Below are 45,440 nucleotides of genomic sequence, written 5' to 3'. Positions count from 1 at the left end.
GGCGCCTGCTCGGCCAGCTGACGCGAACCCCGGGGGTGGGGGCGGCGCGCCGCCCCCACCCCCGGGGTTCGCGTCAGCTGGCCGAGCAGGCGCCGAAGAAGACGGCGGTCAGCGCGCCCATGACGTACTTGAACTGCTTGGCGCTGGTCTTGATGGAGCTCATATCTGCCTCCTCGTGTGCTGCGAGTGGGACGGAACTCCGGAGCTCCGGCGCTCGTCCCTGGATGAGAAACACAGTGGCGCGATCACCGCGAGCGGGCAATGATCTGGTCCATTCAACGGACCGGCGACTGAGGGGAACCCATACAGATATCCCAACTGGCCGGTCCGAACGGGGAGTTGTGGGGTCGTCCACCAGGCGGCCCGGCATGAGAGGGGGCCCTCATGGCGAGATCCGGCGCCGAGGGGCGAGGCGTGCTGGACGGCGCTTTCGCACTCATGGAGGTACTCGCGCACAGCGACGAGGTGGGGCTGACCAGGCTGGCGAGCGACGCCGCGCTGCCGAAGGCCACCGCCCACCGGCTGCTCGGGCAGCTGGTCGCGCTGGGCGCGGTGCAGAGTCACGAAGGCCGCTACCGGCTCGGCCCGCGGACCTTCCGGCTCGGACAGGCCTGGCACCCGGCCCGCGCGCTGCGTGCCGCGTCCGCGCAGCCGCTGCGCGAACTCGCGGCCGTCAGCGGCGGGGTGAGCCTGAGCCTGTCGGTGCCCGAAGCGGGGCACATCATCGTCGTCGGCGGCATGCGGGGCGAGGTGGACGAGGTCTTCCCGCTGTACTCCGGCGTCGTCCTGCCGCCCGGCAGCGCGGCCGAACTCGTCCTGGCCGCCGCCGCCCCGCTGCCGAAGCGGCCCGAGGGGTGGACGGAGGCCGCTTGGGCGCGCGAGATCGCCGGGGTCCGCGAGCGGGGCCTGGCGTTCGACCACCAGCAGTGCGTGGACACGCTGTCGTGCGTGGCGGCCCCGGTGCGCTCGGCCTCCGGCCAGGTGGTGGCCGCCGTCGCGGTGACCGCCCTGGACGCGAAACTGATCCCCCCGCTGGCCGACGCCGTCAGCCGCGCAGCCTCCATGATCAGCAGCCGCCTGGCCCGCCTGCCCGAACCCCACCCGGCCGGCCCACCCCCGAACCGCCGCCCCAGGGGCTTCGCACCCCCACCCGCCCGAGACCACTGAGCCGCCGCTCGGCGCAGGGGCGGGTCGGGCGGTCGTGGTCGTGCGACGATGCCAGCGTGAATCGTCTTGCGGGCGCGACGTCGCCGTATCTGCTGCAGCATGCCGACAACCCGGTGGACTGGTGGCCCTGGGGCCCCGAGGCGTTCGCGGAGGCGGAGCGCCGGGGGGTGCCGGTGCTGCTGAGTGTCGGGTATGCGGCCTGTCACTGGTGTCATGTGATGGCGCACGAGTCGTTCGAGGACGAGGCGACCGCCGGGTACCTGAACGAGCGGTTCGTGGCGGTGAAGGTCGACCGGGAGGAGCGGCCGGACGTCGACGCGGTGTACATGGAGGCGGTGCAGGCGGCCACCGGGCAGGGCGGGTGGCCGATGACGGTGTTCCTGACGCCGGAGAAGGAGCCGTTCTACTTCGGGACGTACTTCCCGCCGGAGCCCCGGCACGGGCGGCCCTCGTTCCGGCAGGTGCTGGAGGGGGTGGACCGGGCGTGGACGGGTCGGCGGGCCGAGGTCGCGGAGGTGGCGGGGCGGATCAGCAAGGACCTCGCGGAGCGGACCTCGGTGTACGCGGTGGGCAGCGGTATCGCGCAGCCACCGGGTGAGGCCGAACTGCACGGCGCGGTCGTGGAGTTGACGCGGTCGTTCGACGAGCGGCGGGGCGGTTTCGGCGGGGCGCCGAAGTTCCCGCCGTCGATGGTGCTGGAGTTCCTGCTGCGCCACCATGCCCGGACGGGGTCGGAGGCCGCGGTGGAGATGGTGCGCCGGACCTGCGAGGCGATGGCCCGCGGCGGGATCTACGACCAGTTGGGCGGCGGGTTCGCGCGGTACGCGGTGGACGCCACCTGGACGGTGCCGCACTTCGAAAAGATGTTGTATGACAATGCGTTGCTGCTGCGGGTGTACCTGCACCTGTGGCGCGCCACCGGCGACGAGCAGGCCCGCCGGGTCGCACTGGAGACCGCCGACTTCCTGCTGCGCGAACTGCGCACGGACGAGGGCGGGTTCGCGTCCGCGCTGGACGCCGACTCGCTGGACGCGGCGAGCGGGAAGACCGCCGAGGGCGCGTACTACGCGTGGACGCCCGAGCAGCTGACCGAGGTGCTGGGGGAGGCGGACGCCGCCCTCGCCGTGGAGCTGTTCGACGTCACGGGGACCTTCGAGCACGGCAGCTCGGTGCTCCAACTCCCGCGCGACCCCGAGGACTTCGCCCAGTACCGGGAGATCCGGGAGAAGCTGTTCGAGGCCCGCGCGCAGCGCCCCGCCCCGGCCCGGGACGACAAGGTGGTGGCGGCCTGGAACGGCCTGGCGATCGCCGCCCTCGCCGAGGCCGGCGCGCTGCTGGAGCGCCCGGAGCTGGTGGAGGCCGCCGAACGGGCCGCCGACCTGCTGATCGCCGTCCACCTCACCGCCGAGGGCCGGCTGCTGCGCACCTCCCGGGACGGCGTCGCGGGGGCGAACGCGGGCGTGCTGGAGGACTACGCGGACGTCGCCGAGGGCTTCCTCGCGCTGTACGCGGTCGGCGGCGAGACGTCCTGGCTGCAACTGGCCGGTGAGCTGCTCGACCTGGTGCTGCTGCACTTCACCGACGAGAAGTCCGGTGCGCTGTACGACACCGCGGACGACGCCGAGCAGCTGATCCGCCGCCCGCAGGACCCGACCGACAACGCCGCCCCGTCCGGCTGGACGGCCGCCGCGGGGGCGCTGCTCACGTACGCCGCGTACACCGGCTCCGCGCGTCACCGCACCGCCGCCGAACGGGCGCTCGGGATCGTCTCGACGCTCGGGGCCCGCGCGCCGAGGTTCACCGGCTGGGGGCTGGCCGTCGCCGAGGCGCTGCTGGACGGGCCGCGCGAGGTCGCCGTGGTCGGCCCGGCCGGCGACCCGGAGCGGGCGGCGCTGCACCTCGCTGCGCTGCGTTCCACCGCACCCGGCGCGGTGGTCGCGGTCGGTGAGGTCGGCGACAGCGAGGTGCCGCTGCTGGCGGACCGCCCGCTGCTGGACGGCCGCCCCGCCGCGTACGTCTGCCGGCACTTCGTCTGCGAGCGGCCGACGGCGGAGGTCGACGAGCTGACGGAGCGCCTGCGCGCCCACTGACCGCCCGCGGGCGAAAAACGCTGGTCAGCGGCGCGGTCGGTGGGGGAGGATGTGCCATGGGCTGGACACTCACCACATCACTGGACGAATTCCGCAGCGCGGCAGGGGAGTTTTTGGCGGCCGATCCTGCCGAGAACACCATGCCGCTGACCATCATCGACCGCCTCGCCCGCGACGGCCTGCACGTGTACGGGGAACAGCCGCGCTTCGGCTGGTGGCAGGAGGCGGACGGCACGGTGGCCGGCGCCTACCTGCGCACCCCGCCGTACGGGCCGCGCCTGGGCCGGATGCCGGTGGCTGCCGCCGAGGAGCTGGCCCGCCGCCTCGTCGAGGACGGCGAGCAGCTCGACGCGGTGGCCGGCGAGCGCGGCATCACCCTGGCCTTCGCCGCCGAATGGCAGCGGGTCACCGGCATCGACTGGCACCTGGAGCGCACCGAACGGCTGTTCCGCCTCGGCGAGTTGACGCCCCCGCCGGTGCCGCCGGCCGGTCGGGCCAGGCCCGCCGGCGCCGCCGATCGGGAGACCGTCACCCGGTGGCTGGTGGAGTTCTGCGTCGAGGCCGAACTGGAACCGCCCGCCGACCCGGCGGCCGACGCCGACCAGCGGATCGCCGCCGAGAGCGTGCTGCTCTGGGAGGCTGAGGACGGCCGGGTGGTCTCATTCGCCGGCGCCAGCCCGGCCGTGGCCGGCATGTCGCGGATAGGCCCGGTCTACACCCCGCCCGCCGACCGCGGTCACGGCTACGCGAGCGCCCTGACGGCCGCCGCCACCCTGTACGCGCAGTCGCGCGGCGCGGACGAGGTGCTGCTGTACACCGACCTGGCCAACCCGGTCAGCAACGCGATCTACCAGCGCCTCGGCTACCGCCCGGTCTCGGACGCCGCCGCGATCGCCTTCCGGTAACACCCAGCGAGAGGGGTCCCCGGGGTGCACCGGGCGCGGGGCGGGTGCCGTCGGTGTGGCCCGCAGCGTCCGCTACCCCGGACGGACGTCGGGGTGGACTGTTGCTGCGCGGCTTCGAACAGTACGCGGGCGAAGGGCGCTCCGGGGCTTCTCGCATGCCCGGGCCCGGGGCGGGGGCTTGTTGGCGCGGCCCGCACGAGCCGCTGCTCCCGACGGATTCGCTGCTCGGCGGCTTCCCCCGGCACGCAGGGCGAAAGCCCCTGGGGTGTGCGTCGGCGGCCTCTCGGACCTGGGCGGGAGCTTGGCCGGCGCGGCCGCAACGCCCGCCATCCCGGACGGACGCTGCGGTGGACTGCTGTTGCGCGGCTTCGAACAGCACGCAGGCAGAAGGGTCCCCGGGGGCTTTCGCGTGCCCGGGCGCGGGGCAGGGACGGTCGGTGCGGTTTGCACGTCGCGCTGCCCCGAACGGGTTCGCTGCCCGGCGGCCTCACGCGGCCCGCACGGCGAAAGCTCCCCGGGGGTGCGATGCCCGGGCACGGGGCGTGAGCCGAGTCGGTGTGGCCGCTGCGTCCGCCAACCCGGACGGATGCCGGGGGTGAACTGCTGCTGCGCGGCTTCGAACAGCGCGCGGGCGAAGGGCACCCCGAGGGCTTTCGCATGTCCGGCCGTGGGCCAGGGGCCGTCAGCGCGGCCCACAGCGTCCTGCCACCCCGGACGGATTCGCTGCTCGGCGGCCTTACGCGGCCCGCAGGTCGAAGGACCCCGGGTGCGATGCCCGGGCGCGGGGCGGGAGCTGGGCCGGCATGGCCGCAGCGTCCGTCATCCCGGACGGACGTCGGGTGGACTGTTGCTGTGCGGCTCCGAACACCACGCGGGCGGAGGGGACTTCGGGAGCTTTCGCATGCCCGGGCGCGGGGCGGGAGCTGAGTCGGTGTGGCCGCAGCGCTCGTCACCCTGGCAGGGCCGTCGGTGCGGCCCCCGCGTCCGCCGCCCGGGCGGGTGCCGGGGGTGAACTGCTGCTGCGCGGCTTCGAACAGCGCGCGGGCGAAGGGCACCCCGGCCGCGGGCCAGGGGCCGTCAGCGCTTCCCGCAGCGTCCTGTCACCCCGAACGGACTCGCCGATCGGCGGCCCCACACAGCCCACCGGGCTGCGCCATGCCCGGGCGCGGGGCGGGAGCCGAATCGGCGCGACCAGTCCGCGGTGCGCCAGAGCGGTGTCGTCAGCGTGGTCGCAGTGTCCGGTAGCCGGGGTGGATGCCGGGGGTGAGCTGTTGCTGGGCGGCGATGCGGCCGAGCAGGGTGGTGAGTTGGGCGTGCTCGTCGGGGGTGAGGGCCTGGGTGAGGTCCTGTTCGTGGGCCATGGCGGCCTCGCGCAGGCGGCCGAGGAGGGCGAGGCCCCGGTCGGTGAGGTGCAGGGCGTAGAGGCGGCGGTCGTCCGCGTTGCGGCGGCGTTCGATCAGACCGCGCTGCTCCAGGCCGTCCGCGAACGGGACGAAGCGGCTGGGCGGCATGCCGAGGGCGTCGGCGAGCTCGCGCTGGCTGCGGCCCGGGTGCTGCACCAGCAGGCGGAGCAGCCCGGCCTGGGCGGGGGTGAGGTCGAGTTCGGCGATCCGCCCGGCGAACCGTTCGGCGGCGTGCGCGCCCAGCTGGGCCAGCAGGAAGGCCGCCCCGCCGCCGGGCCCGGGGGCGCCCTGGGGTGTGCCGCCGTGCCAGTTCGGCTGGTCCTGCCCGCCCGCTGCGCGATCCATGCTCATGCCGACATCGTACCCGTTTGACAATCGTTCCACGGTGTAATCATTATTCCGAGTGTATCGATGGATGCGTGTCACGGCTGTCATGGAGGAACCATGAGCACCACCGCCCAACTGCGCCCGGCCCCGGCCAGCCGACCCAAGGGGCGGCCGCAGACCGGCCCGCCGCTGCTGGCGCCGACCGTCTCGGTCACCGCGCTGACGATCGCGTACACCGTGGTCAACCGCGCCACCCCGCGCCCGGACGCCACCGGCGCCGAGGTGGTGCGGTACGCGCAGGAGCACGGCGGGGCGGCCCGGCTCGGCGCACTGCTGCTGCTCGCGGCGTCGGTGCCGCTGGCGCTGTGCGCGGCGCTGCTCTACCGGCGGCTGCGGGCGCTCGGCATCACCGCGCCGGGCTCGGCGATCACGTTGGTCGGCGGTGTGCTGGCGGCGTCCGCGCTGTTCCTGAGCGCGGCGGGGGCCTGGGCCGGCGGCCGACTGCCGGCCGACGCGCCGCCCGCGCTGGGCCGCGCGCTGGCGGACGTGTCGTTCCTGGCGGGCGGTCCCGCGTTCGCGGCGGGCTTCGGCCTGCTCGCGGCGGGCGTCTCGGTGTCGGCGATGCTCGCCGACCTGCTGCCCCGCGCCGTGACGTGGGCGGGCCTGGTGGTGGCCGCCGCCGGAATGCTCGCGCTGTTCGCCCTGGTGGCGGACGGCTTCATGTACCTGCTGCCGGTGGTCCGGTTCGGCGGGCTGGTGTGGCTGCTGTTCGTGGCCGCCCTGCTGCCGAAGACCCGCCGTCGCAGCACCGACCAATGATCACAGGGGAGTTGAGCACAATGACCGGAACGTATCCGGAGCTGAAGGGCCGCACGGTGGTGGTCACCGGCGGTTCGCGCGGGATCGGGGCGCACACCGCGCGGGCGTTCGCGGCGCAGGGCGCGTCGGTGTGCGTGGTCGGCCGGGACGAGGCGGCGCTGGCGTCGGTGGTCGCGGAGATCACCGGTGCGGGCGGCACGGCGATGGCCGCCACCGCCGACGTGACGGACAGCGGGGCGCTGGACGGCGTGCGGCAGGCGGTGGCGGACCGGTTCGGGGCGGCGGACGTGCTGGCGGCGTTCGCCGGCGGCCAGGGCTTCCCGGTGCCGACGGCGGAGCTGTCCGAGCAGCGCTGGCGCGAGGTGCTGGAGTCCGACCTGACGTCGGTGTTCCTCACCGTGCAGGCGTTCCTGCCGGGCATGCTGGCGCGCGGCGCGGGCACCGTCCTCACCATGTCCTCGGCGGCCGGCCGGCAGCCCAGCGGCGCCAACCTGGCGTACGGGGTGGCCAACGCCGGGGTGGTGATGCTGACCAGGCACCTGTCGGCCGAGCTCGGCCCGCACGGCATCCGGGTCAACTGCCTGGCCCCGTCGGCGATCCTGACCGAACGGGTGCAGGCCCGGATGCCCGCCGAGGTGCAGGCCAAGGTCGCGGCCACCCACCCGCTGAACCGGCTCGGCACCCCGGCGGACGTGACGGAGGCGGCGCTGTTCCTGGCCTCCGACGGCGCGGGCTGGCTGACCGGGCTGACGGTGGACGTGGCCGGCGGGCGCGTCACCAACTGACCGGTCGCCGACCGACCCGGCGGTTCACTCCCAGTCCCAGCGCAGCCCGATCAGGCAGGGCGGCAGGCTCCCGGCCACCAGGTGCGCGCAGTGGTGCCCGTCGAGGGTCAACTCCTCGGTCTCCAGGGGGGATTGATCGGGGGCGCGGCGGGTGAAGCGGTCGCAGCGGACGGGCAGTGCGGCCGGGTCGAAGGTCACCTGGAGCACGTACTGCCCGGCCCCGGCGTGGAAGCCGCGCACGTACTCGCGGCTGGGCTGCGGCGACGGCGACTCGTCGAAGCCGTAGCCCAGCAGGTGGGTGTCGCCGGTGCGCAGCCGCCGGTCGAGCAGCAGCTCGGCGACCAGCAGGTGCGCGGCGGGGTCGCGGCGGATCCGGCCGGGGCGGCAGTTCTCCTCGGCGCGGACCCGCACCCGGTCGATGTCGCAGCCGGGGTCGCCCTGGTAGATGGCGAGGTAGCGGTCGATGCCGTCGCGGTGGGCGCGCAGCACGTGCTGGGAGTCGCGGCGCTGCAGCCGCCGGTCCGCGCCGACCCGGATCCGTTCGATGTGGGTGACGGTGTGCAGGCCGGTGTCGGGCGGGCCGGAGAGCACGGCGAGCAGGCCGTCCACCGCCTCGGCGGGGGTGATCAGGTCGCGGTAGGGGCGCACCGGCGGCCAGGCAGGGTCGGGGACGGAGCGGCGCGGGCCGAGCAGTCGGGTGAGCGAGTGCTCGGGCAGCTCCAGCACCTCTTCGAGCGCGGCGACGGCGCGCAGCGACTCGGCGCGCTCGGGGCGGCGCAGCCCCTGCTGCCAGTAGCTGAGGCTGGTCACACCGACGTGCACGCCGCGCTGCGCGAGGCGTTGGCGCAGCCGGTGCAGGGCCAGCCCGCGGGCGGCGATGGCGGCCCGCAGGGCGTGGTGGAACGGTCCGGTGCGCAGGGCGAGGGCCAGTTCGGGCGGTGCGGTCGGCTGCGGCATGGCCGGCTCCTCAACTGAGCGTGAATATTCACAGCTTGTGGACGACGGATCGCCGTCCCGGTCGATATTCGCGCTGCCCGGCGGGGGCGCGTTCACACCCGGCGGGGGGCGTTCACAGCGCGGGCACGGCGCGCGCCGGAGCCGTTGACCGCCCGGCGTCAACGGCCGGATGCTCGTCCGCAGCGCGTCCGGACGCCGCCCCCCACACCCCCACTCCTCTGCACAGGAGGACATCCCCCATGCCATTCACCCCGATGCGGCTGCGTCGGACGGTCGCCGCACTCGCCCTGGGCGTGCTCGCCCCGGCGCTGAGCACGGCCGCCACCACCCCCGCCGCCGCGGCACAGCCCGCCGCCCCCGCCGCCGCGGCACGACCCGTCGCCGTGCAGCCGCAGGCCCCGCTGTCGGCCGGCACCGCACGGACCCTCAACCTGACCATGCAGGCCCAGCAGCAGAGCAACTGGTGCTGGGCCGCGGCCGGCAACACCATCGCCGCCTACTACGGCTTCAACTACAGCCAGAACCAGTTCTGCAACGCCGCCTTCGGCCGTTCGACCAGCTCCAGCTGCCCGAACAGCCAGGCCACCCTCGGCGAGGTGCAGAACGCGCTGTACTGGATGGGCGTCAACCCGGGCTCGTACGTCAGCGGCTACCTGCGCTACGCCACCGTGCAGGGCGAGATCGACGCCGGCCGGCCGGTGGAGACCCGCATCCAGTGGAGCTCCGGCGGCGGCCACATGAACGTGTTGTACGGCTACGACAGTGCCAGCAACTGGCTGTACTGGGGCGACCCCTGGCCGTCCAACTACCGCTACAACTGGGGCGACTACAACTACTACGTGAGCAACGGGTCGTTCTCGTGGACCCACTCCCTGTACCGGATCGGCGCGTGAGGAGACCCGTCATGAGCAGCCACCGCGCCCGCATCGCCCGGGCCGCCGCCACCCTCGCCGCGGCCGCCGTCCTCGGCCTCGTCGCCGCCCCGCTCGCGCAGGCCGCCGACCACCAGCAGCCCGCCGCCGGTGATTTGGCCGCCGCCCGGGCCGCCGCCCAGAGTCCGTCCGTGCTCGACCAGTTGGGGCACTTCTTCGCCCGCGGGGGAGTGCCGCCGACCCAGCCGCTGGCGCTCGCCCCGAGCGAGGAGGCGCAGGCCGCCAGGGCCGCCGCACCGCGGCTCAGCGGCGAGACGGTGGCGGTCCGCACCCTCGACGCCGGGTTCGTGGCCGGGCGCCCCGGTGCGCCCGTCGCCACCGTCGAGTTCACCGCCACCAAGGCCGTCGCCGCCGACGGGCGGGCCGCCTCGGTCTGGACGGCCCAGCAGAACGGTGCCTGGCGGGTCGTCAACATCGCCTCCGGCAGCGACGAGACCGACTACGCCGCCCGGGCCGCCGCCGACGGCGGCACCGCGTTCCGCGAACCGCAGCTGGGCGCCTGGTACGAGCTCAAGGACGGCCGCGTCCTGCCGCTCGACGACACCGCCCGCCGCTCGGTCGGCGCGCACGGCACCACCGTCGCCGCCTACCAGCAGCTGGTCCACCAGCGGTACGGCGACAAGCTGCCCGGCTCCGCGTACGACGCCGCCGGCAAGGCGGGCGGCTTCCAGGCCGAGGCAGCCGACGCGGCCGCCCCCGACCGCACCGGCCCGCTGCTCGCGGCGGGCGCCGCCCTCGGCGCGACCGCGCTGGCCGGCGCGGTGATCGGCGTCCGCCGCCGGACCCGCACCAGGTAGTGCGGGCGCGCCCGGTACGGTCGGCGACCCCGCCGCCGACCGTACCGGCGGGCCGGTGACGCAGCCTCAGGCCGGCCCGGCGCCCGTGAAGGTCCGCCGGTAGGCGAGCGGCGAGACCCCGATCGCCGCGTGCAGGTGCTGGCGCAGCGACACCGCGTTGGCGAAGCCGACCCGCCCGGCGATCCGGTCGACGCTCAGGTCGGTGGATTCGAGCAGCTGACGGGCCAGCGCGACGCGCTGCTGGGTGAGCCAGCGGCCGGGGCTCTGGCCCGTCTCCTCGTGGAAGCGCCGGGCGAAGGTGCGGGTGCTCATCGCGGCGTGCCCGGACAGGTCGGCGAGGGTCAGCGGCTGCTCCAGCCGGGCCAGTGCCCACTCCCGGGTGGCGGCGGTGCCGGTGGCGCCGACCGCCGGGACGGGCTGCTCGATGTACTGGGCCTGCCCGCCGTCGCGCCACGGCGGGACGACGGCCAGCCGGGCGGCGTGGTTGGCCAGCGCCGCGCCGTGGTCGCGGCGCAGCACGTGCAGGCACAGGTCGACGCCGGAGGCCGCGCCCGCCGAGGTGAGCAGGTCGCCGTCGTCGACGAACAGCACGTCGGGGTCGAGCCGCACCCGGGGGAAGAGCCGGCGGAACTGGTCGGCGAGCTTCCAGTGGGTGGTGGCGGGCCGGCCGTCCAGCAGGCCGGCGGCGGCCAGCACGTACGCGCCGGTGCAGATCGAGATCAGCCGGGTGCCGGGCCGGATCATCGCGAGCGCCTCGGCGACGCCGGGGGCGAGTTCGCCGGTGGCGAGTTCGAGCGAGAACGGCGGGATGATCACGCTGTCGGCCGTGCGGAGCAGCTCCGGGCCGTGCTCCACGCCGATGGTGAAGTCCGCGTCCGAGCGCACCGGCCGCCCGTCGACGGTGCAGGTGGCCAGCCGGTAGCGGTCCCCGGCGGCGGCGAACACCCGCCTGGGGATGCCGAGTTCGAACGGGTACACGCCCTCCAGGGCGAGCACCGCGATCCGGTGCGGCGAGGACGTCGGGGAGCTCGGCACGGCAGCCTCCTGGCAGGATCCCATCGGATGGTGACCATCATGCCACTGCCGCGCCCGCGCCCGGCCGGAGAGGCTGAGGGCATGACGACGAACACCATGCGCGCGATCAGCCAGGACGTCCTGGGCGGCCCCGAAGTCCTGCACGAGGTGGAGCTCCCGCGCCCCGAGCCCGGGCCGAGCGAGATCCTGGTCAAGGTCCACGCGGCGGGCCTCAACCCCACCGACTGGAAGCACCGCGCCGACCGCCTCTTCCTCGGCGAGCCGCCGCGCGTGCTCGGCTGGGACGTCGCGGGCACCGTGGCGGCCGTCGGCCTGGGCGTCACCCTGTTCCGGCCCGGCGACGAGGTCTTCGGCATGCTGCCCTACCCGCACGGCGTCGGCGCCCACGCCGAGTACGTCACCGGCCCGACCCGGGCGTTCGCGGCCCGCCCCGCCGGGGTGGACCCCGTCCAGGCCGGGGCGCTGCCGCTCGCCGCGCTCACCGCCTGGCAGGCCCTGGTGGACACCGCGCAGGTCGCGGCCGGCGACCGGGTGCTGGTGCACGCGGCGGCCGGCGGCGTCGGACACCTCGCCGTGCAGATCGCCAAGGCCCGCGGCGCGTACGTGATCGGCACCGCCAGCGCCGGCAAGCACGCGTTCCTGCGCGGCCTCGGCGCGGACGAGACGATCGACTACCGCAGCACCGATTTCGCCGAGGCGGTGAGCGACGTGGACGTGGTGCTGGACACCGTCGGCGGCGAGTACCAGCTGCGTTCGCTGCGCACCCTGCGCCCCGGCGGGCTGCTGGTGTCGATCCTGCCCGTCCCGTTCGAGGGCCTGGCCGAGGAGGCCGACCGGCTCGGGGTGCGCACCGCGATGATGCTGGTGGAGGCCGACCACGCGGGCATGTCGGCCGTCGCCGACCTGGCCGGGCGCGGCCTGCTGCGGGCCGAGATCGCCGGGACGTTCCCGCTGGCGGAGGCCGCGAAGGCGCACGCGCTGGGCGACACCGGCCGCACCACCGGCAAGCTGGTGCTGCTGGTCGACTGACGGCCGGTCAGTGCCGGTCGAGCTCCTGCAGGTGCCGCAGCGCCCGGTCGAGCAGGTCGGCGAGGTCGCCCCGGGCCCCGTTGTCGGCCCAGTACAGCGAGGTCTCGGTGAGCGTCGCGGAGACCACGGCGGCGGTGATCCGCAGTTCGAGGGTGGGGGCCTGCAGCCCGGCCCGCTCGGTGAGCAGGTCGAGCAGCATCCCGGTCGGCTGGTTGGTGCCGTCGAGCATCCGGGCCCGCAGGCTCGGTACCGAGGCGGTCAGCCGCATCCGCTGGTACAGCTCCGCGTGCTCCTGCTCGTCGATCCGGCGGACCAGCCCGACCAGCACCTCCCGCGCGGAGGTCAGGAACGGCTCGTCCGCCGGCCTGGCCCGGATCGCGGCGGCCATCAGCGGGTCGTACTCGTCGCTGAGGACCAGCTCCTCCTTGGTCGGGAAGTACCGGAAGAAGGTGGACGGGGAGACCTCCGCCGCCGCCGCGATCTGGTCGACGGTGGTGGCCTCCCAGCCCTGCTCCTCGAACAGCCGGAACGCCTCCCGGCGCAGCGCCTGGCGGGTCTTCAGCTTCTTGCGCTCGCGCAGCGACAGCGGAGCTTCGATCAGCTCCTCCAGCGAACCGGAGGAGTCGTCGGACGGGCGGGGCCGGGCGCTGCGCGGGGTGCTCATGCGGACGATTCTCGGGGATCCCCGGCGACCGCGGCCACCGGCCGCACCGCCGGGGACGCCGGGGCCACCGGGTCGCCGCCGCCCGGCATCCGGAGCGCCACCAGCACGGCGGACACCGCCGCCAGCAGCCCCGCGGTCAGCAGCACCAGCCCCATGCCGTGCACGTACGCGCCGTGCGCGGACGCCGCCAGCCCCGGATCGACCAGCCGCTCGGCGACCGCGTCGGCGGCGATCACCGAACTGCGGACCCGCTGCGCGGCGTCCGCCGGCAGCGCCGGGAGGTGCAGCCCGGAGCGGTAGCCCGCCGCCAGCAGGCTGCCGAACACGGCGACGCCGACCGCGCCGCCGACCTGGCGCAGCGTCTGCACCAGCCCGGCGCCGACCCCGGCCTTGGCCGGCGGCAGCAGGAGCAGCGCGGAGGCGGTCGCGGTGATCAGGACCAGGCCGAGCCCGGCGCCGAACAGCGGCAGCCACAGCGCCGTCCACCCGTAGCCGTCGCCGATCGCGGTGCGGCTGCCGATCAGCATCGACAGGGCGATCAGCGCCAGTCCGGCGGTGACCACGCCGCGCGGGGAGAAGCGCCGCACCAGGCGTTCGCCGATCCGGGCGGCGACCAGCAGGCCGCCCATCATCGGCATCAGCCGCAGGCCGCTGCCGAGCGCGTCGGTGCCCAGCACGCTCTGGAAGTAGGCCGGCAGCACGAAGAACCCGCCGAACAGGGCGACCGAGACCAGCGTGGCGGCGATCGCGCACCAGCGGAACATCGGCTCGGCGAGCAGCCGCAGGTCGAGCATCGGGTGCTCCTGGCGGCGGCTGCGCAGCACCAGCGCGGTCAGCGCGACCACCGCGCCGAGCAGCGCGCCCAGCACCGCGGCGTCGCCCCAGCCGCGCTCGGCGCCCTCGATGATGCCCCAGGTCAGCGCGGCCAGGCCGACGGCCGCCAGGCCCGCGGCGAGCAGGTCGATCCGGGGCGCGGCCGGGTCGGCGGACTCGGGGAGCAGCAGCAGGCAGGCGACCACCCCGAGCAGCACCAGCGGCACGTTGATCAGGAAGATCGAGCCCCACCAGAAGCCGCGCAGCAGCAGCCCGCCGATGATCGGCCCGAGCGGCACGCCGAGCGCCATCATGGTGCTGAGCAGGGCGGTGGCGCGGCGCTGTTCGGCGGCCGGGAAGATCGCCGGGATCACCGCCATCGACATCGGCATCACGAACGCGGCGCCCACGCCCATCGCGGCGCGGGCCGCGACCAGCGTGGCCGGGCTGTCGGCCAGGGTGCCGAGCACGGAGGCCGCCCCGAACAGCGCGAGGCCGAGCACCAGGGCGCGGCGGCGGCCGAACCGGTCGCCCAGCAGGCCGGCCGGGAGCAGGGCGGCGGCGAACACCACCGTGTAGGCGTCGACGATCCACTGCTGCTGGCCGGTGGTGGCGTTCAACTGCCGGGCCAGGTCGGGCAGGGCGACGTTCAGCACCGTGGTGTCGAAGCCGATGACGAGCACGCTGAGCGCGACCGCGACCAGCGCGATCCAGCGCCGCGGGTGTGGAGCAGGCATGACGGAACCCCCATCCGTGAGTCTCTCTCAAATGAGAGTAGCTCTCAAAAGATGGTGAGTGTCAACCGAAGCCGGTGCTGCGCGATCCCCACGTCTGGAATTGATGCGCTGTTGATCCCCTGTTCGCCCGCGCTGCGTGCCGAACGTGTCACTGTAGGTGGGGAGTTCTCTGACGACCTGTCAGATGACCTGTCGGCCGGCGGGAGGTTTGCCAATGGAGTACGGAGCGACCGGGTTCTGGAGCGGCGTGGTCGGTGTGCTGGCCGCGCTGGCCGTCATAGCCGGGTACTTGATCGGCGGGGCCCGCCTGGTCTGGGTGGTCTCGGCGGTCGAAGTGCTGGCCGTGATGGCCTGGGTCGCGTACCGCTTCCGCGGCCGGGCCCACCAGCGCACGGCAGGCGAAGGGCCCGACGCGGCGCACTGCGAGCGCTGCCGTCGGGCCCGGGAGCGGCTGGAGGCGAGGAGCGCCCAGCCGGCGAGGTACTGAGAGGTCGTGCGGCACCGAGTGCCGTACGGAGGGGAAGAACCTTTCTGCGCGCGGTCAGCCGGCCGCGGTGTACGCCACCAGCGAGACGCCCACGTACTGCACGATGAACGCGCCGAGGGTGAACGCGTGGAACACCTCGTGGAAGCCGAACCAGCGCGGTGACGGGTTCGGGCGCTTGATGCCGTAGATCACTCCGCCGATGGTGTAGAGCGCGCCGCCGACGATGATCAGCGTCAGCACGGCCGCGCCGCCCTTGTGCAGGAAGTCCGGCAGGAAGAACACCGCCGCCCAGCCGAGCGCCACGTAGCACGGGGTGTACAGCCAGCGCGGGGCGCCGACCCAGAACACCCGGAACGCTATGCCGGCCAGCGCGCCGCCCCACACCAGCCACAGCAGCACCTGCTGCCGCGCGCCGTCCAGCAGCAGCATGGTGAACGGGGTGTAGGTGCCGGCGATGATCAGGAAGATGTTGGCGTGGTCCAGCCGGCGCAGCACCGCTTCGCCGCGCGGGCCCCAGGTGAAGCGGTGGTACACCGCGCTCACGCCGAACAGCATCCAGGCGCTCACCGAGTAGACGACGCAGGCGATCCGCGCCGCCGTCGATTCGGCCAGGCAGATCAACACGATTCCGGCGGCCAGCGAGGCCGGGAACATGCCGGCATGCAGCCAGCCGCGCCACTTGGGCTTGACGAGTTCGAGGGCTTCCGCGGTCATGGGCAGCATCTTACGGAACCGTAGGTTACCGGCTCGTAGGAAAGTGGTGATCCTCACTTTTAGACGTTCTGGAGTATTCGAGGGGCGTCCGCGAGGGCCGTTCGAGGCATCCGGGAGCCGGTTCGGAGCCTCCGAATCAGACACTGCGTAGTAAAGATCTCGTCAATAGCGCCATTTTGACGAAGGAGCGGCGTGTCGCCGGGTCTACCGTGTAAGCACCCTCAACCCCCGCGTAGCCGTCTCCTGGCCGAGATGGTGTGAAACGGAGCGATCGTGTCGCCTCAGATCTCTGCGATCACCGAGTCCGCGCCCACCCGCCACCAGCGTCTGGTGGAGTGGGTCAACGAGATTGCCGACCTCACCCAGCCCGACCGCGTGGTGTGGTGCGACGGCTCCGAGGAGGAGTACCACCGCCTCGCCGAGCAGCTCGTCGCCCAGGGCACCTTCACCAAGCTCGACGAGACCAAGCGTCCCAACTCCTACTACGCGGCCTCCGACCCGTCCGACGTCGCCCGCGTCGAGGACCGCACCTTCATCTGCTCGGAGAAGGAGGAGGACGCCGGCCCGACCAACCACTGGAAGGCCCCCGCCGAGATGCGGGAGATCTTCAGCGGCGAGAACGGCCTGTTCCGCGGCGCGATGAAGGGCCGCACCATGTACGTGGTGCCGTTCTCCATGGGCCCCGTCGGCTCCCCGCTGGCCGCGTACGGCGTCGAGATCACCGACTCCGCCTACGTCGCCGTCTCGATGCGCGTGATGACCCGGATGGGCCAGGCCGTGCTCGACCAGCTCGGCGAGGACGGCGAGTTCGTCAAGGCCGTGCACACCGTCGGCGCCCCGCTCGCCGAGGGCGAGGCGGACGTCGCCTGGCCGTGCAACACCACCAAGTACATCTCGCACTTCCCCGAGACCCGCGAGATCTGGTCCTTCGGCTCCGGCTACGGCGGCAACGCCCTGCTCGGCAAGAAGTGCTACGCGCTGCGCATCGCCTCCACCATGGCCCGCGACGAGGGCTGGCTGGCCGAGCACATGCTGATCCTCAAGCTCACCCCGCCGTCCGGCGAGGCGAAGTACGTCGCCGCCGCGTTCCCGTCCGCCTGCGGCAAGACCAACCTCGCCATGCTCCAGCCGACCGTCCCCGGCTGGAAGGTCGAGACCATCGGCGACGACATCGCCTGGATGCGCTTCGGCGCCGACGGCCGGCTCTACGCCATCAACCCCGAGGCCGGCTTCTTCGGCGTCGCCCCCGGCACCGGCGAGGACACCAACGCCAACGCCATCAAGACCCTCTGGGGCAACACCGTCTTCACCAACGTCGCCCTGACCGACGACGGCGACGTGTGGTGGGAGGGCCTCACCGAGAACGCCCCCGCCCACCTCACCGACTGGCGCGGCAACGACTGGACCCCCGAGTCCGGCACCCCCGCCGCCCACCCGAACGCGCGCTTCGCCGTCCCCGCCGCGCAGTGCCCGACCATCGCCGACGAGTGGGAGGACCCGGCGGGCGTCCCGATCTCGGCGATCCTCTTCGGCGGCCGCCGCGCCACCGCCGTCCCGCTGGTCACCGAGTCCTTCGACTGGCAGCACGGCGTCTTCCTCGGCGCCAACATCGCCTCCGAGAAGACCGCCGCCGCCGAGGGCACCGTCGGCGAGCTGCGCCGCGACCCGTTCGCCATGCTGCCGTTCTGCGGCTACAACATGGGCGACTACTTCGCGCACTGGCTGAAGATCGGCGCCGAGGCCGACGCCTCGAAGCTCCCGAAGATCTACTACGTCAACTGGTTCCGCAAGAACGCCGACGGCAAGTTCGTGTGGCCGGGCTATGGCGAGAACAGCCGCGTCCTGAAGTGGATCGTCGAGCGCCTCGAAGGCACCGCGGAGGGCGTCGAGACCCCGATCGGCGTGCTCCCGACGGTCGACGGCTTCGACCTCGACGGGCTGGACATCCCGGCGGCCGACCAGGAGCTGCTGTTCTCGGTCGACACCGAGATCTGGAAGCAGGAGGCCGCGCTGGTGCCGGCCCACCTGGAGATGTTCGGCGAGCACACGCCGAAGGAGCTGTGGGACGAGTACCAGGCCCTGGTCGAGCGTCTCGGCTGACAGTCGCACCGACAAGGTCCGTCCGGGGAGCGCGTTCTCTCCCCGGGCGGACCTCGCCGTCTGTGCCTTCCGCTTCGCGCAGTTCCCCGCGCCCCCGGCGGTCTAGGGCTGCACGTAGCCGGACAGGAAGTCGCCGATGCGGGTGACCGCGTCCGTGATGTCCTCCGGGCGGGGGAGGGTGACCAGGCGGAAGTGGTCCGGGTCGGGCCAGTTGAAGCCGGTGCCCTGGACGATCAGGATCCGCTCGGCGCGCAGCAGGTCGAGGACCATCTGCGCGTCGTCCTTGATCTTGTAGACCTGCGGGTCGAGCCGCGGGAAGGCGTACAGCGCGCCCTTGGGCTTCACGCAGGAGACGCCGGGGATCTCGTTGAGGAGCCGGTGGGCGGCGTCGCGCGAGGCGAGCAGCCGTCCGCCGGGCAGGATCAGGTCGCGGATGGACTGGCGTCCGCCGAGGGCCGCCGCGACCGCGTGCTGGGCGGGCATGTTGGCGCACAGGCGCATCGAGGCGAGGATGTTGAGGCCCTCGATGTAGGAGCGGGCGCGCTGCCGGTCGCCGGACAGCACCATCCAGCCGCTGCGGAAGCCGGCCACCCGGTAGGCCTTGGACATGCCGTTGAAGGTGACGCAGAACAGGTCCGGGGCGAGGGTGGCGAGCGGGATGTGCTCCACGCCGTCGTAGAGGATCTTGTCGTAGATCTCGTCCGCGAAGACCACCAGCTGGTGCTGCCTGGCGAGTTCGACGATCCCTTCCAGCACCTCGCGCGGATAGACCGCGCCGGTGGGGTTGTTGGGGTTGATGACGACGACGGCCCGGGTGCGGTCGGTGATCTTCGCGGCGATGTCGGCGAGGTCCGGGTACCACTCGGCCTGCTCGTCGCAGCGGTAGTGGACGGCGGTGCCGCCGGCCAGCGAGACGGAGGCCGTCCACAGCGGGTAGTCGGGGGCGGGGACGAGGACTTCGTCGCCGTCGTCGAGGAGGGCGGTCATGGCGAGCTGGATCAGCTCGGAGACGCCGTTGCCCAGGTAGACGTCCTCCACGGACAGGCCGTGCAGTCCGCGTTCCTCGTAGTGCATGACGACGGCGCGGCGGGCCGACAGCAGGCCCTTGGAGTCGCCGTAGCCGTGCGCGGAGGACAGGTTGCGGAGGATGTCCTGGAGGATCTCGGGCGGTGCTTCGAAGCCGAACGCGGCCGGGTTGCCGGTGTTGAGCTTCAGGATGCGGTGGCCCTGCTCCTCCAGCCGCATCGCCTCGTCGAGCACCGGGCCGCGGATGTCGTAGCAGACATTGGCGAGCTTGCTGGACTGGATGACCTGCATGCCCGGCTACTTTACGGGCGGAACGGGCCGTTCCCGGCGTGGTGTTCGCCACCTGGACACGGACGGGGGAACCGCGGGGCGGCGGTAGGGTCGCGGCGGGTCGTCAGGGGAGGTGGCGGATGCTGGGAGCGGTACTGGGCCTGCTGGCCGGGGTGCTGCTGCGCTCGGTGGTGGTGCGGTACGCGGTGCCGGCGGGCGAGCCGTGGCGCTCGTGCGCGTCGACGCCGCTGGGCCGGTGCGTGCGCTGCGGGGAGCGGTCCGGTCCGCCGCCGCTGGCGGTCGAGGCGGTCGCCGCGGCGGTCGGCGCGGCGCTGGCGGCCGGCGTCCCGGTGCGCTGGCTGCCGTTGCTGGCGTGGGTGGCGCTGTTCGGGGTGGCGCTGGGCTTCGTGGACGCCGCGGTGCTGCGGCTGCCGGACGCGCTGACCCTGCCGCTGCTGGCCGGCACCGCGCTGCTGGTCCCGGTCGCCGACCCGCGCCCGGCGGTGTGGCTGCGCTGCGCGCTGGCGGCGGGTGCGCTCGGGGCGCTGTTCCTGCTGCTGGCCCTGCTGGCGCCGATGGGCCTGGGCGACGCCAAGCTCGCCCCGTCGCTGGGCGCGGTGCTCGGCCTGGCCGGCTGGCGCACGTTCTACGCCGGTCTTCTCCACATGTGGCTGATCGCGGCGCTGTGGGCCGTCGTCCTGCTGGTGCTGCGCCGGGCCGGCCGCCGCACCGAACTCGCCTTCGGCCCGGCGATGCTGCTGGGCACCCTGGCGGCCGTGTTGGTCACCGCCTGAAAGAGAAGGGGGCCCGTCGTACCCCCAGCGGTACGACGGGCCCCTCTTCAGGTGTGCACCTGCCCCACCCTCAAGGAGCGGTGCACCGGCGGAAGGTTACTGTCACTGCATGGTGTGGACGAAGGCGCCGACGTTGTTGGAGAAGTCGTTGCCGTTGTTGGCGTCCCAGTTGGTGGACCAGGTCATCGCGCCGCGGATGGTCGGCCACTTGGCCGGCGGGACGAAGCTGCCGCAGTGGTTGCCGGTGGCCAGGCAGTCCAGCGCGTTGTTCACCACGGTGGAGTTGACGTAGCCGCCGCCCGCCGCCTTGCTGGAGGCCGGGACGCCGATGCCGACCTGGTCGGGACGCAGGCCGCCCTGGATGTGGGTGCAGACCTGCGCGGTGATGAAGTCGACGGTGCCCTGGGTGTAGACCTTGCCGTCGCAGCCGTTCATGCCGCCCGAGTTGTAGAACTGGGTGTTGACGACGGTCAGGATGTCCTTGGTGGCCAGCGCCAGCTGGAAGTAGGCGCCCGCGGTGGAGTACATGCCGATGGTCTCGGGGGCCATGGTCAGCACGAAGCCGGGGCCGACCTTCGACTGCAGGGTGTGCAGCGCCTGCGACATGTAGGTGGCGTTGACGCCGTTCTCCAGGTCGACGTCGATGCCGTCGAAGCCGTACTGCTGGACCAGCTTGTACGCGGAGTCGGCGAACGCGGTCGCGGCGGCCGAACTGCCCACCGAGATCGCGCCGTTCTGGCCGCCGATGGAGAGCACGACCTTCTTGCCGGCCGCGTGCTTGGCGGCGATGTCGGCCTTGAAGTCGGCGTCGGTGTAGCCGCCCAGCTTGGTGGCCAGCGCCGGGTCCAGGGTGAAGGAGATCGCGCCCTGGGTGGCGGTCGCGTCGGCGAAGGAGACCGCGATGATGTCGTAGGCGGGCTGCACGTCGCGCAGCCGCTGCACGGTCGAGCCGTTGTCGAAGTTCTGCCAGTAGCCGGTCAGCACGTGCTTGGGCAGGCCGGTGTTCGGCGCCGGCGTGGTCGCCGAGCCGGACGGGCTGGGCGAGTTGGACGGGCTCGGCGAGCTGGACGCCGACGGGGAGGCGCTCTGCGACGGGGACGCGGAAGCCGAGGTGGACGGCTTCGGCGAGGCCGAGGTGGCGGAGGGGGTCGGGGTGGCGGTGCCGCCCGGGCCGACCAGCTGGATGTCGTCCGCGTAGAAGGTGGGCTGGCCGTACCAGCCGTGGACGTACAGGGTGACGCTGGTGGTGTTGGCGCCGGTGGTGAAGCTGGTGTTCAGCTGGTTCCAGCTGCTCTGCGCCGACCAGGTCTGCGGGTCGGTGCCGCCGGTGCCGCGGGCGCCCAGGTAGACGTACTGGCCCTGGACCCAACCGTTCAGCTGGTAGGCGGTGTTGGGCAGCACCGAGATGGTCTGGGTGCACTCCGCGGTGTCGCCGGCGCCCGGGGTGGCGGCCAGCGCGCCGCTGCCGGAGTGGACCGGGGTGGAGACCGCGGCGGCGGTGCCGGCGCAGGCCCAGCCGGCCAGGCCGGAGTCGAAGCCGCCGTTGTTCACCAGGTTGCCGACCGCGGCGTTCGCGCCACCGGCCGACAGGGCGAGTCCGGTGCCGGCCAGGGCCAGCGCGGTCGCGGTGGCGAGCACCGCCGGGAACTTGTTGCGGCGCCGGTGGGACGGCTGCTGCAGGGTACGGGCCATGACAGGCTCCAGTGCAGGAGATGGGGGAGATGGCGTGGGGGGAAGCAGACGTGGCGGGGGAAGGGAGAGCCGCCGCGGTGGGGGTCGCGGCGGCTCCGCTGTGGGGGTGGGTCCGCTGTGGTGCTGACCACACGCTGGACTAGACCAATGGCAAGCGTCAAGACCCGGAATCCGGTTTAGGGACCGTTTAAGGATTCGGAGACCGTTCCGTATCCCGCCCCGTGCGCGCACTGTGACAAGACCGGTACCTGCGGTTTTGCCTCCGGTAATGCCGGGCGGAGTAGGCTGCGCCAGGGGATTCGCACCCGGAGCAATCAGCACGGAGGGGCCGTTCACGATGGGTCTGCGCGATGTGGTGGAGCGCACGCCGGGGCTGCGCACCCTGCTGGACAGGGCCTACCGGCTGTACGGCCGCCGGGTCGAGGTGCACCTCGCCAACACCCCGCACCACATCGGCGTGATCCTGGACGGCAACCGCCGCTGGGCCAAGGCCACCGGCGGCACCACCGCCTACGGCCACCAGCGCGGCGCCGACAAGATCAGCGAGTTCCTGGGCTGGTGCGCGGAGACCGACGTCCGGGTGGTCACCCTGTGGATGCTCTCCACCGACAACCTGTCCCGCCCCGCCGAGGAACTCGTCCCGCTGCTCGGCATCATCGAGGACGCCGTCCAGGGCCTGGCCGACGCCGGCCGCTGGAAGATCCACCCGGTCGGCGCGCTCGACCTGCTGCCCTCCCGCACCACCGAACTGCTCAAGCAGGCCGAGCAGGACACCGCGCACATCGACGGACTGACCGTCAACGTCGCCATCGGCTACGGCGGCCGGCAGGAAATCGCCGACGCCGTCCGCTCGTTGCTCCAGGAGCACGCCGACCGCGGCACCTCGATCGAGGAACTGGCCGAAATCCTCGACGTCGAGCACATCGCCGAGCACCTCTACACCAAGGGCCAGCCCGACCCCGACCTGGTGATCCGCACCTCCGGCGAACAGCGGCTGTCCGGCTTCCTGCTCTGGCAGTCCGCGCACAGCGAGTTCTACTTCTGCGAGGCGTACTGGCCGGCCTTCCGCCGGGTCGACTTCCTGCGGGCGCTGCGCGACTACCAGTTGCGCAACCGGCGGATGGGGCGCTGACGCCCGCTCAACCGCCCACCGGAACGGGCGAATTCGCCCTGCCGCCGGTCGAACTCCCATACCCGGGCGGCCGGTGGGAAAACGTTCACCCGTTGTGATCCCGCCGTTCGCTCCGGCGCGAATGCGGGCCTCCTCGCCTGGGAATACTCCCCTCAGACCGTCCCCCCGGCCAGCGGGGCCGCGGGGACCGGTGGGCCGCGGGTGACGTCGGGTCACCCGCTCTGGAGGGCTAGTGGTCAGTACCAAGAGCCGCCGGACACCTGACCGGCGCACGTACGTCCTCGACACCAGCGTGCTCCTGGCCGACCCTCTCGCCATGACACGGTTCGAGGAGCACGAGGTGGTCCTCCCCGTCGTCGTGGTCACCGAGTTGGAGGCCAAGCGGCACCACCCGGAGCTGGGCTACTTCGCCCGCCAGGCGCTGCGGATGCTGGACGACTACCGGATCCGCCACGGCCGGCTCGACGAGCCGATCCCGGTGGGCGAGTTGGGCGGCACCATCCGGGTCGAGCTGAACCACTCGGACCTGTCGATCCTGCCGGCCGGCTACCGGGCCGGCGGCGGCGAGGCGGACACCCGGATCCTCGCGGTCGCCCGGAACCTGCAGGCCGAGGGCTACGACGTCACGGTGGTCTCCAAGGACCTGCCGCTGCGGATCAAGGCGAGCTCGGTCGGCCTGCTGGCCGAGGAGTACCGGGCCGAGCTGGCGATCACCTCCGGCTGGACGGGCATGACCGAACTGCACGTCCCCGCCGACCAGGTGGACGAGCTGTTCGCCGGCCAGGAGCACGCCCTCGCGGTCGACGGCGCCGAGCAACTCCCGGTCCACACCGGCCTGGTGCTGCACTCGGAGCGCGGCCGCGCGCTCGGCCGGGTGGCCCCCGACGGCCGGGTGAAACTGGTGCGCGGCGACCGCGAGGCGTTCGGCCTGCGCGGCCGCAGCGCCGAGCAGCGGATCGCCCTCGACCTGCTGCTCGACCCGGAGATCGGCATCATCTCGATGGGCGGCCGGGCCGGCACCGGCAAGTCCGCGCTCGCCCTGTGCGCCGGCCTGGAGGCCGTCCTGGAGCGCCGCCAGCACCGCAAGGTGATGGTGTTCCGCCCGCTGTACGCGGTCGGCGGCCAGGAGCTCGGCTACCTGCCCGGCAGCGAGGCCGAGAAGATGGGCCCCTGGGCGCAGGCGGTGTTCGACACCCTCTCCGCCGTCACCACCCAGGACGTGATCGAGGAGGTCATCTCCCGCGGCATGCTGGAGGTCCTGCCGCTCACCCACATCCGCGGGCGCTCGCTGCACGACGCCTTCGTGATCGTGGACGAGGCGCAGTCCCTGGAGCGCAACGTGCTGCTCACGGTGCTCTCCCGGATCGGCCAGAACTCCCGCGTGGTGCTCACCCACGACGTCGCCCAGCGCGACAACCTGCGGGTCGGCCGGTACGACGGCGTGGTCGCCGTGGTGGAGAAGCTGAAGGGCCATCCGCTGTTCGCCCACGTGACGCTCACGCGTTCGGAGCGCTCGCCGATCGCCGCACTGGTGACCGAGATGCTGGAGGACATCCAGCCGTAGCCATAACCGGAGAAACCGGGGCAAAGGGGTCTGGCGCCTACCGTCAGGCCCCTTCGCTGTCAGCCCCGTTGACGCTCTCTCGGTTTTGGTTCCACCAAACCCCCAGGTCGGGCGAGTTTGTGAGATCCGCCACGGCACAGGGAATTGCGTAGACACCGTCGCGTGCGGCATGGTGAGGGTTCTGTCAGGCCCCGCGTACGGCAATACCACGCCCGGCAACTCCGGTCGGCGGGCGGAAAACTGAACAACGCAAGGCCGTACGCCGCTCGATTCCACCGCCGCTCCGGGCCCGCCCGGGGGGACGGCCGAGCCAGCGCCTCCCGTGACCGAAGCTCGACGGAGGCCAGTGACCAGGGGGCAGATATGCGCCCGGACGGTCACAAGCCGGGCGACGCTGGAAGGAAACCATGTGACTCGGATCTCGGTCCGGGGAGTCGCTGTCGCCTCCGCCACCGCGGTGACCGCCGTCGGTGCTGTCGTAGGTGCGGCCTCTGGCAGTGAGGGCAAGACCGTCCAGACGGTCGACGTCGCGAGCGCCACCCTGCTCGCCGACGCGCCCACCGGTGCACAGGCCCAGAACGTCAGCGACGGCATCAGCCGCCAGGCCAACGCCCAGCAGGTCTCCGCCGACGCCGCCGTCAAGAAGGCCGCCGAAGAGGCCGCCCGGCAGAAGGCCGCCGACGACGCCCGGGCGAAGGCCGACGCGGAGAAGGCCGCCAAGGCGGCCGAGGAGAAGCGCGCGAAGGAAGAGGCCAACCGCGCCTCCGCCCGCAGCGTGCTCGCCACCGTCAGCCCCGGCTCGGTCCAGGAGATGGCGCTGCGGATCGTCGGCAACGACACCCAGTTCCAGTGCTTCAGCCAGATCGTGAAGCGCGAGAGTGGCTGGAACTACACCGCCAGCAACCCCTCCTCCGGCGCCTACGGCCTGGTCCAGGCGCTGCCGGGCTCCAAGATGGCCTCGGTCGGCGCCGACTGGCGCACCAACCCCGAGACCCAGATCAAGTGGGGCCTCAACTACATGAACAGCCGCTACGGCAGCCCCTGCGGCGCCTGGTCGTTCTGGCAGGCCCACACCTGGTACTAGGCCCACCCGGTACCTCGTCCGAAGGGCCCCGTCCTCGCAGCGTCGAGAGCGGGGCCCTTCGTGCTGCCGCGAGACAGCGGCCACGGGGCGGCCGTGCCGCCCGGGCGGCGCTGACCAGTGCGCGGCGGGCGGCGACGGCCCGGTGCGGACGCGGGGAAGCGGAGCGGGTCCTGGTTTTCTCCGCTCCCGGCCGGTCCGCGGACAGAAGGTCTGCCAGGCCCCTTCCCCGATCCCGGCGGACGAAACAGGCGGATTGGAGCGTTTTTGCCGGAAATCTCCGGGAAGCGCTCCGCAATACCCCCGCGACCCGGGGCCCGACGGCAGGTAGCGTTTCCCGCCGACGGCCGCGCGACCCGCGGCCGCGCGCAGCAGACTCACGCGGGGGAGACCGGGGCAGTGACGGAAGAGACGAGCGGCGGCCGCTGGCGCGGCTTCGCCAAAGCAGGGGCGGTGGCGGCCGGACTGTTCGCCGCCGCGGAACGCCGCCGACGCGCGGCCATCTCGGCCGAGGCGCAGGCCCTCGCCACCGAGCAGGCCGTCGAACTCGCCGCCGAACGGGCCGCCCGGCGCACCGTCGAGCAGACCGCCCGTCAACTCGCCGAGCACGGCGCCGCCCCGGCCGACGGCCAGGCCACCGCCGCCGCGGGCCCGGAGGCCGCGCCCGCCCGGACCGACGCGGCCGTGCCGCCGCCGCGCACCCCGCCGCCCGCCGAACCGCACCCGGGCACCGCGCCGCCCGCCGAACCGCACCCGGGCTCCGCGCCGCCCGGACGGCCCGCCAACCCGGTGGACGCGGTGCCGTGGACGCTGCGGGTCGCCGCCGAGTCCACCTGGCGGCTGCTGCTGCTCGGCGTCGCGCTCTACGTGGTCTTCCGGGTCATCGACACGCTGCGGCTGGTCGCCTTCTCGGCCGTCGCCGCGCTGCTGATCTCCGCCCTGTTCGAGCCCACCGTCTCCTGGCTGCGCCGGCACGGCGTCCCGCGCGCGGTGGCCGCCGCCGGCACCTTCCTGTCCGGCCTGGCCGGGATCGGGCTGGTCGGCTGGTTCGTCTTCTGGCAGGTGTCCACCAACCTCGACCGGGTCACCGTCAAGGCCCAGGACGGTGTTCGGCAGCTGCGCGACTGGCTGGTCACCGGGCCGTTCCACCTGACGCAGGACCAGCTCGACAACTTCACCAACCAGATCACCACGTCCATCGGCAAGAACTCCGACCAGCTGACCTCGGCCGGCTTCACCGGCGTCAGCATCGCCGTCGAACTGCTCACCGGGATCGCGCTCACCGCGTTCACCACGTTCTTCCTGCTCTACGACGGCGCCCGGATCTGGAGCTGGGTGCTGCGCGGGCTGCCCCGGCACTCCCGCTACGCGATGGCCGGCGCCGGGCCGAAGGCCTGGGTCACGCTGACCGCGTACGTGCGCGGCACCGTGGTCGTCGCGTTCATCGACGCGCTGTGCATCGGCATCGGGCTCCAACTGCTCGGCGTGCCGATGGCGATGCCGCTCGCGGTGATCATCTTCCTGGGGGCGTTCGTGCCGCTGGTCGGCGCGCTGGTCACCGGCACCATCGCCGTGCTGATCGCGCTGGTCACCGTCGGCCCCTTCAAGGCGCTGATGGCCCTGGTGGTGCTGGTCGCCGTCCAGCAGCTGGAGGGCCACATCCTGCAGCCGCTGATCCTCGGCCGGGCGGTGCGGGTCCACCCGCTGGCCGTGGTGCTCGGCGTCGCGGCGGGCTCCATCATCGGCGGCATCGCCGGCGCGATCGTTGCGGTGCCGCTGATCGCCGTCACCAACACCGTCACCGGGCACCTGCGCCAACGCAACGCGGCCGGCCTGGAGGTCTTCGAGGCGATAGAGGCCGCCCGCAAGCAGTAGCGACGCGCGAAGGTCCGCCTGCCGGAGGGGAACTCCCCTCCCACAGGCGGACCTTGTGCGTTCCTGCGGCGGTTACGCCAGCTGCGCTTCGGCGTCCAGCACCGAGGCGACGGCCTGGACGGTCGCGGCGATCTTCACGGAGGCCTGGACGACCTCGCGCTCGACGCCGGCCTTGCGCAGCACGCCCTCGTGCGAGTCGAGGCACTGGCCGCAGCCGTTGATCGCGGAGACCGCGAAGCACCACAGCTCGAAGTCGACCTTGTCGACGCCCGGGTTGCCGATGATGTTCATCCGCAGACCGGCGCGCATCGTCCCGTACTCCTTGTCGGAGAGCAGGTGCAGCGTCCGGTAGTAGACGTTGTTCATCGCCATGATCGCGGCGGCGCCCTTGGCGGCCTGGTAGGCCTCCGGGGACAGGTGCGACTTGGCCTCGGGCTCCAGCTCACGCAGCACGGCGGACGAGCCGGTCGCCATCGCGCAGGCCAGCACGGTGCCCCAGAGCTGCTGCTCCGGCAGGTCCGAGTTGCCGATGACCGAGCCCAGGTTGAGCTTCAGGTCCTTGGCGTAGTCCGGCAGGGCGGCCTTGAGTTCGTCGAGAGCCATCGGGGTCAGCCGGCCAGCAGGGCCTGGGCGTCGAGGGTGTCCTCGCCCTTGTTCCAGTTGCACGGGCACAGCTCGTCGGTCTGCAGGGCGTCCAGCACGCGCAGGACCTCCTTCGGGTTACGGCCGACGGAGCCGGCGGTCACCATGACGAACTGGATCTCGTTGTTCGGGTCGACGATGAACACCGCGCGCTGGGCGGTGCCGTCCGCGCCCTCGACGCCGCAGGCACGCATCAGGTCGTGCTTGACGTCGGCCAGCATCGGGAAGGGCAGGTCGCGCAGGTCCTTGTGGTCCTTGCGCCAGGCGTGGTGCACGTACTCCGAGTCGCCCGAGACGCCGAGGATCTGGGCGTCACGGTCGGCGAACTCCTCGTTCAGCTTGCCGAACGCGGCGATCTCGGTCGGGCAGACGAAGGTGAAGTCCATCGGCCAGAAGAAGACGACCTTCCACTTGCCCTCGTAGGACTTGTGGTTGATCTCGGCGAAGGCGTTGGCGGCGTCGAGGTCCACACAGGCGTTGAGTTCGAACTCGGGGAACTTGTCGCCGATCGTCAGCACGTCGCTACTCCAAGGGTTGGGATGAGGGTTGTCCGAATTGCGGACGTTTCCCAGCGTCGCACATCGCTACTGATCAGTGAAATCGGATCTTCCGCTTTGCCTGATAGGCAATCCCGATCAGTGCGGCACACTGGAGACAGCACCGAACCCCGGCAGGAAGCGCACCGTGAAGCACCCTACGCAACGCACCCCCACCGTCGCCCAGCTGCGGGCCTTCACCGCCGTCGCCGAACACCTGCACTTCCGCGAGGCCGCCGCCGCGATCGGCACCAGCCAACCCGCGCTCTCCGGCGCCGTCGCCGCCCTCGAAGAGACCCTCGGCGCCCAGCTCGTCGAACGCACCACCCGCCGCGTCATGATCACCCCGCTCGGCGAACGCGTCGCCGCGCACGCCCGCCAGGTGCTCTCCGCGCTGCACGCCCTCACCGAGGAGGTCGAAGCCGCCCGCCGCCCCTTCACCGGGCCGCTGCACCTCGGCGTCATCCCCACCGTCGCGCCCTACCTGTTGCCGAACGTGCTGCGACTGGTCCGCGACGCCTTCCCCGACCTCGAACTCCACGTCCACGAAGAACGCACCCCGTCCCTGCTCGACGGCCTCGCCGCCGGACGACTCGACCTGCTGCTGCTCGCACTGCCCGCCGGCGGCGCCGTCCCGGTGGCCGAAATCCCGCTGTTCGACGAGGACTTCGTGCTGATCGTGCCGCCCGAGCACGAGCTCGCCGGACGCGCCGACGTGCCGCGCGACGTCCTGCTCGACCTCGACGTGCTGCTGCTCGAAGAAGGCCACTGCCTGCGCGACCAGGCACTCGACATCTGCCGCGAGGTCGGCGCCGACGCCTCCGGCGGGAGCACCCGTGCCGCCGGACTCTCCACCCTCGTCCAACTCGTCGCCGGCGGCCTCGGCGTCACCCTGCTCCCCGCCACCGCCCTCGACGTCGAAACCGGCCGCACCGACCGCCTCGCCGCCGTCCGCTTCGCCGCCCCCACCCCCGGCCGCCGCATCGGTCTCGCCCACCGCCCCGGCTCCGCCCGCACCCCCGAGTACGAACGCTTCGCCACCGCCCTCCGCGAGTCCCTGCGGGGCCTCCCGGTCCGCCTCCCACCCACCCACCCGTGACCCCACCGCCGCCCTGACCCCGACCCCGCACCCACCCGCGCCGCAGATCGCCCCTCGCCCCACCTCGCCAGCGGGGCCACCGGCAGGTGGCTGAGGCAGACCCCGTCACCCACCCACCCGCTCCCGCACTCCCACCCCGGCCCCGCAGGCCGACCTCGGCGGCGGGGCCACGGGCGGCGTGCACCGGACTGTCCCCTCCGTCTACCTCGGGGCAGGGCCGCCGGCAGGTGGCTGAGGCAGACCCCGACACCACCCACCCGCTCTCGCACTCCCGCCCCGGCCCCGCGCGGCGCGCACCCGCCCCAGCCCCGCGCAACGGGTTGCCGTGGGGCCCGCCTTGGCGGTGGGGCCACGAGCGGACGGTGCAGGCCCCGACGTCCACCCACCCGCCCGCTCTCGCGCTCCCGCCCCGCGCAGCGAACTGCCCTGCGTCCACCTCGGCAGCGGGGCCACGGCCGGGGGCGCAGGCCCCGGCACCCACCCACCTGCTCCCGCGCTCCCGCCCCGGCCCCGCGCACCCGCCCCGCCTCTGCTCCGCGCAGCGCACCCCCGACCCCAGCCCCGCTCAACGGGTTGCCCCGTGGGCCCACCTTGCCCAGCGGGGCCACGAGCGGACGGTGCAGGCCCCCGGCACCCGCCCGCTCTCGCGCCCCCGGCACCCACTCACCTGCTGCCGCGCTCCCGCCCCGGCCCTGCGCAGCGCGCACCCGCCCCGCCTCTGCTCCGCAGCGCACCCCGCCCACCCCAGCCCCGCGCAGCGAACTGCCCTGCGTCCACCTTGGCGGTGGGGTCACGGGTGGGTGGGTGGGCAGGTTTCGAGCACCCGCCCCGGCTCCGCGCAGCGGGTTCCCGGGCGTCCACCTCGGCGGCGGGGCCCCGGGCGGGCGGGTGGGGGCAAGTCCCGTACCCCCGCCCCGGCTCCGCGCAGCGGGTTGCCCCGGGTGTCCGCCTCGGCGGTGGGGTCACGGGTGGGTGGGTGGGCAGGTTTCGAGCTCCCGCCCCGGCTCCGCGCAGCGGGTTCCCGGGCGTCCACCTCGGCGGCGGGGCCACGGGTGGGTGGGCGGGCAACGCGTGGGCATACATCACCCTGCCGGCAACGAGCCAGGGGGTGCCCGATGTACGTGTCGCGGATCAGGGTCGCCGACGTGAAGTGCTTCACCGGCCCACGCGAAGTCGACCTGTCCATCCCGCCCGCCCCCGGCTGGACCGTCGTCGCGGGCCCGAACGCCAGCGGCAAAAGCACCCTCCTCCGCGCGGTCGGCATGGCCCTCGGCGCCCTCCCGAGCGCCCCGTCCCCGTCCCCGTCCCCGTCTCCGGCCCCCGGCTGGGTGGAGGCACAGCCCGCCCCCCGCTGGCACCCCGGCGAGCCCCAACGCCCGCCGCAGGCACTGTTCGTCGACAGCGCCGCACCCCCGACCACCCCCCTCCACCCCGACCTGCTGGCCGCCGTCCTGCCCCCGGGCTGGCAGGTCAGCGACCCGGACCGCCACCTCGTCGCCCACGGCCCCCTGGAACTGCCGCTCGACGAACTCGGCGACGGCGTAGCCACGTTGGCCCGCCTGGTGAGCCTGCTCGCGGCGACGCAGCAGCAGTCCACGCCCCCCGGCCCCGTGCTGATCGACGACGTGGACCGCCACCTGCACCCGGTGTGGCAGCAGCGCATCGGCGGATGGCTGACCGAGCACTTCCCGCGCACCCAGTTCCTGGTCGCCACCCACAGCCCGTACGTCTGCCAGGCCGCCGACCCCGGCGCGCTGATCCGACTGCCGGGCCCCGCCGAGGACTTCGCGCCGCACCGCCTCGACGAGGACCTGCGCCAACGGGTGCTGTACGGCAGCGGCGAGGACACCGTCCTGTCCGAACTGTTCGGGCTGCCCAGCGCCTACTCGCCGGCCGCCGAGGCCGAACGCCGGCTGCTGGTGCGGCTGGAGCGCAAGATGTACGCGGGCCGGGCCACCGACGCGGAACTCGCCGAGTACCGGGAGCTGGGGGCGAAACTGAACAGTTCGCTGACGGCCCGGGTCGACGAGGTCACCGCGCGGCTGCTCGGCCGGGACGAGTGATCCCGCTCCAGCGGCCCGCCCTGCAACCCCGGTTGGCCGCCGAACTCGACCGCGCCACCGCCGGCATCCGGGCGGCGGGCCCCAGCACCGCGTCCGGCCGCGCCGCATGGCGCAAGGCCGCCCGCCAGAAGGCCCAACTGCGCCTGCTGCTGCGGCAGATGGCGCCGGGGCTGGAGCGCTGCATGTACTGCGGCGACAACCTGGGCACCGACATCGACCACTTCGAGCCGATCGCCCAGGCCCCGCTGCGCACCTTCGACTGGCAGAACCACCTGCTGGCCTGCGCGCACTGCAACAGCAACCGCAAGCGCGACCGCTTCCCGCGCGACCCGTCCACCGGCGACGGCCTGCTGGTCGACCCGTGCCGCGAGGACCCGGCCGACCACCTGCTGCTCTACCTGGACTCCGGCGCGTACGACCCGCTGACCGTCCGCGGCGAGGCCACCATCGAGGTCTTCGGCCTCAACGACCGGCCCGAACTGGTCCGCGGCCGCCGCATGATGTTCGCCGTGGTCAAGGCCCTCCTCCTGACCTGGCAGGCCGCCGAGGCCGCCGGAGCCCCCGCCGAGGCCGAGGAGTACGCCGCCGCCCTCCACGAGATCCACCACGCCGACGTCCTGCGCAGCGTCCTCGGCCTGCGCCGCTCCCGCCCCCTCGCTCTCACCGTCCTCGGCCCGGCCGTCCTCGCCGCACTGGACCGGCTCGCCGCCACCGACAGCAGGTTCGCCGACTGAGCAGCGGGAGGCCTGCCGACTGAGTGGTGGCAGGGCCCGGGCGGTTCACAGCCGTTGCTCGAACCAGACCACCTTGCCGGCGCCCAGCCGCGTCGCACCCCAGCGGTCCGCGCACCGGGCGACTATCTGCAGGCCGCGCCCGCGCTCCTCGTCGGGGCCGGCCCGGCGGGTGCGGGGGAGTGCGGCGGAGTCGTCGCCGACCTCGCAGCGCAGCCGGGAGGTGCGCACCAGCCGGAGGGTCACCGGGCGGGTGGCGTGCCGGATCGCGTTGGTGACCAGCTCGCTGACCATCAGCTCGCAGTTCTCCCGCAGATGGTCCAGGCCCCAGTTGTGCAGCGCGTGCCCGGCCAGCCGCCGGGCCCGGCCCGGGGTCTCGTGGCGCGGCTGCAGGTACCAGTAGGCGACGTCGTCCGCCGGGATCCCGTCGAACGCGGCGGCCAGCAGCGCGATGTCGTCGGCCCGGTCGCCGGGCGGCAGGATCCGCAGCGCCTCCTGGCACAGCTGCTCGGGGGTGAACCGGTGCGCCCCCTGCAGCCGGGCCCGCAGCAGTTCCAGGCCGGTGCCCAGCGGGCGGCGGCGGGTCTCCACCAGGCCGTCGGTGAACAGCAGCAGCGACGAGCCGGGCGGGGCGGCGAGCTCCACCGAGGTGAAGTCCACCCCGCCGACGCCGATCGGCGCGCCCGGCGGCAGGTCCAGCAGCTCGCTGGCGCCGTCCGGGCCGACCAGCACCGGCGGCACGTGTCCGGCGTTGGCGATCACCACCCGGCCCGCGATCGGGTCGTACACCGCGTACACGCAGGTCGCCAAGTGGTGTTCGCGGCCCAGGCGTTGGGCCTGCTCGTCCAGGTGGTACAGCACCTCGTGCGGCGGCAGGTCGAGGCCCGCCAGGGTCTGCGCGGAGGTCCGCAGCTGGCCCATCACGGCGGCCGAGGTCAGCGAGTGGCCCATCACGTCGCCGACGATCAGCGCCACCCGGTTGCCCGGCAGCGGGATCGAGTCGTACCAGTCGCCGCCGACCTGCGCCCCGCGCTCGCCGGGCAGGTAGCGGTGCGCCAGGCGCACGCCGTGCGGCTGCGGGAGCTCCGCGGGCAGCATCGAGCGCTGCAACTCGTCGGCGATCTCCCACTCACGGGTGTAGCGCAGCGCGGTGTCCACGGCCAGGCCCGCGTGCGTGGCCAGGTGCGCGGCCGTCGCGGTGTCCGCCGGATCGAAGGACGCCCGCCGCTCGGCGCCCGGGCGCCGAATCAGCAGCAGCATGCCCAGCGCGGCCTGCCGACCGTGCAGCGGCAGTGCCAGCAGCGCCGTCCCGGCCGCCAGCCGGCCCAGCGCCCGGGCGCCGAGCAGCTCGGCGAACAGGCCGTCGCGCGGCCCGTCCAGCACCACCGGACCGTGCGGGGCCCGCCGTTCCAGGGCGCGCTCCAGCGCGCTGCCGGGCGGCACCGGGCGCAACCCGCCGCGGCGGCCCAGCCGCGTTCCGCAGGTGTGCAGCACCCGCAGGGCGCGCGGCCGCCCGAGGTCGCGCTCGACGTCGGGCAGCGGGTCGCGCACCAACACCACCAGGGCGTCGGCGAGTTCGGGCACCAGCACCCGGCCCAGATTGCGCAGGGTGGCCGTCAGGTCGAGCGAACTGTTGATCCGCCGGGCCGCACCGTCCAGGTACGCCAGGCGCTCGGCAAGCCGGGGCAGCCCGTCCGGCGGATGCCGCTGGACGGGTACGGCGGGCTGTTGCCCCGCCAGGGGCTCCAGTTGGTCGCGCACGGGCTGCCCGATTCTGTGCAGATGTGGAGGACGTCGAAGGCGGAGGCCGACCCCGGGTCAGCCGGTGCGCCGACAGCGCAGGTACAGCTGGGTCTCCGGCGGCTGCGCGGACCCCGCGGGGGCGTACGACTGGCTGTCCACCGCCTCCACGGCGAAGCCCGACCGCTCCAGCAGCCCCGTCAGCTCCTCGCGCAGGTAGCCGCTCACCCGGATCTGCTGCTCCAGGAACGGCAGCGGCGCGTCGTCCAGGTCCGCCTCCACCATGCCCAGCGCCAACAGGCCGCCCGGGCGCAGCAGTTCACGGATCCGGCCGAGCGCCACGGCGATCTCCGCCCGGGGCAGCATCAGCAGCGAGAAGAACGCCGCCGCGCCGTCCCACGCACCGGCCCCGGCCGGCCCCAACTCGGGGACGCCCCACAGCCGCTCGGCGTTCTCGGTGGCCAGGTCGACTACGTCCAGCCGGCGGAACTCCGCCTCCGGCACCGCCTTGCGGGCCTGCTCCAGCATGCCTGCCGAGAGGTCCACGCCGAGCACCCGCAGGCCGCCGTCCGCCAACTGCCGGGCGGTCGGCTCACCCGCCCCGCAACCCACGTCCACCACCCGGGCCCCGGCGGGCAGCTGCTCGACCAGCCACCCGGCACAGGCCAACTGACCCGACCTGGCCGGAAACACCTCCTGATACCGCTCGCCCATCGCATCGAACGCGGCGGCCTGCCCCGCCCGCTCGGCCCGGCGGCCCTCCCCCGCGGACGCCCGCTCGGCGTCGGCGGAGACAGCAATCTGTTCGTCCGTCACGTGATCTGGGCACCTCTCCCGCGCGCGTCCTGCCCCACCTGTAGTGGTCCGCACACCACTCCCGACCCTGGCCTATGAGAATAAACGCGATCACCGCACCGTGGAGTCCGTTTCCGGCCAACTCGTGCGCCGTTGGGCGAATATCGCCCGCCAGGGGAAGCACACCGTCGCCCGCCACGGCGCGCGCCACCGCCCCGCACGCCCTCCACCATGCCCGCACCACGCCCCTGACCAGCCCCGACGCCCCATCAACTCCATTGACGCGGACGTTTATCGAACGTCAATCGCGGCCTGGCAGAGTCTTCCTCAGCGCCGGGGAAGCGTCAAAGCGTTCCCGCAGCCGGGGGGCTGCGGGGACGCCGACGCCCCGGGGGGACAGGCCTTCGCCAGGGGGGACCAGGGGGAACCACGGGGGGAGCGAAGGCCTACGGCGCGGGGGGAGGGGAAGGCTCGGTGTGCCGCGAGTCGATGAGGTCCTGCACGGGCTGGGCCTCGGGCACACCGAGCCGCGTGAACACCGTCAACGCCTCCTGCAGACACGCCAACCCACGCGACGGCTGCCCGAGTTCGAGCAACGCCTCGCCCAACGCCGCGTTCGCCATCCCCTGGCAGTACGCCGCCTCGATCTCCTGAGCGATCGACAACGACTCCTCCGCCGCCTCGGCCGCCGCCGCGAACTGCCCATCGGCGAGCAGACACGCGGCGAGCCGGGCCAGCGAATAGCCCTCCCAGATCGGATGCTGATGGGCGCGGTACAGCTGGTGCGCCTCACGGAGGTGTATGGCCGCCTCGCCAGGCTCACCGGTCGACCGAAGGACGACGCCCAACTGGTAGAGGGTGTCGGCCAGGCAGGGCAGGTTGCCTGACGACCGGGCCGCCGTCACCGCCGCCCGGGCGGCCTCGACCGCCTCCTCGTGCCGGTCCAGGCCGACGTAGGAACGGGCCATGTTGCCGAGCACACGGGCCTCGACGATCGGCGCGTCGAACTGGGACATCATCTGGAGCGCCTGTTCGTGGAACGGCAGTGCCGCGGCCGGCCGGCCCGCCATGATCAGGACGATCGCCAGCGTGTAGGTCGTGACCGCCCGCAGCATGGTGGCCCGCTCGGTCGGCTGGAGGGCCAGACTGGCGGTCAGCTCCTGCTCCGCCTCGGCGAGTTCGGCCGCCACCTGGTGCATGTGGCCGAGCGCGTAGTGCACTCGGGCCAGCGTCCCCGCGTCGCTCCGGGCCGCCGGATTCGCTGCGGCAGCGTGCAGGACGCTGCGGATGCGTGGGGCGAGAGACGGGTCCTCGACCACGCTGGACATGCTCTGCAGGATCTCTACTACGGGCTGCACCAGGTCCAGCGGCGCACTGGCCGCGGCCTCGACCGAGCTGAGCAGAACCGCGATCTCCGACCGGAGCCACTCGCGGGCGGTGGCCGTGTCGGAGAACGACAGTCCGGCCGACTGCGCGACGCACAGCGGCTCCATCGGGGTGTCGTCGGGTTCGAGCACCTGCTCAGCGTTCCGCATGGTGGCGTGGAGCAGGTCCAAAAGCCGCAGCAGCGCGACCTGTTGGTTCTCCGAGTCGCCGGTCTTGACGTTCTGCCGCTGGGCATAGAGGCGCAGCAGGTCGTGGTAGCGATACCGGCCGGGCGTGAAGCACTCCAGCATGTTCGCCTCGACCAGCGCCTCGGCCAGGTCCTCCGCCTCCTGCTCGGGAGTTCCGAGCAGCGCGGCGACGGCCGCAAGCGGGAGGTCCGGCGAGTCCACCAGCGCGAGCAGTCGGAACGCCCGGGCCTCCTCGGGCTGCAACTGGGCGTAACCGAGCCCCAGGGTGGTCTCCACGGCGAGGTTGCCGAGCTGGAGCTCCTGGAGCCGGTTGCGCTGGTCCGCTAACCGACGGGCCAGGTCGGAGACACTCCACCGCGGCCGACTGGCCAGCCGGGCGGCGGCGATGCGGACCGCCAGCGGAAGGAATCCGCAGGAGGTCACCACCTGGAGCGCGGCCTCGGGCTCGGCTGCCACCCGCTCGATCCCGACGATCGCGGAGAACAGCGCCAGTGCCTCGTCCGGGGTCAGCTCCTCGATGTCCACCAGGTGGGCGCCGGGGATCTCCGCCAGCCGTGAACGGCTGGTCACCATCACGGCGTTGCCGGAGACGCCTGGGATCAGCGGCCTCAACTGCTGGGCGTCGCGCGCGTTGTCGAGCAGGATCAGCATCCGCTTGTCGGCCAGCAGCGAGCGGTACATCGCGGCACGCTGGTCCAGCGAGTCGGGAGCGTCGGGCACGCCGAGCGCGTGCAGGAAGTCACCAAGCACCACCGCGGGATCGGCCGGGGACGCACCCGCGCCGCGTAGGTCCACGTACAGCTGCCCGTCCGGGAAGTCCGGCCGCACCAGGTGGGCCACGTGCACCGCAAGGGTGGTCTTCCCGACGCCGCCGATGCCGGCCAGCGAGGTGACCACCACGGCTTGGCCGGAACCGGCCCTCAGTACGTCCCGGAGCTCGTTGACCACCTTGCTGCGGCCGCTGAAGTCCGATACGTCCGCCGGGAGTTGGGCGGGCGGTACGAAGGTGGACGACTCATCCGCAGCGATCTTCGGAGGTGCGGCGAGGACCGCCATCAGCTCCGGATCGCCGGCCAGGATGCGGGCGTGCATGGCGGCCAGTCCGGTGCCCGGCTCCACACCCAACTCGTCGATCAACAGCTTCCGGGTGTCCGCGTACACGCCCAGCGACTCGGCCTGTCGACCGCTGCGGTACAGCGCCAGCATCAGCAGTTCGCGCAGGCGCTCGCGCAGTGGATGGGCGGCGGACAACGAGTTGAGTTCGGCCACCACATCGGCGTGCAGACCGATCTCCAGCGCCATCGCGCAGCGCTCCTCGGCGACGGCCAGCCGACGCTCTGTCAACCGGCCGCGCTGTGCTTCGGCGTACGGCCCGGGAACTCCCGGCATCGGGCGACCGCTCCACAGGTCCAGCGCCGAGACCAGTCCGTCGTGCGCGGCGCGGAACGATCCCTCGGACCGCGCGCTCGCGGCCTCCGCGACCCGCTGCTCGAAGACCGCCAGGTCCACGGAGTCCGCCGGAATCCGCAGCGCGTAGCCGTCGCTCACCGAAACCAGCACCTCGGCGGGTTTGCGGACTTCGCGATTCGGCTCCAGTACCGAGCGCAGCCGGGAGATGTACGTGCGCAGCGCCGCGACCGCCTGTGGTGGGGTTCGGTCGCCCCAGATGCCGTCCACCAGGTCATCGGTGGTCACCGGGCGGCCCTCGCCGAGCAGCAGAGCGACCAGGACCGCCTGCTGTTGCGGCGATCCGAGCGCCAGCGGAGCGTCACCACGCCATGCCTGGACAGGGCCGAGCACTTGGAAGCGCAACGCCTCTGCGGAGCGCGTGCCCTGAAGCTCCATGTCCTCCCCTGTGGCCGATGAACCGTCTGTTCCCCACGCTGTCGCCGGTCGTGTGGGGGCGTCAGCTTATGAGGGTGCGAGCAAACGTCCACCAAGCGGATGCAAGGTGCGACGTTTATGAGACATTTAGCGGCCCCTACGATACTGGCCCCGTGCCCGGGGCGAGTCGTCCGGGTGATCCGTACCCTTGAAATGAAAGGCGGCCCACCCCATGGCCGACGAGACCACCACCCTCGTTCCCGAGACCGAGCAGCTTCCGGCTCCGGTCGAGCACGTCGCCGAGCCCACCGACCAGAACGCGATCGAGCGTGCCTACGAGGTGCTGGCCGGGCAGCCGGCGGCCCCGGCCGTGGAGCGGATCGAGAACCCGGAATCGCCGCAGGACGACGAGATCTTCGAGCCGCTCGGCACGGCCCCGAACACCCCGTGACCAGCACCCACGTCACCAGAACGAGCCCCGACCCTCACCGGCCGGGGCTCGTCCCGTTTCAGCGGGTCACTGCGCCGAGCGCACCCGCAGGTTGGTGATCAGCGGCCCGTCCGTCACCTCGGCGAAGAAGTCGTTGCCCTTGTCGTCCACCACGATGAACGCCGGGAAGTCCTCGACCTCGATGCGCCAGACGGCCTCCATGCCGAGCTCGGGGTACTCCAGGACCTCGACCTTCTTGATGCAGTCCTGGGCGAGTCGCGCCGCCGGCCCGCCGATCGAGCCGAGGTAGAAGCCGCCGTGCTCGTTGCAGGCCTTGGTGACCTGCTTGGAGCGGTTGCCCTTGGCGAGCATGACCATGGAGCCGCCGGCGGCCTGGAACTGGTCGACGTAGGAGTCCATCCGGCCGGCCGTGGTCGGGCCGAAGGAGCCGGACGCGTAGCCCTCGGGGGTCTTCGCGGGGCCGGCGTAGTAGACCGGGTGGTCCTTCATGTACTGCGGCATGCCCTCGCCGCGGTCCAGCCGCTCCTTGATCTTCGCGTGGGCGATGTCGCGGGCGACGACCAGCGTCCCGGAGAGCGAGAGCCGGGTCTTCACGGGGTGCTTGGAGAGCTGCTCGCGGATCGCGGCCATCGGCTGGTCGAGGTCGACCCGGACCACGTCGCCGTCCAGGTGGGCGTCGGTGGTCTCCGGCAGGTACTTCGCCGGCTCGGTCTCCAGCTGCTCCAGGAACACGCCCTCGGCGGTGATCTTGCCGAGCGCCTGGCGGTCGGCCGAGCAGGAGACGGCCATCGCGACGGGCAGCGAGGCGCCGTGGCGCGGGAGGCGGATGACGCGGACGTCGTGGCAGAAGTACTTGCCGCCGAACTGGGCGCCGATGCCGATCTTCTGGGTGAGCTCGAAGACCTTCTGCTCCAGCTCCAGGTCGCGGAAGCCGTGCCCGGTCCTGGCGTCGCCGCCGGTCGGCAGGTTGTCGAGGTAGTGCGCGGAGGCGTACTTCGCGGTCTTGAGGGCGAACTCGGCGCTGGTGCCGCCGACCACGATCGCCAGGTGGTACGGCGGGCAGGCCGCGGTGCCCAGCGAGCGGATCTTCTGCTCCAGGAAGGTGAGCATCGACGACTCGTTGAGGATCGCCTTGGTCTCCTGGTACAGGTACGACTTGTTCGCCGAGCCGCCGCCCTTGGCCATGAACAGGAACTTGTAGGCGTCCCCGTCGGTGGCGTACAGCTCGATCTGGGCCGGCAGGTTGTTGCCGGTGTTCTTCTCGTCCCACATGGTCACGGGGGCCATCTGGGAGTAGCGCAGGTTGAGCTTGGTGTACGCGTCGTACACGCCGCGGGCGATCGCCGACTCGTCCTGACCGGAGGTCAGCACGTTCTGGCCGCGCTTGCCCATGACGATCGCGGTGCCGGTGTCCTGGCACATCGGGAGGATGCCGCCGGCCGAGATGTTGACGTTCTTCAGCAGGTCCAGCGCGACGAAGCGGTCGTTGGGGCTGGCCTCCGGGTCGTCCAGGATGCGGCGCAGCTGGGCGAGGTGGGCCGGGCGCAGGTAGTGCGAGATGTCGTGCATGGCCTCGGCGGTGAGCAGCCGCAGGGCCTCCGGCTCGACCTGGAGGAAGGTGCGACCGCCGGCCTCGAAGGTGGAGACGCCCTCGGAGGTGAGCTTGCGGTACGGGGTGGTGTCCGCACCGAGCGGGAGCAGGTCGCGGTAGGCGAACTCTGAAGCCATGGGGGAGATCCTTCAGTTCTTTCGGCGTCGTCGACGAGGCACCCTCCAGGTTAGGCGCACGGCGCACGCACCCGGCGCTCAGGTCGACCTGCGTGACGCGGCTCACGCCGACCCGCCCGCCCCGGTCCGCACCCGCCCCGGGGTGCCCCGGCCCCACCCGCTTTGCCTCGAACCGGCGTTCGGGCGCGGGGCGGGCTCGCTAGGCTTGTGACGTGGACAACTCTCCCGCGCAGCAGCCGCAGGGCCAGCCGCCCGCCCCGATGAAGAAGAGCGAGGCCGCCCCGGCTCCCGCTCCCGCCCCCGGTACCGACCTGGCCGCCGAGCTCCGGGCCGCCGACGCCGACCGCGAACGCGTCGCCGACCTGCTGCGCGACGCCTACGCGGAGGGCCGGCTCACCGCCGACGAGCACGCCGAACGGATCGAGGCGGCCTACAGCGCCCGCACGTTCGGCGAGTTGGAGCCGCTCACCCGCGATCTGCCCACCCACCCGGGGCCGATCCGGCACAACCTGACCAAGCCGCCGCTGGAGACCCCGGCCCCCGCCCCGCAGCAGCAGCTGCCGCCGGCCCGGGCCGAATCGCCCACCATGCTCGCGGTGTTCGGCGGCGCCGCCCGCAAGGGCCGCTGGCGGGTGGGTTCGCACCTGAAGGCCGTCGCGGTGTTCGGCGGGGTCGAGATCGACCTGACCGACGCGGTGTTCGAGTCGCCGGAGGTGGTCATCGAGGTGTTCGCGGTGTTCGGCGGCGTGGAGATCCGGGTCCCGGAGAACGTCACCCTGCAGGGCAGCGGAGCGGGCATCTTCGGCGGTTTCGACGTCCGCGAGCAGACCTCGCCGGACCCGTACGCGCCGGTGGTGCGGATCAAGGGAGCGGCGGTGTTCGGCGGCTGCGAGGCCAAGCCGAAGCGCGGCAAGAAGCTCAAGGAGTGGGTGCGCCGGCAGCTGGAGGGCTGACCTGCGGGGATCGCGCGGATCGTCAACTCGCCTGGCGGCACTCGTCGTTGCTGCGAGTGCAGTGGGTAGTCGATTGCGTGCGGTGTGCATGAATCCGGGGGCGGCGGGGTAGTTCCAATCGCACATCGTTCCTGTACGGCTGTGACCCCGCGGGTCGGCGACGGTGCCACGGCGAGGGAGCACGGGGCAGTCGGGCAGGAGGCGACCGATCCCCGAGCCTTGAGCCTGGTCAGGAGTCACCGTGCTGCATCCGATCGAGTCCACCGCCGCCGCCCGCCGCCCCGCGGCACCGGATCCGGACGACAACCCCTGGCACACTTCCGCCGCCTGCCGCAGCGACGAGGCCGGGCTGTTCTTCGCTCCCTCCAAGGAGCCGACGGCGGCCCGGCTCTCCCGCGAGGAGCACGCCAAGCGGGTCTGCGCCCGCTGCCCGGTGCTGCTGGAGTGCCGCGAGCACGCGCTCGCCCAGCCCGAGCCCTACGGCGTCTGGGGCGGCCTGACGGCCGCCGAGCGCCGCGTGGTGCTCGCCCGCCGGCGCCGCCGCGAGGCCGAACTGCTGGACGCCCGGCGCCTGACGACCCGGATAGCCGGCTAGAGCTTCCCCGCAGGGGCCGTCGGGGAAGCACTCCCCGGCGGCCCCTGAACGCGTGGGCAGAAACCCGACCCGAACGCACCCGCGCCCGGAACGCACCCGCGTCCGAACGCGCCTGCGCCCGGGCTCAGTTGGCGCGGTCGAAGTCGATCGCGCTGTAGGCCCGCAGCTTCGACAGCTTGTGGGTGGAGTCGATCCGGCGGATCGTCCCGCTCTTGGAGCGCATCACCAGCGAGGACGTGGTGGCGGTCTCCGAGCGGTAGTGGACGCCGCGCAGCAGCTCGCCGTCGGTGATGCCGGTGGCGACGAAGAACACGTTCTCGCCGCTGACCAGGTCGTCGGTATGCAGCACCCGGTCCAGGTCGTGGCCGGCGTCCAGCGCCTTGCGCTTCTCGGCCTCGTCCTTGGGCCACAGCCGGCCCTGGATGACGCCGCCCATGCACTTCATCGCGCAGGCCGCGATGATGCCCTCGGGGGTGCCGCCGACGCCCATCAGCAGGTCGACGCCGGTGCCCTCGCGGGCCGCCATGATCGCGCCGGCCACGTCGCCGTCGGAGATGAACTTGATCCGGGCGCCGGCCTCGCGGATCTCCTTGACCAGGTCGTTGTGGCGGGGCCGGTCCAGGACGACGACGGTGACGTCCTCGACGGCGGAGCCCTTGGCCTTGGCGACCCGGCGGATGTTGACGGCGGCGGGGGCGGTGATGTCGACGAAGTCGGCGGCCTCGGGGCCGCACACCAGCTTGTCCATGTAGAAGACCGCGCTGGGGTCGAACATGGTGCCGCGGTCGGCGACCGCGAGGACCGCGACGGCATTGTTCATGCCCTTGGCGGTCAGCGTGGTGCCGTCCACCGGGTCGACCGCCACGTCGCACTCGGCGCCGGTGCCGTCGCCGACCCGCTCGCCGTTGTACAGCATCGGGGCTTCGTCCTTCTCGCCCTCGCCGATGACGACCACGCCGTTCATCGAGACGGTGGAGACGAGCGTGCGCATCGCCTTCACCGCCGCGCCGTCGGCGCCGTTCTTGTCTCCCCGGCCGACCCACCGGCCGGCCGCCATCGCGGCGGCCTCGGTGACCCGGACCAGTTCGAGGGCCAGGTTGCGGTCGGGAGCTTCCGGCGCGACCTCCAGTGCGCTGGGAAGGTGGTGCGGGTACTGCGTGGTCATCGTCGTTACCTCTCTGTACGCGACGGCCAGTCAGCGCCGGGTCGCGGAGGGTCACCAGCGCTGCGATGAGGGATGCTGCGATCGTATCGGCAGGTGGGACGGGAGTCTGCGGCGCACTCCGCGCGCACCGCGACGGGGTGGCCGGTGCACCGGCGTTCCGTAAGCGCCGCCTACCATGGGCGGGTGGCAGACAGCAGCAAGAAGGGCCGCCAGACGGTACGGGACATGGTCCTGTCGATGGCGGCGGTCGGCGTCGTGGTGGCGGTCGCGTACTTCAGCATCCCCAGCGCGGACGGCAAGGCCGGCGTGCACGCGGTGACGTACCAGGCCGAGGTGGCGTCGGCGAAGCGTGCCGCCCCGTACCCGCTGCTCGGCCCGGGCTCGCTCCCGGAGGGCTGGAAGGCCACCTCGGTCAGCTACTCGAACGACAAGGGCCACTGGCTGTGGCACCTGGGCCTGAGCACCGCCTCCGGCCAGTACGCGGCGATCGAGCAGAGCGACGACAAACCCGCCGACGTGGTCGCGAAGAACGTCCCCGGCGGCAAGCCCGACGGCAGCTCCACGGTGGACGGCCAGGAGTGGCAGCGGGTGCAGGGCGACCGCTACCGGGCGCTGACCCGCCCGGCCGGCAGCACCGGCACCACGGTGCTCACCGGCACCGCCTCCTACGAGGAGCTCGCACAGCTCGCCGGGACGCTGAAGTAGCGGTCCCGCGGCAGCGCATGCGAAAGGCCCCCGCCGGGCACGGCGGGGGCCTTTCGATGTCACGGGCCGGCTCAGACGGTGGTGACGACCTCGTCGTAGGCCAGGCGCGGGCTGCGCGGGAACCAGGCGTCCTCGCCCGGCTTGCCGATGTTGACCACGGCCAGCACCGAGTGGTCGCCGTCGCCGAAGAACTCCTTGTTGATGCCCTCGGCGTCGTAGCCGGTCATCGGGCCGGCGGCCAGGCCGGCGGCGCGGACGCCGATGATGAAGTAGGCGGCCTGCAGGGCGCCGTTCAGGGTCGCGGAGGACTCGCGGACCGAGCGCTCCGAGAAGAACATGTCCTTCGCCTGCGGGAAGTGCGGCAGCTGGGTCGGGAGCTCCTCGTGGAACTCGTTGTCGGCGGCCAGGATGGCGACCAGCGGCGCGGTGGAGGTCTTGGCCTTGTTGCCGTCGGCCATGTGCTGCACCAGGCGGGCGCGGCCCTCCTCGGAGCGGACCAGGACGATGCGCAGCGGCTGCTGGTTGAAGGCGGTCGGGCCGAACTTCACCAGCTCGTAGATCGCCTGGATCTGCTCGTCGCTGACCGGCTCGTCCGAGAACGTGTTGGCGGTGCGGGCCTCGCGGAACAGCAGGTCCTGGGCGGCGGCGTCGAGGGCCAGGGTCATGAGTTGTCCTACCTCAAAGCGTGGGGCGGTCGGTGACGGCGGGTGCCGTACGGACCGTTCCAACTTCGATGAAAGTTAAACCATTCCCTCGACTGCCTGTGATGTACGCCACAAATCGGAGCTACTCGCCGGCCGACTCCTCCGCCGCCAGCGCCGCGTCCAGCCGGGCCCGGGCGCCGTCCAGCCAGCGCTGGCAGACCTTCGCCAGCTCCTCGCCGCGCTCCCACAGCGCCAGCGACTCCTCCAGGGTCGTCCCGCCGGTCTCCAGCCGCCGCACCACCTCCAGCAGCTCGTCCCGCGCCTGCTCGTACCCGAGCACCTGCTCCGCACCCTGCTGATCAGCCATGCCGCTCAGCCTAGGCGCTGCCCCGGACAAACCCCTTGCGCCCCCGCCTACGCTGCCGGTCATGAGCACCCCACGCCCGGCCCGCCCCGCGGACGCCGCCGAACTGGTCCGCCTCCGCACGCTGATGTTCGAGTCCATGCAGGGCGCACCGCGCCCCGGCCGGTGGCAGCAGACCGCCGAAGAGCTGCTCGCCCGTCAACTCGCCGAACCCGACCGGCGCCTGCAGGCCTACGTGATCGACGCCCCCGACCGCCCCGGCCGACTGGCGAGCTGCGCCGTCGGCACCCTGGAGCAGCGACTGCCCGCCCCGGGCCACCCCGACGGCCTGTTCGGCTTCGTCTTCAACATCTGCACCGACCCGGACCACCGCGGCCGGGGCCACGCCCGCGCCTGCACCGAGGCCCTGCTCGCCTGGTTCGACGAACGCCGCGCCACCCGGATCGACCTGCACGCCACCGAGGGCGGCGAAGCGCTCTACCGCAGCCTCGGCTTCCACGAGCACTCCACCCCGCTGTCCCGCCAGCGCCTGCTCGACTAGGGACTTGTCCGGTCGATCATGTGCGGAGCCAGATGACCAGGGCTGCTGCGGTGACGGTTCCGAGGTAGACGTATCCGCGTTTGTCGTAGCGGGTG

40 protein-coding genes are annotated in these 45,440 nt (G+C 73.0%); 23 read left to right on the top strand and 17 right to left on the bottom strand.

The features are described 5' to 3' along the window. Positions 1 to 384 precede the first annotated feature (384 nt). From ACWEMJ_RS23635 to ACWEMJ_RS23625, 3 genes are read left to right on the top strand one after another with little or no spacing between them, the layout of a single operon-like run. Positions 385 to 1,167 carry an IclR family transcriptional regulator gene (locus ACWEMJ_RS23635; protein WP_452139098.1) on the top strand — a complete coding sequence of 261 codons (783 nt, stop codon included), beginning with the start codon at positions 385 to 387 and terminating at the stop codon, positions 1,165 to 1,167. A gap of 56 nt (positions 1,168 to 1,223) precedes the next feature. Further along, entirely contained in the window at positions 1,224 to 3,257 is a 2,034-nt protein-coding gene (locus ACWEMJ_RS23630; protein ID WP_452139097.1) for a thioredoxin domain-containing protein, read from the top strand. Between the two features lie 56 nt (positions 3,258 to 3,313). Further along, a complete protein-coding gene (locus ACWEMJ_RS23625) occupies positions 3,314 to 4,162 on the top strand; it encodes a GNAT family N-acetyltransferase (RefSeq protein ID WP_452139096.1) in 849 nt (282 codons plus the stop codon). Between the two features lie 1,220 nt (positions 4,163 to 5,382). Here ACWEMJ_RS23625 and ACWEMJ_RS23620 read toward each other — a convergent pair. Beyond that, a complete protein-coding gene (locus ACWEMJ_RS23620) occupies positions 5,383 to 5,916 on the bottom strand; it encodes a MarR family winged helix-turn-helix transcriptional regulator (protein ID WP_452139095.1) in 534 nt (177 codons plus the stop codon). A 93-nt stretch (positions 5,917 to 6,009) separates the two neighbouring features. On the opposite strand from ACWEMJ_RS23620, the gene ACWEMJ_RS23615 reads away from it, so the two are divergent. Next, positions 6,010 to 6,711: a DUF4386 domain-containing protein gene (locus ACWEMJ_RS23615; RefSeq protein ID WP_452139094.1), complete on the top strand. Its 702-nt coding sequence runs from the start codon at positions 6,010 to 6,012 to the stop codon at positions 6,709 to 6,711. Positions 6,712 to 6,731: 20 nt separating this feature from the next. Further along, the gene (locus ACWEMJ_RS23610; RefSeq protein ID WP_452139093.1) at positions 6,732 to 7,496 is read left to right on the top strand and encodes an SDR family NAD(P)-dependent oxidoreductase; all 765 of its coding nucleotides are present in this window, start codon (positions 6,732 to 6,734) and stop codon (positions 7,494 to 7,496) included. A 24-nt stretch (positions 7,497 to 7,520) separates the two neighbouring features. Here ACWEMJ_RS23610 and ACWEMJ_RS23605 read toward each other — a convergent pair whose 3' ends face one another. Next, complete coding sequence (locus ACWEMJ_RS23605; RefSeq protein ID WP_452139092.1) at positions 7,521 to 8,453, bottom strand: hypothetical protein; 933 nt, start codon at positions 8,451 to 8,453, stop codon at positions 7,521 to 7,523. A 239-nt stretch (positions 8,454 to 8,692) separates the two neighbouring features. On the opposite strand from ACWEMJ_RS23605, the gene ACWEMJ_RS23600 reads away from it, so the two are divergent. Beyond that, positions 8,693 to 9,346: a papain-like cysteine protease family protein gene (locus tag ACWEMJ_RS23600; RefSeq protein WP_452139091.1), complete on the top strand. Its 654-nt coding sequence runs from the start codon at positions 8,693 to 8,695 to the stop codon at positions 9,344 to 9,346. 11 nt (positions 9,347 to 9,357) lie between these two features. After that, on the top strand, positions 9,358 to 10,182 hold the full coding sequence (locus ACWEMJ_RS23595) for a hypothetical protein (RefSeq protein WP_452139090.1): 825 nt from the start codon (positions 9,358 to 9,360) through the stop codon (positions 10,180 to 10,182). 66 nt (positions 10,183 to 10,248) lie between these two features. Here the strand turns inward: ACWEMJ_RS23595 and ACWEMJ_RS23590 are convergent, their stop codons facing one another. Next, positions 10,249 to 11,241 (bottom strand): GlxA family transcriptional regulator, encoded by a 993-nt coding sequence (locus ACWEMJ_RS23590; RefSeq protein ID WP_452139089.1) that lies wholly within the window; start codon positions 11,239 to 11,241, stop codon positions 10,249 to 10,251. Between the two features lie 57 nt (positions 11,242 to 11,298). Here ACWEMJ_RS23590 and ACWEMJ_RS23585 point away from each other — a divergent pair, with 57 nt between their 5' ends. Beyond that, positions 11,299 to 12,246, top strand: coding sequence for an NADP-dependent oxidoreductase (locus ACWEMJ_RS23585; RefSeq protein ID WP_452139088.1), 948 nt, complete (start codon positions 11,299 to 11,301; stop codon positions 12,244 to 12,246). Between the two features lie 7 nt (positions 12,247 to 12,253). On the opposite strand, the gene ACWEMJ_RS23580 is transcribed toward ACWEMJ_RS23585, so the two are convergent. After that, positions 12,254 to 12,910, bottom strand: a complete 657-nt coding sequence (locus ACWEMJ_RS23580) for a TetR family transcriptional regulator (protein WP_452139087.1) — start codon at positions 12,908 to 12,910, stop codon at positions 12,254 to 12,256. Further along, entirely contained in the window at positions 12,907 to 14,460 is a 1,554-nt protein-coding gene (locus tag ACWEMJ_RS23575) for an MFS transporter (protein ID WP_452139086.1), read from the bottom strand. Before ACWEMJ_RS23575 ends, ACWEMJ_RS23580 begins: the two co-directional genes overlap by 4 nt. A 214-nt stretch (positions 14,461 to 14,674) precedes the next feature. On the opposite strand from ACWEMJ_RS23575, the gene ACWEMJ_RS23570 reads away from it, so the two are divergent. After that, positions 14,675 to 14,947: a hypothetical protein gene (locus ACWEMJ_RS23570; protein ID WP_452139085.1), complete on the top strand. Its 273-nt coding sequence runs from the start codon at positions 14,675 to 14,677 to the stop codon at positions 14,945 to 14,947. 54 nt (positions 14,948 to 15,001) lie between these two features. Here the strand turns inward: ACWEMJ_RS23570 and trhA are convergent, their stop codons facing one another. Further along, positions 15,002 to 15,670 carry a PAQR family membrane homeostasis protein TrhA gene (gene trhA, locus ACWEMJ_RS23565; RefSeq protein ID WP_452139084.1) on the bottom strand — a complete coding sequence of 223 codons (669 nt, stop codon included), beginning with the start codon at positions 15,668 to 15,670 and terminating at the stop codon, positions 15,002 to 15,004. 264 nt (positions 15,671 to 15,934) lie between these two features. Here trhA and ACWEMJ_RS23560 point away from each other — a divergent pair, with 264 nt between their 5' ends. Continuing rightward, on the top strand, positions 15,935 to 17,761 hold the full coding sequence (locus ACWEMJ_RS23560) for a phosphoenolpyruvate carboxykinase (GTP) (RefSeq protein WP_452139083.1): 1,827 nt from the start codon (positions 15,935 to 15,937) through the stop codon (positions 17,759 to 17,761). 102 nt (positions 17,762 to 17,863) lie between these two features. Here ACWEMJ_RS23560 and ACWEMJ_RS23555 read toward each other — a convergent pair whose 3' ends face one another. Beyond that, a complete protein-coding gene (locus ACWEMJ_RS23555; protein WP_452139082.1) occupies positions 17,864 to 19,078 on the bottom strand; it encodes a pyridoxal phosphate-dependent aminotransferase in 1,215 nt (404 codons plus the stop codon). Between the two features lie 119 nt (positions 19,079 to 19,197). Between ACWEMJ_RS23555 and ACWEMJ_RS23550 the strand changes: the two genes are divergently transcribed. Further along, positions 19,198 to 19,851 carry a prepilin peptidase gene (locus ACWEMJ_RS23550; RefSeq protein ID WP_452139081.1) on the top strand — a complete coding sequence of 218 codons (654 nt, stop codon included), beginning with the start codon at positions 19,198 to 19,200 and terminating at the stop codon, positions 19,849 to 19,851. A gap of 102 nt (positions 19,852 to 19,953) precedes the next feature. Here ACWEMJ_RS23550 and ACWEMJ_RS23545 read toward each other — a convergent pair whose 3' ends face one another. Further along, the gene (locus ACWEMJ_RS23545; protein WP_452139080.1) at positions 19,954 to 21,543 is read right to left on the bottom strand and encodes a chitinase; all 1,590 of its coding nucleotides are present in this window, start codon (positions 21,541 to 21,543) and stop codon (positions 19,954 to 19,956) included. Positions 21,544 to 21,880: 337 nt separating this feature from the next. On the opposite strand from ACWEMJ_RS23545, the gene ACWEMJ_RS23540 reads away from it, so the two are divergent. The 4 genes from ACWEMJ_RS23540 (at position 21,881) to ACWEMJ_RS23525 (ending at position 27,195) form a co-directional block, all read left to right on the top strand. Beyond that, entirely contained in the window at positions 21,881 to 22,675 is a 795-nt protein-coding gene (locus tag ACWEMJ_RS23540) for an isoprenyl transferase (RefSeq protein WP_452139079.1), read from the top strand. A 232-nt stretch (positions 22,676 to 22,907) separates the two neighbouring features. Beyond that, positions 22,908 to 24,239, top strand: coding sequence for a PhoH family protein (locus tag ACWEMJ_RS23535; RefSeq protein WP_452139078.1), 1,332 nt, complete (start codon positions 22,908 to 22,910; stop codon positions 24,237 to 24,239). A 409-nt stretch (positions 24,240 to 24,648) separates the two neighbouring features. Then, a complete protein-coding gene (locus tag ACWEMJ_RS23530) occupies positions 24,649 to 25,323 on the top strand; it encodes an aggregation-promoting factor C-terminal-like domain-containing protein (protein WP_452139077.1) in 675 nt (224 codons plus the stop codon). 396 nt (positions 25,324 to 25,719) lie between these two features. Further along, positions 25,720 to 27,195 carry an AI-2E family transporter gene (locus ACWEMJ_RS23525; RefSeq protein WP_452139076.1) on the top strand — a complete coding sequence of 492 codons (1,476 nt, stop codon included), beginning with the start codon at positions 25,720 to 25,722 and terminating at the stop codon, positions 27,193 to 27,195. A 72-nt stretch (positions 27,196 to 27,267) separates the two neighbouring features. Here ACWEMJ_RS23525 and ACWEMJ_RS23520 read toward each other — a convergent pair whose 3' ends face one another. Next, entirely contained in the window at positions 27,268 to 27,798 is a 531-nt protein-coding gene (locus tag ACWEMJ_RS23520) for an alkyl hydroperoxide reductase (RefSeq protein WP_100588824.1), read from the bottom strand. Between the two features lie 5 nt (positions 27,799 to 27,803). After that, a complete protein-coding gene (locus ACWEMJ_RS23515) occupies positions 27,804 to 28,355 on the bottom strand; it encodes a peroxiredoxin (RefSeq protein WP_452139075.1) in 552 nt (183 codons plus the stop codon). Positions 28,356 to 28,521: 166 nt separating this feature from the next. Here ACWEMJ_RS23515 and ACWEMJ_RS23510 point away from each other — a divergent pair, with 166 nt between their 5' ends. The 3 genes from ACWEMJ_RS23510 to ACWEMJ_RS23500 all read left to right on the top strand — a co-directional run bounded on the left by ACWEMJ_RS23510 (position 28,522) and on the right by ACWEMJ_RS23500 (position 32,269). Then, on the top strand, positions 28,522 to 29,472 hold the full coding sequence (locus tag ACWEMJ_RS23510; protein WP_452139074.1) for a LysR substrate-binding domain-containing protein: 951 nt from the start codon (positions 28,522 to 28,524) through the stop codon (positions 29,470 to 29,472). A 1,115-nt stretch (positions 29,473 to 30,587) separates the two neighbouring features. Continuing rightward, positions 30,588 to 31,535: an AAA family ATPase gene (locus tag ACWEMJ_RS23505; RefSeq protein ID WP_452139073.1), complete on the top strand. Its 948-nt coding sequence runs from the start codon at positions 30,588 to 30,590 to the stop codon at positions 31,533 to 31,535. Beyond that, positions 31,532 to 32,269 (top strand): HNH endonuclease, encoded by a 738-nt coding sequence (locus ACWEMJ_RS23500; protein WP_452139072.1) that lies wholly within the window; start codon positions 31,532 to 31,534, stop codon positions 32,267 to 32,269. The genes ACWEMJ_RS23505 and ACWEMJ_RS23500 overlap by 4 nt, the downstream gene beginning before the upstream one ends. Positions 32,270 to 32,314: 45 nt before the next feature. Here the strand turns inward: ACWEMJ_RS23500 and ACWEMJ_RS23495 are convergent, their stop codons facing one another. The 3 genes from ACWEMJ_RS23495 to ACWEMJ_RS23485 all read right to left on the bottom strand — a co-directional run bounded on the left by ACWEMJ_RS23495 (position 32,315) and on the right by ACWEMJ_RS23485 (position 38,220). Continuing rightward, entirely contained in the window at positions 32,315 to 34,027 is a 1,713-nt protein-coding gene (locus ACWEMJ_RS23495; RefSeq protein ID WP_452139071.1) for a SpoIIE family protein phosphatase, read from the bottom strand. A gap of 57 nt (positions 34,028 to 34,084) precedes the next feature. Then, the gene (locus tag ACWEMJ_RS23490) at positions 34,085 to 34,822 is read right to left on the bottom strand and encodes a class I SAM-dependent methyltransferase (protein ID WP_452139070.1); all 738 of its coding nucleotides are present in this window, start codon (positions 34,820 to 34,822) and stop codon (positions 34,085 to 34,087) included. 425 nt (positions 34,823 to 35,247) lie between these two features. Beyond that, the gene (locus ACWEMJ_RS23485) at positions 35,248 to 38,220 is read right to left on the bottom strand and encodes a BTAD domain-containing putative transcriptional regulator (RefSeq protein ID WP_452139069.1); all 2,973 of its coding nucleotides are present in this window, start codon (positions 38,218 to 38,220) and stop codon (positions 35,248 to 35,250) included. Positions 38,221 to 38,431: 211 nt separating this feature from the next. Here ACWEMJ_RS23485 and ACWEMJ_RS23480 point away from each other — a divergent pair, with 211 nt between their 5' ends. Next, on the top strand, positions 38,432 to 38,650 hold the full coding sequence (locus tag ACWEMJ_RS23480; RefSeq protein WP_452139068.1) for a hypothetical protein: 219 nt from the start codon (positions 38,432 to 38,434) through the stop codon (positions 38,648 to 38,650). Positions 38,651 to 38,716: 66 nt separating this feature from the next. Here ACWEMJ_RS23480 and ACWEMJ_RS23475 read toward each other — a convergent pair whose 3' ends face one another. Further along, positions 38,717 to 40,378, bottom strand: a complete 1,662-nt coding sequence (locus tag ACWEMJ_RS23475; protein WP_452139067.1) for a fumarate hydratase — start codon at positions 40,376 to 40,378, stop codon at positions 38,717 to 38,719. A 260-nt stretch (positions 40,379 to 40,638) separates the two neighbouring features. On the opposite strand from ACWEMJ_RS23475, the gene ACWEMJ_RS23470 reads away from it, so the two are divergent. Continuing rightward, entirely contained in the window at positions 40,639 to 41,331 is a 693-nt protein-coding gene (locus tag ACWEMJ_RS23470) for a DUF1707 SHOCT-like domain-containing protein (protein WP_452139099.1), read from the top strand. A 241-nt stretch (positions 41,332 to 41,572) separates the two neighbouring features. Then, the gene (locus ACWEMJ_RS23465; protein ID WP_452139066.1) at positions 41,573 to 41,926 is read left to right on the top strand and encodes a WhiB family transcriptional regulator; all 354 of its coding nucleotides are present in this window, start codon (positions 41,573 to 41,575) and stop codon (positions 41,924 to 41,926) included. Positions 41,927 to 42,050: 124 nt separating this feature from the next. Here ACWEMJ_RS23465 and glpX read toward each other — a convergent pair whose 3' ends face one another. Next, a complete protein-coding gene (gene glpX, locus ACWEMJ_RS23460) occupies positions 42,051 to 43,091 on the bottom strand; it encodes a class II fructose-bisphosphatase (RefSeq protein WP_400893052.1) in 1,041 nt (346 codons plus the stop codon). Positions 43,092 to 43,274: 183 nt separating this feature from the next. On the opposite strand from glpX, the gene ACWEMJ_RS23455 reads away from it, so the two are divergent. Further along, entirely contained in the window at positions 43,275 to 43,796 is a 522-nt protein-coding gene (locus ACWEMJ_RS23455; RefSeq protein WP_452139065.1) for a DUF4245 domain-containing protein, read from the top strand. 71 nt (positions 43,797 to 43,867) lie between these two features. On the opposite strand, the gene ACWEMJ_RS23450 is transcribed toward ACWEMJ_RS23455, so the two are convergent. Both ACWEMJ_RS23450 and ACWEMJ_RS23445 read right to left on the bottom strand, forming a co-directional pair. Continuing rightward, positions 43,868 to 44,461, bottom strand: a complete 594-nt coding sequence (locus ACWEMJ_RS23450; RefSeq protein WP_452139064.1) for a malonic semialdehyde reductase — start codon at positions 44,459 to 44,461, stop codon at positions 43,868 to 43,870. Between the two features lie 121 nt (positions 44,462 to 44,582). After that, entirely contained in the window at positions 44,583 to 44,807 is a 225-nt protein-coding gene (locus ACWEMJ_RS23445; RefSeq protein ID WP_452139063.1) for an exodeoxyribonuclease VII small subunit, read from the bottom strand. Positions 44,808 to 44,868: 61 nt separating this feature from the next. Between ACWEMJ_RS23445 and ACWEMJ_RS23440 the strand changes: the two genes are divergently transcribed. After that, positions 44,869 to 45,345, top strand: a complete 477-nt coding sequence (locus tag ACWEMJ_RS23440) for a GNAT family N-acetyltransferase (RefSeq protein ID WP_452139062.1) — start codon at positions 44,869 to 44,871, stop codon at positions 45,343 to 45,345. The last annotated feature ends 95 nt before the right edge of the window (positions 45,346 to 45,440 follow it).

Source organism: Kitasatospora sp. NPDC004531 (assembly GCF_053602195.1).
This window is presented reverse-complemented; position numbering and strand designations above follow the sequence as displayed.

Coding starts and splice junctions, on each gene's coding strand:
- ACWEMJ_RS23620 (WP_452139095.1), bottom strand. CDS start 5,916: ATGAGCATGGATCGCGCAGCGGGCGGGCAGGACCAGCCGAACTGGCAC.
- ACWEMJ_RS23600 (WP_452139091.1), top strand. CDS start 8,693: ATGCCATTCACCCCGATGCGGCTGCGTCGGACGGTCGCCGCACTCGCC.
- ACWEMJ_RS23605 (WP_452139092.1), bottom strand. CDS start 8,453: ATGCCGCAGCCGACCGCACCGCCCGAACTGGCCCTCGCCCTGCGCACC.
- ACWEMJ_RS23505 (WP_452139073.1), top strand. CDS start 30,588: ATGTACGTGTCGCGGATCAGGGTCGCCGACGTGAAGTGCTTCACCGGC.
- ACWEMJ_RS23590 (WP_452139089.1), bottom strand. CDS start 11,241: ATGGGATCCTGCCAGGAGGCTGCCGTGCCGAGCTCCCCGACGTCCTCG.
- ACWEMJ_RS23625 (WP_452139096.1), top strand. CDS start 3,314: ATGGGCTGGACACTCACCACATCACTGGACGAATTCCGCAGCGCGGCA.
- ACWEMJ_RS23475 (WP_452139067.1), bottom strand. CDS start 40,378: ATGGCTTCAGAGTTCGCCTACCGCGACCTGCTCCCGCTCGGTGCGGAC.
- ACWEMJ_RS23575 (WP_452139086.1), bottom strand. CDS start 14,460: ATGCCTGCTCCACACCCGCGGCGCTGGATCGCGCTGGTCGCGGTCGCG.
- ACWEMJ_RS23540 (WP_452139079.1), top strand. CDS start 21,881: ATGGGTCTGCGCGATGTGGTGGAGCGCACGCCGGGGCTGCGCACCCTG.
- ACWEMJ_RS23445 (WP_452139063.1), bottom strand. CDS start 44,807: ATGGCTGATCAGCAGGGTGCGGAGCAGGTGCTCGGGTACGAGCAGGCG.
- ACWEMJ_RS23580 (WP_452139087.1), bottom strand. CDS start 12,910: ATGAGCACCCCGCGCAGCGCCCGGCCCCGCCCGTCCGACGACTCCTCC.
- ACWEMJ_RS23480 (WP_452139068.1), top strand. CDS start 38,432: ATGGCCGACGAGACCACCACCCTCGTTCCCGAGACCGAGCAGCTTCCG.
- ACWEMJ_RS23545 (WP_452139080.1), bottom strand. CDS start 21,543: ATGGCCCGTACCCTGCAGCAGCCGTCCCACCGGCGCCGCAACAAGTTC.
- ACWEMJ_RS23570 (WP_452139085.1), top strand. CDS start 14,675: ATGGAGTACGGAGCGACCGGGTTCTGGAGCGGCGTGGTCGGTGTGCTG.
- ACWEMJ_RS23615 (WP_452139094.1), top strand. CDS start 6,010: ATGAGCACCACCGCCCAACTGCGCCCGGCCCCGGCCAGCCGACCCAAG.
- ACWEMJ_RS23595 (WP_452139090.1), top strand. CDS start 9,358: ATGAGCAGCCACCGCGCCCGCATCGCCCGGGCCGCCGCCACCCTCGCC.
- ACWEMJ_RS23585 (WP_452139088.1), top strand. CDS start 11,299: ATGACGACGAACACCATGCGCGCGATCAGCCAGGACGTCCTGGGCGGC.
- ACWEMJ_RS23450 (WP_452139064.1), bottom strand. CDS start 44,461: ATGACCCTGGCCCTCGACGCCGCCGCCCAGGACCTGCTGTTCCGCGAG.
- ACWEMJ_RS23440 (WP_452139062.1), top strand. CDS start 44,869: ATGAGCACCCCACGCCCGGCCCGCCCCGCGGACGCCGCCGAACTGGTC.
- ACWEMJ_RS23550 (WP_452139081.1), top strand. CDS start 19,198: ATGCTGGGAGCGGTACTGGGCCTGCTGGCCGGGGTGCTGCTGCGCTCG.
- ACWEMJ_RS23470 (WP_452139099.1), top strand. CDS start 40,639: ATGAAGAAGAGCGAGGCCGCCCCGGCTCCCGCTCCCGCCCCCGGTACC.
- glpX (WP_400893052.1), bottom strand. CDS start 43,091: ATGACCACGCAGTACCCGCACCACCTTCCCAGCGCACTGGAGGTCGCG.
- ACWEMJ_RS23635 (WP_452139098.1), top strand. CDS start 385: ATGGCGAGATCCGGCGCCGAGGGGCGAGGCGTGCTGGACGGCGCTTTC.
- trhA (WP_452139084.1), bottom strand. CDS start 15,670: ATGCTGCCCATGACCGCGGAAGCCCTCGAACTCGTCAAGCCCAAGTGG.
- ACWEMJ_RS23555 (WP_452139082.1), bottom strand. CDS start 19,078: ATGCAGGTCATCCAGTCCAGCAAGCTCGCCAATGTCTGCTACGACATC.
- ACWEMJ_RS23485 (WP_452139069.1), bottom strand. CDS start 38,220: ATGGAGCTTCAGGGCACGCGCTCCGCAGAGGCGTTGCGCTTCCAAGTG.
- ACWEMJ_RS23520 (WP_100588824.1), bottom strand. CDS start 27,798: ATGGCTCTCGACGAACTCAAGGCCGCCCTGCCGGACTACGCCAAGGAC.
- ACWEMJ_RS23610 (WP_452139093.1), top strand. CDS start 6,732: ATGACCGGAACGTATCCGGAGCTGAAGGGCCGCACGGTGGTGGTCACC.